Raw genomic sequence first — 56,098 nt, 5'->3', positions numbered from 1 at the left:
GGCCTAGCACCGTGGCAGCTTGCCGCCGAGGCCAGCGAGCCGGAAGTCGCCGCGCCATGCATGCAGGTCCGACCCGCAGATTGTTGGTAATCCGCACACGCACGAGGGCCGCGCCGGGCCGAGGTGCCGGCACCGGCATTTCGGCCATATCGAAGGGCTTTCGCCGGAACAAGGTGACGCGGCCGGTTGCGGTCATTTATAAAGTTCTCCTGGCGGGGATGCGAGCAACAAGCGGATGAGGCTGGCGGTCACGAGGCGAGCGTCGCGGCGCGCTCGCGAAGGGAGCGCTTGTCAACCTTCCCGACGCCGGTTTTCGGCAGCGCCGGGACGAACACAAATCGATCCGGTATCCACCACTTCACGAAGCGGCGCGCGAGCCAGGCGCTGAGGTGAGCCGGGTCGAGTTCTTCGCTGTCCCGCACGGGCACGACGAATGCCACCGGACGCTCCTGCCAGCGCGCGTCTGGCATCGCCACGACCGCCGCCTCCAAAACGCCGGGACAGGCAGCGAGTTCGTTTTCGAGATCCACCGAGGAGATCCATTCGCCGCCGGACTTTACGAGATCCTTCGCGCGGTCGATGAGGCGGACCGAGCCATCGGAACCTTGCGTCGCAATGTCGCCGCTTCGCCACCACCCATCGGCGAAGCTGTCGCGGCTGCGCGTATCGCGGTAGTATTCGGTGGCGATCCAGGGACCTCGCACATGCACCTCGCCAGGGTGGCCGTCGTCGCGGGGCACGGGTTTTCCGCAATCGTCCAGCACCTTGAGTTCGACTCCGGGTACGGGAATGCCCTGCCGGATCCGAACCTTGATCCGCTCTTCCGGTCCGGCCTCAAACACGCTGCGCCGAACATGAGTGATCGTTGCTAGCGGCGCGGCTTCTGTCGCGCCCCAGGCGGTGAGGATGGGGACGTCGTACTCGTTGTGAAAGCGCTTCATGAGCGCCTCGGGCGTGGCCGAGCCTCCGAGCATGAGGCCGCGTAGGCTGCTGATGTCGCGAGGCTTCTTCTGCAGCTGTCCATAGAGCTCGACGCCGATCGTCACTGCGGCGGCGCAGAACGTGCAGCGCTCGGCCTCGATGAGACCGAGAATGTCCGCGGCAGTCGGGTGCGGGCCTGGCAGCACTATCGTCGCGCCGACGGCGACCGCAGCGTAGGGCAGTCCCCACGAGTTGGCGTGGAACATGGGCACGACCGGTAACACGATGTCATGCTCGCGGATGGCGAGGACATCGCTAAGGCAAAGCGCGAGCGTGTGCAGGTAGAGGCCGCGTTGGGTGTAGACGACGCCCTTGGGATCCCCCGTCGTGGCGGAGGTGAAGCACATGCCGCAGGGGCTGTTCTCGTCGAGCTCGGGAAATGCGAAGTCCGTATCGCCTGTCGCGAGGAAGCTCTCATAGTCAAAATCGCCGGGAGGCGCCGGCCGATCGTCCATGACGATGATGTGGCGGAGACTGCGCACCGAAGGAGCGACTCGTTCCACGGTCGGCAGGAGATCCGGATCCACGAAGAGGACCATGTCTTCGGCGTGGTTCATGATATAGGCGATGTGCTCATCGGTGAGGCGGATGTTCACCGTGTGCAGGATGGCGCCAAGGCACGGAACGGCGAAGTAGAGCTCCATGTGCCGGTATGTGTTCCAGCCCAGTGTCGCGACCTTGTCGCCCGGCTTGACGCCGAGTCCAGCCAGGGCGCTGGCGAGCTGCCGGGTGCGCCGGCAGTAATCGGCATAATGGTAGCGAAAGAGCTTGCCGTCGGCTTGCCTCGATACGATCGCGTTCTGCGGGAAGTAAGACTCCGTGCGCTCCAGGAAGGTCTTCAGGGTGAGCTGCATGGCGGTCGTCCTAAATGTCATGCCTGCGTTCTAAGCGGAAAGGTCAGTTTGCGAGATAGCCCCCCGTCCACGAGTAGCTCTGCGCCATCGATGATGAACGACGATTCGTCAGACGCAAGGATAGAGAATTGCGCAGCTTGTGCATGGCGTACAGCCCGCCGCACCCTGCTCCCACGACGACCGCGTCGTACGATCCCGGCTCAGATTTTACGTCAACAACCAACTGATCGTTCATTGGCCCCGTTTCCTTCCCCCTAAGCTTGGCGCCATCGGCGCGGAACATGCCACGCAGGCGGCACCAAGGTATGACGTCATGTATTCTACCGCGGGCCCTCGGCAGTCTTGATCGTTTCATATGCAACTATAGCACATTCTTGCTGTGTCGTTCGGTCGACTCTTGACGGTGCTCTGAGACCCATCTTTGGATCGCCCGCGGTTAGAGTTTCCGGGCTTTGTCATGATGGCGGGCTGGGTATGCCATCACGAGCAAGCAATGTTATCGGGGCCTTCTGCCCGATCGCCCCATGCGGACGCTCCTCATTGTACAACCAGGCTTGAGAACGCCCACGGGACGGAGTTCCGTGAAGTTCCAGCGGGCCGCGCGACTGCCGGGAGATGGGGCCGGTCACCTGCTCATGCAGTGATCTATGTGGTTGTGGATGAGCACCGTCTTCGCGTTCTCAAGCGCCTTCGTGACCGCTTGCATCTGCTGCGCGATCTCCAGGCAGCGGCCTACGACAACGGGCCCCCTTCACAGCGTAAGATTGAAGGCGACGGAAATGCGCTCGGCGGTACCGTGATAGATGCGCACTTGGTGCATCAGCCAGGCGGGGAACATCACAAGCCGGCCGCACCGCGGCCGCAGCCACTGAACGTGCGTATCCGAAAGGTCACTCATGCCAACATAGCCGAGATGCGGCGCATACATCAGCGGAAGGGGGCCGCGTGGGTCCATGAACTCCAGCTCACCTCCAAGCGACGGATCGGCATCAATGCCGCCATCGTCGACGTAGTAGACACTTGACCAGAAGGCGCCGGGGGTGTGAGTGGAATGCATTGCCCTGACCGCTGCGGTTTATATTGGCCCACATGTTCGCTCGCCACGTTACGGCAAAATGCTCGGGGTGAGGTCCTCTACCCGGCCTTCCCTCGCGATCCGTTGTCATGCGATTAGTGACGCTGCGGCCAAAGGCCAGTAGCTTAATCGCTGGCGTGCCGCCCCATTTTTCCATGTCGTCGCTCGACTGCCAGCCGCCCAGGTTGGAACGCACGCGGCCGGCGGGATCGGTTTTCTCGCGCTGCTTGATTACCTGACACAACTCAACGCTGAGCGATGCCGCGTCCGGCACATCGAACAGGACGATCGTCGTGGCAAACAGCCGAAGAGTGTCAAGCTCCGTTGCGCCTTTCATCTTCCCACCATCGAAACGCAGCCGCGGATTTCGAGTGACGCGCGCAGCTGCAGCCGACACATGGTGCCCGCTTGGCCAAGACTAGGTGCTTTCGTTTGACATCACTTCGCCGAATAGCTCCCAAGTTTCCCCCTTGAAGCGCTGCAGGCGCTCCGATTGAATGGGATAGTAATCTGTTGGGCTGGTGTTGACGGTGATGCCGGGCAGCAACAGAGGGACGGCGAGCTTCCTGAGATTGGCCGCCCGTTTCATCACGTTGGCACGAGTCAGGTCGTTGCCACATTGCTCCAGCGTCTTGTGCATCGTGTAGGCGGCGGCATAACCGTAAACGTTGAAACCATCGTTCACGTTGGCGCCAGGGTTGTACTTTGCCATCCACTCACGCCAGAGGATCATATCGTCGGCATGATCCCACTGTTTGTCGGTGGGATCCTTCAGGTATGCCGCCGTGATGATCCCTTGGCCATTTTCATAACCGGCCGGCTTAAGAACGGCTGCGACGGATGACGAGACGTTGTTCAGGTAATGCGCTGGCTTCCAACCAATATCAGCCGCCTTGCGGATCGCCTGCGCAGCAAACTTTGGCGTTGTAACGTTGAGAAAGACATTGGCACCCGAATCCTTGAGCTGGATGATCTGCGAGTCGACAATCGGATCCGTGACCTCGTACGTCACGTGCTTGGCAATCTTATCAACGTTCTTTCCGAGGCCGTCGCGAAGGCCTCCATAGTAATCCTTGCCATAGTCATCGTTCTGCATGAGTACAGCAATTCGAGGATCCTTGACGGTCGCCAAAATGTGCTTGGCGTAGATCACCCCCTCCGTGTGGTAATCGGGCTGCCAACCCATGGTCCATGGAAACTCCTTTGGCTTGCCCCATTTCGATGCGCCGGTCGCTACGAAGAGCTGCGGCACCCTCTTGGCGTTCATGTATTTGTGGATCGCGGTGTTGCTCGGCGTGCCGAGTGTATTAAACAAGCAGAGCACCTTCTCTTGTTCCACCAGTTGGCGCACCACCTCAACAGCCTTGGGTGGACTGTAGCCGTCGTCCAATGTGATAAACTTGATTTTGCGGCCATTGATGCCGCCTTTGTCGTTCGCCATTTTCCAATAGCCATCAATGGCTTTGCCGATTACGCCATAGGCCGATGCCGGACCGCTGTACGGGTTGCAGTGGCCGATCTTGATCTCGGTGTTGCTGGCACCGTCGTCATATTTGTTTGCCCTTCTGCGCATACACGGTAACGCTGGACAATAGAGCTGCCGTCGCCGACGCGCCGCTTAGAAACCCGCGTCTCGTCGCACTCATAGTGGACTCCCCCTGTCGAAAAACCGGAATGGTGCTGATTTTTGAATTGTCATTCGATTTTCCGCGGCCGACAAGGTGTTTGCGTGCTATCACTCGCTGGAGACAGCGAATCAGCTCTGCAAAAAGGACATGCGCCACGGTCCCCGGCGCCCCGCGCTGCCGGAGCCACTGGTGGACCTCATCCTTCAGGCCTTCAGCGACGCCGTCATGCTCGCCGGCCTTTACACCCTGATGGCAGTCGGCCTGTCGCTGGGGTTTGGCGTCGTGCGGATCATCAATTTCGCCCAAGGCGAGATGATCATGCTGGGGGTCTATGGAGCGTTCTGGCTGTTTACATTGGTTGGTGTTGCCCCCTGATCTCACTCCCCGTCCTCGTCGTGGCAGGGTTCGCGCTCGGGTGGGCGCTGTTCGCGAAGGTGCCCAAAGCACCGCACATCAAGCAAATCTTGCTCACGTTCGGACTGGCTCTTGCTATCCAGCACATCGCAATAATCCTGTGGACCGGCAATGCCCGTTCGACGACACCAGCCTACGCCACATCGTCGTTTCTGATCGGCGATGTGCTCGTGGTGGACGGCCGCCTCATCACATCGTTCCCGGCGCCGCTTGGCATGAGTACAGCAGCGGCACCAATGCCGTGGGCACGGCCCTGGCGCTCGGTCGTCCGCTGCACATTCATTCCGAGGAACACTTCTGCGAGGTCGCCAAGCCGTGGAGCTGCACCGCCGCCGTGATCCGCGATCCGCTCGACCGACATATCGTTGGCGCGGTGGACATCACCGGGCCGCCGGACACGGTCAACGCCCAGACGTGGCCTTCCCCGCTCCGTTCGGACCGATGATCGAGAGGATACCGCCACGCGGTACGTCTAGCGATACGTCCTGAACGGCGGTGACGCCACCGAACTTCTTGGACAAAGCGACAACGTCAAGGATCGGAGCGTCATCCATCTCGTTGTCCGTCCCTGTTGTCGGACGCACGTGGAGAACTTTGCACCAAACCAATTTGAGCCACACGTTTCCATCCCGAAAACATTTTCTAATATCCATTTGTTTTTTTACGACGCTATTGCTATGACCAGACGCCGTCAAGGACAATTGTGATGCGGATGGATTCAAGCGATTGCGTCAGCCAGGAGCGCGTTGAACGGCTGTTTCAACGCTCATGTGGCTGCTTGGTTATGCCGGAGCGGTTCCTGAGGGAGGAATACCATGGTGAAGAGCACCGCGATTGAACGCTGGGAGGTCGCCGTCATCGGCGCCGGCCTGTCGGGCATGTACCAGCTGCTGAAACTGCGGCAGCTCGGCTTCAAGGTGCGCGTCTACGAGGCTGGCGGTGACGTCGGCGGCACCTGGTACTGGAACCGCTATCCCGGCTGCCGCTTCGACTCGGAGAGCTGGAGCTACGTCTTCTCCTTTTCGCCCGAGGTGCTGAGGGAGTGGAGCTGGGCCGAGCATTTCTCCGGCCAGCCCGAGAATTTGCGCTACTGCGAGTTCCTCGCCGACAAGTTCGATCTGCGCCGCGACATCACCTTCGGCGCGCGCGCCAGGTCGGCGTCGTGGGACGACGGCGCCGGCGAATGGGAGCTCATCTTCGAGGATGGCAGGCGCGCGCGCTCGCGCTTCCTGGTGACGGCCATCGGCCCTTTGTCGGCGCCGACCATGCCCAACATCGCCGGCATCGGCGACTTCAAGGGCGAGGCCTACCACACCGGCCTGTGGCCGCATCACCCCGTCAGCTTCGAGGGCAAGCGGGTCGCCGTGATCGGCACCGGCGCGTCGGGCGTGCAGCTCATCACCGAGGTCGCCAAGACGGTGGGGCACATGACGGTGTTCCAGCGCACGCCCAACTGGTGCACGCCGCTGCGCAACAGCCGGATCTCCCCGCAGGAGATGGAAAGCATCCGCAATCGCTACGACGACATCTTCCGGCGCTGCCGCGAGACCTGGGGCTGCTTCATCCACACCGCCGACCATCGCAACGCCATGGATCTCTCGCCCGAGGAGCGCGAGGCGGCGTTCGAGAAGCTCTACAACGAGCCAGGCTTCTCCTTCTGGCAGGGTAATTTCCGCGACGCGCTGATCGACAAGGCGGCCAACGACGAGATGACCAAGTTCGTCATCAAGAAGATCCGCGCCCGCGTGAAGGACCAGAGGATCGCCGACAAGCTGATCCCGACCAACCACGGCTATGGCACGCGCCGCGTGCCGCTCGAAAGCGGCTACTACGAGGTCTACAATCAGCCCAACGTGAAGCTGGTCGATCTGCGCGAGACGCCGATCGAGCGCGTCACGGAGAAGGGCCTCAAGACCTCGGACGCCGACTACGAATTCGACATGATCGTCTATGCGACGGGCTTCGACGCCATCACTGGCGCCTTCGATCGCATCGACATCAGGGGAAAGGGTGACCAGAAGCTCAAGGACAAGTGGGCCGACGGGCCGCACACCTATCTTGGCCTCAACATCGCCGGCTTCCCCAATTTGCTGACGCTGGTCGGTCCGCACAATGCGGCGACCTTCTGCAACATCCCACGCTGCATCGAGCAGAACGTCGAGTTCGTCAGCGAGATGCTGGTGCACATGCGCGAGAAGGGCCTGAAGCGACTCGAGGCGACGCACGAGGCCGAGGACGAGTGGACGGCCCACGTCTACGACACCGGCAACAAGCTTCTCGCCATGCAGGTCGATTCCTGGATCACCGGCGTCAACAAGAACGTCGGTCGCCAGAAGCGCACCTTCATGGCCTATGCTGGCGGCGCACCCAAGTATCGCCAGAAGTGCGAGGAGGTCGTGGCGCACGGGTATGAAGGGTTCACATTGCGCTAATCCAGATCCGATGGCCGCATTCCGCTTGACGAAGGCCTCGAAGCCTGGCTGCCGGACAGCAAAAGGCCCGCCAAGGCCCAATAGGAGAAGATGGCAGATGGACCTCGAATATTCCGAACGCCACAGGGCGCTTCAGCAGGAAATCCGCGAATTCGCGGCCAAGGAAGGCCACCGCTCGCCGAAGACTGGCGGCGGCCGCAAGCGCCCCGACCTGAAAACGCTGGACTGGCAGGCGCTCTTGCTGGAGCGCGGCTATTTCGCGCGCACCATACCGAAGAAATACGGCGGCTACGGCGCCGCACCGGACGTGGTGGAGGCGGCGATCATCGCCGACGAATTCAGCAAGGCGGGGCTCTATCCGGGCATCATGAACCAGGGCATCAGCATGCTGGTGCCGACGCTGCTGGAAGTGGGCCGGGAAGACCAGAAGGAACAGTGGGTGGAAACCACGATCCGCGGCAAAACCATCTGGTGCCAGGGTTATTCGGAACCGGGCTCCGGCAGCGATCTTGCCGCGGCCCGCACCCGGGCCGAGCTGGACGGCGACCATTTCGTCGTGAACGGGCAGAAGATCTGGACGTCATCTGCCCATTACGCCGACATGATGTTCCTGCTCTGCCGGACGGAGCCGGACAAAGGCAAGCATGACGGTCTCTCTTATCTGTTGCTGTCGATGAAGACGCCGGGGATCGAGGTGCGGCCCCTTACCACCATGACTGGCCGCGCCGAGTTCAACGAAACCTTCTTCACCGACGTGCGAGTCCCGGCTGCCCAGATCGTCATGGGCCGCGGCGATGGCTGGCGGGTCGCCAACATCACGCTGAAATACGAGCGGATGCTGCTCGGCGACCCGAACAAGCTGATGCACCGCCTGAACAGTATCCAGAACCTGATGGAGCGAACCGAGATCGACGGTGCCCGCATCATTGAGCTGTCGGAATACCGCGACCGGCTGCTGAAGCTGCAGGGCGAGGTGCTGGCCTGGAAGTATCACGGCATGCGCCTGCTCACGGACCTGGCGAACGACGAGGACTCCGGCGTCCGCCGGCTGATCGTGAAATACGTGGGCACCATGCTGGGCCACCGCCTATCGTCGTTGGCGGTGGACGTGCTCAGCGCCGCCGGCTTGTCGTACGACCCGCAGGGCGAGGACAAGGACGACGATGAGGCCACGACCTGGCACATTGACTACATGTACGATGTCGGCCTGATCATCGGTGGCGGCACGTCCCAGATCCAGAAAAACATCATCGCCGAGCGCGGCCTCGGTCTGCCGCGCGAACCGAAGCCGAAAGAGCAAGCGGCGGCGAGGTAAGATCATGCGATTTGGGCTTTCCGACGAACAGAAGATGCTGGACGAATCCGTCCGCGGCTATCTTACCCGCGCTCTGCCGCTGGACGAGGTTCGGCGCATCACCGTCGAGGGCGGCGGCTTCGACGTGAGCCTTGCGCGCGGCTTGAGCGAGCAGGGGCTTAGCGGCCTTTGCGTGCCGGAAGCGCACGGCGGCGCCGGCCTCGGCATGGTGGAGGCTGCGGTGGTAGCCGAAGCGCTTGGCTATGCGGCGGCGCCCTACGGCTTCGCCGGCGCCTGTGTGATGGCGCCGCTTGCCATCGCTCGGGCGGGCGACGGCGGGCTGCAGGACGAGATGCTGGGCGCGATCGCCGCAGGCGAACGGCGCGTTGCGGTGGACTTCTCGGCACTGGCCGGCACGACCGGCGCCGCCGATCTGCAGCTTGCGGGCAAGACACTCTCCGGCAGGGCCACGCACCTGCTCGACCCCGGCGGTGCCACCGACCTTCTGGTGGCGCTGGCCGACGGCCGCATGGCTTTGGTTGCAGCAGACAGCGCCGGCGTGGCGCCTGGCTTGCGTAAGACCATCGACCGTACCCGGCCGTTCGGCGAGGCCTCGTTCGAGGGAGCGCAAGCCCGGGTGCTGGATGCGGCGAACGAGCCGTTGGCGGTTGCGAGCGACATCGTCGGCATCGGCCGCCTGATGATCGCCGCCGACTCACTAGGCGCGGGCCAGCGGATGATCGACCAGGCGGTTTCGTATGCCCTGGAGCGCGAGCAATTCGGGCGCAAGATCGGCAGCTTCCAGGCGGTCAAGCATATGTGCGCCGAGATGGTCGCGATGCTGGAGCCCTGCCGTTCTCTGATCTGGTACGCCGCCTATGCACAGCAGCATGGAACAGAGGACGCGCCGCTGGTGATTCGGCACGCCAAGGCTCATCTGGGCGAAGTCACGCGCGAGGTCTCGCGCATGGCGACCGAGGTGCACGGCGGCATGGGCTTCACCGACCTGCTAGGCCTGCATTTCTGGTACAAGCGCATCACCTTCGACCGCCAGGTGCTGGGCGGTCCGGAGCGTTGTCGGAGCGAGGCCGGGGTGCTGCAAGGCTGGGCGGCCGCGTGACCTGTGTCGTCCGGCGCCTCTCGTGCGGCCAAATGGAGGAAACGTTGCCGAACATCCTATTCGAGAAATGCGCGATCAGCGGGATCGGCGAAACCGCCTATGTCCGCGGCTCGGGCAAGAGCGAGACCGCGCTGCAGATGGAGGCCTCGCTGAGAGCGATCGCGGACGCTGGGCTTAGCCCCAAGGACATCGACGGGGTCATTCCCTACGCCACCGGCTCGGCGGTTGCCGAGGATTTCATCACCAATTTCGGGATCGCCGACCTGCGCCTTTCGGCCACCACGCCCCTCGGCGGAGCCGGCTGCATTGCGGCGGTCCAGAACGCCGTCGGCGCCATCGTCGCCGGCATCGCCAACCACGTGCTGATCCCGATCGGCCGCAATGGCTATTCCGGCGCGCGCATCGGCAGCCGTGTCCAGCAGCTGCCGCAGTTCCGCACGGTGGGCGAATTCGAAATGCCGCTCGGCCAGATCGCGCCCGTGCAGCTCTATGCCCAAATGGCACGGCGGCACATGGAGACCTTCGGAACCAAGAGCGAGCATTTCGGCAAGATCGCGGTGACCATCCGCGAGCACGCAACGATGAACGAGAACACGCTAATGACCGAGCCGCTTACCTTGGAGCAGCACCAGAACTCGCGCATGATTTCCGATCCGCTACGGCTCTTCGACTGCTGCCTGGAAAGCGACGGCGGCGCGGCCATCGTGATCAGCAGCGGCGAGCGCGCACGCGACCTAAAGTCGAAGCCGGTCTACATCATGGGCATTGCCGAAGGCCATCCGGACTCGCCGAGCGCCATCACCCAGCGGCCGGACATGACCACCCTCGGCACCGCCAAGGCCGCACCCCGCGCCTTCGGCATGGCCGGCGTCGATCACAAGGACATCGACGTCGCCGAGATCTATGACTGCTTCACTTATATCGTGCTCTGCCAGCTGGAAGACCTGGGCTTCTGCAAGAAGGGCGAGGGCGGGGATTTCGTCGCCAGCACCTCCCTGGGACTGGACGGGCCTATGCCGATCAACACCCACGGCGGCCTGCTCTCTCAGGCGCACATCATCGGCATGAACCACATTGTCGAACTGGCCAAACAGCTTCGCGGCGAGGCCGGGAAGGCTCAGGTTAGGGACGCGAAAATCGGTCTCGTCACCGGTTATGGCGATATGGGTGACGGCGGCGTCGCCATCATGCGCGCCTAGGAGGATCAGGACTATGGAGATCGAACGGATTCGCCCGAGCCTCAATGAGGATACCAAACCCTACTGGGACGGTTTGAAGGACGGACGCCTGCTGTTCCAGAAATGCGGCCACTGTGGCACGATCCGCCACTATCCGCGGCAGGTGTGCAGCGAATGCTTCTCCATGAACGTGGAGTGGATCGAGGCGTCCGGAAAAGGCAAGGTGCATACTTGGGCGGTGTCGCATCATGCCTTTCATCCCTTCTTCAAGAGAGATTTGCCCATGACCTTCGTCACAGCGGATATGGACGAAGGGGTGCGGGTGTGTGCCCGGTTGCGCGGTGACGGCGTTATCCCCTCCATCGGCATGCCGGTACGGGTCGCTTTTGAGCGGCTCGACGACGACCTGACCGTGCCGGTGTTCTACCCGGCCTGATCGTTCGCTACATGAACGGCAGCGCTCTACCGCGTGCCATCGGCGCCGGCTTTTCTGGTGTCTACCAGTTGCATTGCCTGCGCGATCGCCTCGGGCGACATTGCGGCGTTCGCGTGGTTTGTCGACGAGTTGGGCTATGCCGGCTCTGGCGATCGAGAGCACCATCTGCAGATCGAGGGGTTCGAGGCCTCCAGCCCCTGGAACACGAACTCGAACGACGACATCGTAAACCAGGAGCACTTCAAGAATTTGTCGATATCGTCGTCACGGGTCTGCGCCGAGACGGATGCGAAGGCCAGGATCCAATAAACGAAGTGCGCTGGTTCTGGGACAACTGGTCGACCCACTGCTGGTGGGGTCGCACGATGCGATCGGCCAGGAAGTCGAGAAAGCCGCTGAGCGGGTTCCGATCAAGAATGCTTTTTGCGGTTGCTGCAAGGTGTCAACAGCTGCGGCCAGATCCTGAAATCGCTGGACCTGTGAACCGAGAAAGTCACGCCGCGAAGCGATCATTCTAATATTACAACCGAACAATCAAAGGAGAAAACGCCAATGGGTTTGATATCGGAAGAAGCACGCAAGATGATTGGCGCTTCCGAACCGCCTATTCAGGTCGAAATCAGCCGTCGCGACATTATGAAATACGCGGTCTCGACCGAGCAGGTGCTGGAGAAATACCTGAATGGTGATGAGGCGCCGCCGATGTTCCTGTTCGGCGCGCTCCGTCCCATCGTGCCGATCGACCAACTGGGGCCCGACGGGATCGCCAACGCCTCGCTGATGCCGGAACTCCCATTGAAGCGCGTGATGGCGGGCGGCACCAAGGTCCGCTACTTCCGGCCGGTCAAGCCCGGCGACGTTCTGGTCGCCACCCGCTCTCTGGCCGATATGTACGAAAAGTCCGGGTCGCAAGGGCCGCTGATCTTCCTGGTCTACAAGCTGGACGTGAAGACCGGGGCCGGCGAGCCGGTGGTTGAAGAAACCCAGACCCGCATCGTCCGCTAAGGAGCCGAAGAATGCCGAAATTCGCAGACATCAAGCCCGTCGACGCGCTGCCGGAACGCCGCTTCACGCCGACCAATGTCTCGTTGTTTCTCTACAATGCGGCGATCTGGAACGCCCACCGAATCCACTATGAAGAAACCTACACCAAGGAGGTGGAGAAGCACCCGGCCATCGTGGTGGACGGGCCGCTCCAGGGGGATTGGCTGACCCAGACCGTCCTGAACTGGATGGGGGATGACGGAACCCTTGTCGAATTCGAATATTCGAACCGTCGAACCAGCTACATCGGCGACACGCTGGTCTCTGGCGGCAAGGTAGAATGGGTCAACCCGGAGACCCGCGAGGCCGAGTTCTCCCTGTTCGTTCGGATCGAAGGTGGCGAGGTTACCGCCCCGGGCCGCGCCGTCGTCCGCTTTAACCCCTAGACTCCGGCTGTGCCGGCTTAGCGAACGGCAGACGAGGGTACCGGGATGAGCATTGAACGCGGAAACGGCGGAAGCCATGTCCGCCGGCGACGGCGAAGCCCACCGTTGGTTGGCGACGGCGGCCGCCATGGGCGACGCCATCTCGATGGTGTTGTCCTCGACAACCGTCAGCGTCGCGTTCCCGAACATTATGGCCGCGTTCGGCATCGGTCAGGACAAGGCGCAGTGGGCATCGACCGGCTTCCTGGCGGCGATGATGATCTTCATGCTCGTCAATCCCTGGGGCCAGTCCGTCTTCGGGCAGCGCCGGTCCTACCTGCTCGCGCTGGGACTGTTTGTCCTCGGCGCAGTCCCCGGCGGCACGGCGCAATCGACCGAGTTCCTGATTCTGGGCCGGGTGATCCAGGGTGCCTGCGCGTGGTGGTCCGACTACATTGTCGCCCTCGGCAGTGTGGCGGCGCTGGCGACTGTCGCGTTGGTGCTCTGGCAATGGCGGGTAGCAAAGCTACCGCTGCCGCGCATCGATCTCCTTGTCACGCCCCAGTTCGCTTCGGCGGTGGCAGTGGCTTTCGTCCTCGACGCGGCGATCTACGGCTTGACCTCCCTGGTGCCGATCTTCGTGCCGATCGTGCAGCACTTTCTGGCGACGTGGCCGGGCTGCTGTTCATTGCCAGGGGCGGCCTGCTGGCCTTTACCTTTCCAATGTCCGGCTGGTTGGCGGACACCGTGCCGCCGCGCGTTCTGCTGGTGAGCGGCTTCGTTTTGATAGCCGGCGCCGGCAGCAACACCACCTTCTGGGCGCTCGTAGGCTACACATTGATCCAGGGGTTCGGCATTCGGCTGATCCATCCGACCCTGAACGCGACCGGCCTCAGGGCAGTGTCGCCCGAAACTGTGAGCGCCGGGGCGGGCATGTTGAACCTTTTCCGCCAGTTGGGGGGCTCGGGCGCCGTCGTGGCGACCGTCATCGCGCCCGATGGTGGCGACGCGCGGTTCAGCCAAGCATTCGTGGAATCGCAGACGCCGGCAAATCGAGTGACCACCACCTATCCGGCCGAGCTGGAAGCCGCCTTGGAGGTGGTGGAGCCGGACTCGAACACCGTGGCCGGGCTGGCCCTGCATCATCTGGGGGAAGCGGTGCTTGCGCAGGCGATCATCAGTGGATTCAGCGACGGTTTCTGGTTCCTGGCCGAAATGGCCCGTAGTCGCCTTGATCCCGCTTGGATCATTGGACGGCGCAAACCGCCCGCCCCGGATGAGCCAGACGACGATCCCCTTCTACACACGTCCACCACAGACTGAACGAGGCAATCCCATGAAAGCGCAACAGACCCTGACCCACCGCGAAACCGCGCCGGACCTGGACTTCGACGCCATCGTCATCGGCGCCGGCATTTCCGGCCTCTACCAGCTCTACCGGCTGCGTGACGATCTCGGCATGAAGGTCCGCTGCTTCGAGATGGGCACGGGCGTCGGCGGCACCTGGTACTGGAACCGCTATCCGGGCGCGCGCTTCGATTCCGAGAGCTATTCCTACGCCTATTCCTTCAGCCAAGAGCTGCTGAACGAGTGGGACTGGAGCGAGCATTTTGCGGCCCAGCCGGAGACGGAAAAGTACCTCAACTACGTCGCGGACAAGTTCGAACTGCGCCGCAACATCCAGTTCAACAGCAAGGTCACCGCCTGCCACTACCAGGAGAAGACACGGTCCTGGAAGGTGTGGCTGGGAGACGGCTCGGAGCATGCCTGCCGCTTCCTGGTCACTTGCATCGGCCCGCTCTCCACCCCGACCTTCCCCAAGATCGAGGGGCGAGAGAGCTTCCAGGGCGAAGCCTATCACACCGGCCTTTGGCCGAAGCACGAGGTCACCTTCGCGGGCAAGGACGTCGCCGTGATCGGCACCGGCGCGACCGGCGTGCAGGCGATCACTGAGATCGCCAAGACCGCGAACACCCTGACGATCTTCCAGCGCCGGCCCAACTGGTGCAAACCGCTGCACAACAAGCATATCTCCAAGGAGGAGATGGAGGAGCTGCGCGCCTGGTACCCGGAGATGTTCCGGCTTTGCCGGGAGAGCTTTTCGTGCTTCCTGCACACCGCCGATCCGCGCAACACCTTCGACCTCTTACCGGAGACGCGGGAGGCATTCTGGGAGAAGCAGTACCAGACGCCCGGCTTCTCCATGTGGGTCGGCGGCTTCAAAGACATGATGACCAACCGGGCGGCGAACGACGAGGTCTCCAAGTTCGTCGCGCGCAAGATCCGCGAGCGGGTGAAAGACCCCAAGGTGGCCGAATTGCTGATCCCGAAAGACCACGGGTTCGGCACGCGGCGCGTGCCGCAGGAGTCGGGCTACTACGAGGTGTTCAACCAGCCGAATGTGGATCTGGTCTCGATCCTGGACAATCCGATCCAGCGGATCACGCCGACCGGCATCGAGCTTGCCGACCGCAGCTTCAAATTCGACATGATCGTCTATGCTACCGGCTTCGACGCGATCACCGGCGCCTTCGACCGGATCGACATCCGCGGCATTGGCGGCGAGCGTCTGAAGGAGAAGTGGCGCCGCGCGCTCGAGACCTTCCTGGGCATGCTGGTCGAGAACTTCCCGAACATGTTTATGATTATCGGCCCGCACAGCGCGCTGGGCAACATCCCGCGCTCGATCGAATACGCAGTCGACTGGGTCACCGAGTTGATCAAGTATCTGTGCGACCACGACTACACTTATGTGGAGCCGACGCGGGAGGCGGTCGACGACTGGACCAACTTCGTCATCGAGACCGGCAAAGGCCTGCTCTCGAACGAGGTGGACAGCTGGATGACCGGCATCAATCAAAACGTAGAAAGCAAGCAAAAGCGAATCATCGCCCGCTACAGCGGCAGCGCCCCTGTCTTCCGCGAAAAAGCAAACACCGTCGCTGCGGGGGGCTACAAAAAGCTGGTGCTGGATTGACGGCAGCACGGTCCGCATCGATCGGACGACAACGAATTGAGGTTGAGGAAATGAACAACGAACTTTGCAAGAAACTCGGCATTGAGTTCCCGCTTTTCGCCTTCAGCCATTGCCGCGACGTGGTGGCCGAAGTCACGAACGCCGGCGGTTTCGGTGTGCTGGGTGCCGTCGGCCTGACACCGGAGACGCTGGAGATCCAGCTGAATTGGATCGACGAGAAGGTGAAGGGCAAGCCCTACGGCGTCGACCTGCTGATCCCAGAAAACATGCTCGACAGAGAAGCGCAGACGACGGACGAAGAGTTGAAGGCGCATATCCCGCCGGAGCACAAGAAGTTCATCGAAGATCTACTCAGGCGAAACCAGATAGATCCCTCCGACCTCTGGGACCGCACCTACGACGACCGCGATTCCTCAATCATGCGCCCGGAAGGTGCCAAGAAGATGTTGGAGGTCGCCTTCCGCCATCCGATCAAGATGTTCGTGAACGCGCTCGGCGTGCCGCCGGCGGATATCATCGAGGAAGCCCACAACCGAGGCATTCTGGTCGGCGCGTTGACTGGCTCGAAGCGCCACGCCATCAAGCATGCGGAAGCCGGCGTCGACGTGCTGGTGGCAGCGGGCGGCGAGGCTGGCGGGCATTGCGGCGAGATTTCGACGATCGTGCTGGTGCCCGAGGTGCTCGAGGCGATCAAGGACTACGACAACATGCATGTGCTTGCCGCGGGCGGCATCGCCACCGGCCGGCAGATGGCCGCCTGCATGGCGATGGGCGCTTCGGGGGTCTGGTGCGGCTCGGTCTGGCTGACCACGGCGGAGGCCGAGACCACGCCCACCGTCAAGGAGAAGATGCTGAAGGCGACGTCCGCCAATACGGTGCGCTCCCGCAGCCGGACCGGCAAGCCGACCCGGCAGTTGCAATCGGCCTGGACCGATGCCTGGTCCTCGAAGGATGCGCCCGAGCCATTGCCCATGCCGCTGCAAGGCATCCTCTCCCGCCCCGCCATGGCGAAAGTGGACAAGCTCGCCGAAAGCGGGCACGAGGGGGCGAAGGAGATCGCCTCCTATTTCGTCGGCCAATGCGTGGGCCTGATGAATGAGCAGCAGTCCACTCGCTCGGTTGTCTACGAGTTCATGAGGGACTATGCCAAAGCTGTGGAGCGTCTTTCCAACACCCTGGCCGAATAGCGAGAGCCCGTTCGTCAGGAACGGCTTCCGGCCCGCCAAACAGGGCACGGCATGCTGGCATCCCTGAGCCTCCGGACAGGTCTCGGCAATGGAATGAAGCAGATGAATCGACGTGTTACGCCCCGGCTTGCCGCGACGCTCATGCTTGCCCGCGACGGCGAGGACGGGCTGGGGACTGTTCATGGTGCCTCGTTCTTCATCGACCGCGCCGCTCGGAACTCAACTCATTGCCGCCCCAGCAAGGTGGTCAACCGTAGCTTGGTCGAGTGAGACGATGAGCAGGCAAATAATCGCACTGGTCATCGCGCGACGGGCTGCGGTATTGCGGATAACGCCCCAGGAACTTGTCCCCTCGAGTATGAGGCGTCCTCCAGGCAAAAAGTCCGCACGTGCCTTGTTAACGAGATTCGGGAACCAGGGGCCCTCGATGAATGCGTCACCGTGCTGGCGCTGGCGTCGACCTTGTAGCTCCCAGGGCACGGTCGCTAAGCGGCAAGCGCTTGGAGCCGTCCTGCATGATTTCAGCGCACCTCCAGGGGAGACCAGGCGCTCACCAGGGGCTGGCTAACGGCACACGCTTCATCAGTCGCCTGGTCAGTCGCACGAGGCATCGCAATTGAATGGGGCGACATCTTCGGTGACCAAGTCGTCGCTACAGCCTTGCTCGATCGCCTGCCTGCTCAACCATGCCTAAGAGCCGATCCGAGAAGTTGAGATTCAGGAACAAGGGATTGGCTTGGTCAAGTGCCTGAGCATGATGCGGATCATGGCGAGACGGATGAAGGCAACGACGGTGCAGGCGTAGCGTTCGAAGTCGCGAGCGAGCCTGCGGTTGCGAGTGATCCATGCGAAGGTTCGCTCGACGATCCATCGCTTGGGCAGGACGATGAAGTTGTGTGCCTCGGTGCGCTTGACGATTTCGATCTGCCAGGCGCCGATGTCGGCGACGCGTGGCCCTTGGTAGCCGGCATCGGCGAAGAGCTTGATGATCGACGGGAAGCGGCGCTTGGCGTCGCGCAGCAGGCGGCGGATGCCATCGCGATCCTGCCGGTTGGCGCGATGGACAACAACGTTCAGCAACAGGCCGAAGGTGTCGACGACGATGTGCCGCTTGCGGCCGGTGACCTTCTTGCCCGCGTCATAGCCTTGCGGGTCGATTGAGGCCCCCCTTTTTGCGCCGCTTTGGCGCTCTGGCTGTCGAGGATCGCCACTGTCGGTTCAGCCGTGCGTCTCGCCGCCTCGCGCACCTGGACATACAGGGCCTGATGCAGCCGAAGCAGCGTTCGGTCCGAGCGCCACAGCGAGAAATAGTCGTACACCGTGCTCTTGGGCGGCAGGTCCTTGGGCAAGGCGTCCCACTGGCAGCCGGTCGACAGCAGGTAGAACACTGCATTCAGCACTTCCCGCATATTGACGTCGCGCGGCCGGCCACCGCGCCGGGCCGGCGGGATTAGCGGCGCCACCAGAGTCCATTCCGCGTCCGTCAAATCGCTCGGGTAGCGCAGCGCTTTGCGTTTATGAACCCGACGATGTTCAGTCGTCCACATCTGGCACCTGTCGTCGAAATAGAGGGTGCCAAACAATGAATCACAACAGATTCTTCCGACTCAAGTTCTTTCCGGATAGGCTCTAAGTCGTGCAGATCAAGGGCTCCAGTTATCGCCTGCGCGAGCGCGCAGCCCTTGTGCCCGAAAACCTCAAGGCCAGGTATGCCAGCCCGCTCGCCAACGAACAGCCGTGCCGTCGGCGCGGCCGTCCAAGAAAGGGAGCCCCAGCCGCAGCAGCTAACACCGATGAAAACGGCCGGCGCCTGCTCTTACTTCGACATAAATGGCGAAAGTTCAGACGACACTGACAAAGCTGACCGAGCATGACGAGTTGTCGCGAGAGACGGGCGCGTCAGCGCCTAGTACCCGGAATCACAATTGACTGATACGTCGGCCTTTGACGCTTCTCTGGTAGACTTTTCGCTTTGTCCAGACGAAGGGCTTGGGATGCTTGTTGTAGACGTCGATGAAAGCATCGATGTGGTCCCTGAGCTGCTTGACCGAGGTGAAGGACGCGCCGTGCAGGGACTTTTTCTCCAGAATCGAGAACCAGATCTCGACCTGGTTGAGCCAGGAGGCGCGGGTCGGGGTGAAGTGGAAACGAACGTTGGGATGGCGCTTGAGCCAGCGGTCGTTCTTGGGCTTGTGGGTGTTGAGGTTGTCGAGCACGACATGGAGAGCGGTGCCGGGATAGGCGGCGACGATGTCGTTCATGAAGTCGAGGAACTCGACCCGCCTGCGGCGCGTCTTGTGCGCGGTCGTCACCTTGCCGGTCGCCACCTCGAAGGCGGCAAACAGCGTCGACGTGCCGTTGCGCCTGTAGTCGTGGCTATGGCCGGTCAGCGTCCGCCCGCTGGGCAGCTTCAGGTAGCCCTGCGCCCGCTCCAGCGCCTGGATCGAGGGCTTCTCGTCGACGCAGATGACAATCGCCTTCTCCGGCGGCGCGATGTACAGCCCGACCACGTCGGCCGCTTTGGCGGCAAACTCCGGATCATCGCTCTCGCACCACGACTTGCGGCCATCCAGGTCGATCTGGCGCTCGCGCAGGGTGCGCCACACCTGCTGCTCATGCACGTCGCCCAGCTCGGCGGCGATCATGCCTCCGGTCCAGCGCGCAAAACCCGCCGGTGGCGGGCGATCCAAAACGGCCAGGACACGCTTATCCGTCTCGACGCCATACTTGGGAGGCGGCCCAGGCCGAGGCTTGTCGCTCAATCCGGCCAGGCCTTCCCGGGCATACCGACCGCGCCACAGGCTGACTGTGCGCGGCATCGTATCCACCTCACGCGCGATCGACCGTGTCGACTGGCCCGAAGCCGCCAACAATACGATCCGTGCCCGCATCACATCGCGTTGCTCGCTCGTCGGCGCGCGAACCCGAGCCTCGAGCACCGATCGATCCCCGCGCTTCAGACGAACTTCTGCTGCTTTCGGAACCATTAACTGGTTGAATCACGAATCAGCCTTTTGCAAAAGTAGGTAGTAGCGGAGAGCTGAAGCCTTGACGCCGGGACATGTGGTGGATCAAGTACAAACTGGGCATCGCCGCTGGCCGGCGTCGCAGCCGGCGGCACGCTCGCGCCGCTGGTTCCTCCGGCCGCCATCCTGGTAGTCTACGGCATCATCACCGAAACCTCGACGGCGGATTATCGATGGCAGGGTCATTCCCGGCATCATCTCTGCGTTGTTCTACGCCGCTAAGTGCGCGTTGATTGCAAAATTGTATGCTTCAATTCATCCTTGGCACAGACTTCACATGCTATGGCCATGCACCTAACTTCATGAAGCGCCAGCCGAATCCGGCCAACATCTCATCACAAGATTTTGGCACTTCAGTTCCGAAGATACGTGCCGAGGCTAGTTGTGGACATCGAATTGGGCTCACTGCGTACCGTTCTTGCTGCCGCTGAGCACGGCAGTTTCCGACGGGCGGCATCTTCGCTAAACGTGAGGCAGTCGACGTTCAGCCGCCGAATACGCCTGCTCGAGGAGCAGCTTGGCGTCCCCCTATTCGAGCGCTCCAGCGGAGGAGTGCGTGTCGCGCCTGCCGGGGTCGGGGTCGTTCGAACAGCCCAGAGCATATTCGAGCAGATGGACCGCATGGTTTCAACCGCCCGCTCCGCCGGCAGTGGCGACGCCGGCAATATTACCATCGGTTTGAGCACGTCACTGTCGGTCAGCAAACTGCGCTCGGTTCTGGCAGAGTACATCAAGGCGTTGCCGAAGGTCGACGTCCAGATGGTCGAACGGTCGCGCGCGCAGCTGATCGATGGCCTTGATGCGGGGGATATGGACATTGCAATCGTTGTGGGAGAGCCAAGGCAGCATAGCGGACCCTCGATTGCACTATGGTCCGAACGGATCGTCGTTGCCCTGCCGTCTAAGCATGCGCTGTCCACCACCGAAGTAATTCACTGGAGCGATCTCAGGGATGAATCGTTCCTGCTGAGCCGGCGCGATCCGGGACCCGATTTGAAGAACATCATCGTCCGCAAACTTGCTGCGCCAGGTGACGCGCCCAACATCGAGATGTGGGACATGAGCAATGAGAGCATCCTCGCGATGCTGGAAGCCGGAATCCACGTCAGCATTCACAGCGAATCCTGGACCAGTCTCGCCTACCCAGGCGTCCGCTATCGCGAGGTTCGCGATACGTCCGGTCCTAGTCACATCACCTTCACCGCCTGCTGGGTTCAGCACAACAAGAACCCGGCCCTGGTGCGGTTCCTCGACTATCTCCGTCGCCACCATCACCCAACCTTGGTCACTTAGAATCATTGCCAGTCGATTCGACGCGACGTGCAATGCGGCGCTCCCTAGCAAAAGCCCGATCCGTCGCCATAAATCGTCCCAGCATGGGCGCCACAAGCTTCGCCGGATCGATCGCCTGTCCGGTTTCGCGGGCGAGCAGCTCGGCGTAGGCTAGGAGATCGCGATGGATTGCCGCCGGCAGATCGACCGTCAGCTTCACCGGCTTCTCGTCCAGGATGACGCCCAGTCGCAGCTTGGACATCGCCCGCCCCCTATTCGCGATAAGGCTGAAGCACGAGATCATATGCCGACTGAAAAACTATGCCGACATATGAGAATCTTGAGAAGGTAAAGCCATGGAATTCAGTCGAATTCGATTGGTTGGTCATCGGCATAGTCCTGCTCTTTGCAACTCGGAAATAGCGCGCGAGACTCTGTGCCAATTCGGATTTTCGCCCTGCTGTCTGTGAGAGGGCACCACTTTCTGTCGATGGCAATCCAAAAACTATGCCGATCAGCGTCGGCAATTCTTTGAAAGGAACAACCCAGATGCGCGCAGAACTCGGCATAGTTTTTCAGTCGGCATAGGATCTCGTATTCCGCTAACGGAATACGAGATCGCGGGTCACGATCACTCGCACGGGATAGCCGGGACGAATGGTCAGCGTCGGCTGGATGTTGAGATTGCGCCGCACGACCTGCTGGCCGGCCTGGTTCAGCGTGTCGCCGGTGCCCCGGCGCAACGCGCGAACGATGTCGCTGTCGTTGTGGTCGGAACCCAGCTCGGTGCCGACGGCTAGGATGGTCGAGAGCAGCGCCGCCTTGAACAACGATCCCCAGTGATGATCGACGCCGTCTTCCAGACCGGCCTGGCCAGTGGCATCCGCGCCGGGTTGGCGCTCGAGCACAATCGAATAGCCATTGGGCAGGATCAGCCGCGTCCAGACCAAAAGGAGACGCGACTGCCCAAACGAAACCTGACTATCATAAACTCCTATCAACCTGGCACCTTGGGGAATCAGCAACGATCCACCGGTCGGCGAATCGTAGACGTTCTCGGTCACCTGCGCCGCGATCTGGCCGGGCAAGTCTGACCGCAGGCCGGTGATAAGCGCCGCAGGAATGACCGTGCCTGCCTGCAGGACATAGGGCGATGCGGGCCGCGCCAGGCGATCGGGGCTCGTCGTGCGACGATCGACAGGCGCGTTCATGAAGGCGAGCTTGCGATCCTGCGCGTTCTGGATGGACGCCTCATCGGCCGGCAGCACAGTCCCGGATGTCGATCCCTGAGACGGACTCGACCCCGCGCCGATGGGCTGTTGCTGGCGATTACCTGGCGCAAAGAGGCGGCTGACGCGGGCTGCTTCGGTCTCCTGCGCCCGGCGCTGCTGCTCGACATCGGGCGCCGACGGGCCGGATTGGCTTTGAGCCGCCACGATCGGTCGGCCGAGATCGCCGGGCAGCGGCGGCCCGAGCGGCGGGACATCGCGCGGGACTCCGGTGTAATCGCGGGGCAACCCGGCGAGGCCATCGGCCATGCGCGGCCGGTCGGTGGTGTAGAGCTCCTGGGGTGTGGATCTGCGCAGCCGATCGCCCTGCAAGGCCCACAGCACGGCGCCACAGATCAGGATCAAGGCCAGTGCGGTGCCGCCGACCAGGACACTGCGCGACAGGCGCATGACGCGCGGTCCCTCCGGCCGCAGCCTGAAGGGACCCGTCGTCATCGAGGTTGGGGAGTCGGACTGCGATTGATCCGTCATCGCTGCGGCCTGCCGTCCGTGCGGATGATCCGGACCTTCTGCTGGCTCTCGCCGCCCAGCCGCAGCTCGGCTGCGGCGAACAGCCGGTCGACGATCAGCACGTTTCCGTAAGTGCGGTAGTTCACGATCTCCGGCTTGCCGTCCGGCCCGACGATGAAGAGCGGCGGCATCTCGCCCTGCACGATGCCGGCCGAGAACTCGATGTAGACCTTGCGGCCGTCATCATAGGCGTTGACCGGCCGCCAGGGCGGCGTGTCGCCGTCGATCGCATACCGGTAGCGCCGTTGCGCCACCTCAGGCAGGGCCGGCGTCGGCGGTACGGCGCGCATGCTCCTGCTGCGGATCTCGGGATAGAACCAGGCGACCGAGGGCATGTAGGGCCGCTCGTGCGCGCGGAGCTCGATCAGATAGGTGCGCCGGTCGGTGTTGACCACGAGGTTGGTCTCGATCGCAGGCCGGGTCGGCTTGACCAGGAGGTGGACGCGTCGGCTATCACCGTCGCCACTCTCGGTGTCGCCGATGATCCAGCGCACGGTGTCGCCGGCCGCAACCGGCCCCGAGCCGGTCAGCTGCTCGCCCGGCTCGAGGGCGATGTCGGTGACCTGTCCCGGCGCGACATAGACCTGATAGAGAGCGCCCGGGCTGTAGGGGAACACCTGCACGGCGTTAAAATATCCCTCGCGGCGCGGCTCGATCCGCGCGGCGTCGTTGGCGGCGTCGACCCGGGCGATCGGCTCCTTCGCTTCGACCATGCCGCCGCCACGCGCCGGCATCCAAGGCGGCGGCACGTGCAACGGCCGCGGCCGATCCTCGGCGGGTACCGACGATACAGGAAGCGGAGGCACGGTCGTGTCGTAGCTGATCTGCGGTGGTTTGCCCGATGCGCATCCCGTAAGCGCCAGCAGCGAGATGAGGATCGCCGGCCGCAGGGGCCGCTTGTCTCCTGCCTGAATCATTGTGCGAGCTCCTTCGACCAGTTGATGGCGTTGACGAACACTCCCAGCGGGTTCTTGCGCAGGCGATCGGCGTCGCGCGGCGGCTCGATGACGATGGTGAGGATGGCGGTCCAGCGTTCGGTACCGGCGAGCTGGCCGTTCTCGTAGCGGCGCTCGGTCCACGCCACGCGGAAACTGTCCGGCGACGCCCTGATGACGCTCGAAACCTCGACGGAGATCTGCATCTTGCCGAGGTTGGCAAAGGGATCGTTGCGACGGGCATGATCGTTTAGAGCCGCCGCGCCGCGATCGGTGGTGAAGTCGTAGGCGCGCAGCCAGCCTTGGCGCAGCACCACGGCGTCGGCTGGCAGGCCGCGGACATCCTCGATAAAGCGGGCCAAGTGGAAGGCGATCTGCGGATCTGTCGGCCGGTAAGAGGCATCCGCCGGGGCAACCGCCTGGGCCTGGCCGAACCTGTCGACCTGAACGACCCAGGGCGTGATCGTGCCGCGGGCCGCCTGCCAGACCATACCGCCGGCCAGACCGCCCGCCAGGACCAGGCAACCGAAGGCCATCAGCCGCCAATTCCTCGCCTGCACCCGCGCCGAGCCGATCCGGTCATCCCAGACCTGCGCGGCCTTCTGGTAGGGCGTTTCGGGGGCGGGTGTGTGGCCGTAGCGCACGGAAGAACGCTTGAACATCAACGGCTCCCTTCGGAGAGATCAATGGAGGTTCCACCACCACCGTGGTCGCCGGAGCGGATGGCATGTGAGGCGGCTGAGGCGCCATGACTTGCGGCCTGACTCCGCCGCATGCGCCGCGCCCAGGCAGGCGGCGTGTCGCGCGGTTCGGGCGCGGCTCCGGCCTCGGCACCGCCGACAGCGGCGCGACCGCCCGCTTCGAAGTTGCTTGCGAGACTCGAACCCGCCCGGCGGAGCGGACTGACCGCACCGGACATTCCCGTCATGGTCACGCCGGACAGACCGCCGCCGCGGTAGGCGGCCGCGGCCCCTCCGGCGAGCGCCGCGGAGCCACGCGCCGCCCCGGCTACGGCGCTCGCGCCGCCTGCGGCAATGGCGCCTGCCGCGACGCCGAGGCCACCGGCAGCCAGGCCCGTTCCCACGGCAGCGCCGGCACCGAGCTGCGGTCCGCCCGAGACGATGCCGTTGGCAATGCCGGGCCCGAAGATGCCGAGGCCCAGCAGCGCCAACGAGGCCAGCACCAACGCCATGGCGTCTTCGATGGAGGGCTGAGCGCCGCCCGATCCCGAGGTGAACTGCGAGAACAGGGTCGAGCCGATGCCGACAATGACGGCCAGCACCAGGACTTTTACGCCAGAGGAGACGACATTGCCCAGAACGCGCTCGGCAAGGAACGCAGTCTTGCTGAAGAGCCCGAACGGGATCAGCACGAAGCCGGCCAAGGTGGTCAGCTTGAACTCGATCAGGGTGATGAAGAGCTGGACGGCGAGGATGAAGAAGGCGAGCAGCACCACCACCCAGGCAAATAGCAATACGGCGATCTGGATGAAGTTCTCGAAGAAGCTGACAAACCCCATCAGCCCGGAGATGGAGTCGAGGATCGGCCGCCCGGCATCGAGACCGACCTGGGCAACGCGCCCCGGACGCAGGAAATCCGCCGCCGACAGGCCACTGCCGGAGGCTTTTAGGCCCAGGCCCGCAAAGCTGTCGAAGACGATGCGGGCGAGGCTGTTCCAGTTGCCGATCAGGTAGGCGAAGACGCCAATGAACAGGGTCTTCTTGACGAGTCGCGCGACGACGTCCTCGTCCCTGCCCCAGGCCCAGAACAGGGCGGCCAAGGTCAGGTCGATCGCGGCCAGCGTGGCCGCCAGGAAGCCGACCTCGCTGCCTAAAAACCCGAAGCCGCTGTCGATATAGCTGGTAAAGACTTCGAGGAATCGGTCGATGACGCCTGTGCCGCCCATCGGCTTTTACTCCGTGCTCTTTGCCCACGGGAGGGCGGGCTCACTCATGGAACATGCGGACGGTCGAAGGCTGATAGCCTTGGTTGGGCGTGAGGAAGCGCCGGAGTTGCTCCCGCGCCTGATCCTGCGCGGCGACCCGCGCGGCCGCTTCGAGGCTCTGGGCCCGACCTTGCGCGGCGACGGCCGCCGTCAGGTCGGCGAGCTGCTGCGTTTGGAGCGCAAGAAGCTGATTGCCGGCCTGGGCCGCCTCCAACGCCCCGGCTGCGCCCTGGCTCGCGCCCACGAGCGCGGACATCTCGGCGCGATTGGTGTCGAGATTGCCGACCACCGTCGCCTGGATGCGCAGGGCGTCCTGCAGGCCCGCCACCGAGTTGTGCCAGCGCGCCTGCGCATTGGCGATCAGCGCGTAATCCGACTGGTTCGCTGACGCCGGCGCATAGGTCGTCGAGAACGCCTGATCGATCTGCTGGACGTCATAGGCGATGTTCTGCGCCTGGCCGAGCAGTTGCCGGGTCCGTCCGATGGACTGCTGCAGCTGCTGCAGCGAGGAGTACGGCAGGCTCGTGAGATGACGCGCCTGGTTGATCAGCATCTGGGCTTCGTTCTGCAGCGACAGGATCTGGTTGTTGACCTGCTGCAGGGTACGTGCGGCCGTGAGCAGGTTTTGCGAATAGTTGCTGGGATCGAAGACCGTCATCTGAGCGGCAGCCGGCAGCGCACTGCTCGCGATGACGACGGTGGTCGCAATCAGCACACCGAAACGACGGACAGAAATCATGACGATTCTCCTGTGTTGAGGTCGGGGATGAGGCCTGCGGCCCAGGCAGCGCCGCGGGCTGGAAGCCAGCCGGCGAGGAAGCCCTCGCGACCGTGCTCGGCGAGAATGCGTTCGATCAGGGCCTGATCGGACTTCGACGAGGCCGCCGTCAAGGCGAGCGCTACCTCGCCGAGGCCGAGCTCGAACAGGCGGTTGCCGCGGCGGGACTGGCAGTAGTAGTCACGCTTGGGCGTCGCTCGTGCGAGGATCTCGATCTGCCGGTCGTTGAGACCGAAGCGGCGATAGATGGCGGTGATCTGCGGCTCGATCGCCCGCTCGTTCGGCAGGAAGAGACGGGTCGGGCAGCTCTCGATGATGGCCGGCGCGACGGCGGAGCCATCGATGTCCGACAGCGACTGCGTGGCGAAGACGACCGACGCGTTCTTCTTGCGCAAGGTTTTCAGCCATTCGCGGAGCTGGCCGGCGAAGCCCTCGTCGTCGAGGGCAAGCCAGCCTTCGTCGACGATGAGGAGAGTCGGCCGCCCGTCGAGCCGGGCTTCGATGCGATGAAAGAGATAAGCGAGGACTGCGGAGGCCGCCCCAGTGCCGATCAGGCCTTCCGTCTCGAATACCTGGACGGCGCCGTCGCCCAGCCGTTCGGCCTCGGCGTCGAGCAGGCGCCCAAAGGAGCCGCCCAGGCAATACGGCTGCATCGCCCGCTTGAGCGCCGTCGACTGCAGCAGCACCGAGAAGCCTGTCAGCGTGCGCTCACCGAGCGGAGCCGAGGCCAGCGAACCCAGCGCCGACCAGAGATGATCCTTCACCTCAGGGGTGATGGCGATCTTCTCGCGCGCCAGGAGAGCCGAGATCCACTCCGCTGCCCAGCCGCGTTCGGCGATGTCGTCGATGAGCGCGAGCGGCTGGAGGGCGACGGGCGCGTCGGCATCTTCGGTGAGCGCGCCACCCAGATCGTGCCAATCACCGCCCATGGCGAGCGCAGCCGCGCGGATCGAGCCGCCGAAGTCGAAGGCGAAGACCTGTGCCTTGGCATAGCGTCGAAACTGCAACGCCATCAGCGCCAGCAGCACGGACTTGCCGGCGCCGGTCGGGCCGACCACGAGTGTGTGGCCGACATCCCCCACATGAAGGGAAAAGCGGAATGGCGTCGCACCCTCGGTCCGGCCGAAGAAAAGCGGCGGCCCTTCCAGATGCTCGTCCCGCGCCGGCCCCGCCCAGACCGCGGAGAGCGGGATCATGTGTGCGAGATTGAGCGTCGAGACCGGTGGCTGGCGCACATTGGCGTAGACGTGTCCCGGCAGGGAGCCGAACCAGGCGTCGACGGCATTGACCGTCTCCACCATGCAGGTGAAGTCGCGACCCTGGATCACCTTCTCGACGAGGCGCAGCCTCTCGTCGGCGGTGCGTGGGTCTTCATCCCATACCGTGACCGTCACCGTGCAATAGGCCGCGCCGACCGCGTCGGAGCCCAGCTCCTGGAGGGCGGCATCGGCGTCGATCGCTTTGTTGTGAGCGTCCGTATCGAGGAGCGTCGACGCCTCGTTGGTCATCACCTCCTTGAGGATGGCGGCGATCGACTTCCTCTTGGCGAACCACTGCCGGCGGATCCGGGTCAGGAGCCTGGTCGCGTCGGTCTTGTCGAGCATGATGGCCCGGGTGGACCAGCGATAGGCAAAGGCCAGCCGGTTCAGTTCGTCCAGAATCCCCGGTGTGGTCGCCGCCGGAAAGCCCACGATCGTGAGCACCCGCAGATGCGTGTCCCCAAGCTTCGGCTCGAGGCCGCCTGCCAGCGGCTGATCCGCCAGCAGGGCATCGAGATACATGGGGACCTCCGGCACGCGCACGCGCTGGCGGCGGGTCGAGATGCAGGAATGGAGATAGGTCAGGGTCTCGGCATCGTCGAGCCAGCGGCTCTCGGGCATAAAACCTTCGAGGGGTTTCAGGACACGATCCGTCCGATCGATGAAGCTCGCCAGGATCTCGTGCGCGTCGGCACCTTCGGTGCGCGACCGGCCTTCGTACAGGAAGCGCTCGGCGCCGGCGGACTCCCAGGCCGGCGGCAGATAGAGGAAGGTGAGGAAGTAGGCCGACTCATAGTGAGCCCCCTCCTCCTCGAACGCCGCCTTGCGCTCGGCATCGACCAGCGCGGAGGCCGCCTCCGGAAAACTGTTCGCCGGATAGGTGCTGGACGGCAGCCGCTGCGCTTCGACAAAAATCGCCCAGCCGGAGCCAAGCCGGCGCAGCGCATTGTTGAGACGCCCGGCGACACCGACGAGTTCGGAGGGAACAGCTGAGTCGAGATCGGGTCCCCGGAAATGCGCCGTCCGCTGGAAGGATCCGTCCTTGTTGAGGACGAGCCCCGAGGCAACGAGCGCCGCCCACGGCAGGAAGTCGGCGAGACGCGTGGCCGAGTTGCGGTATTCCGCGAGGTTCATCATGCGATGGCCCTCACACGCCGAGCCGACCGGGGATGCGCAGATGGCGGCGCACCACGTCAACGAAGAGCGGGTCGCGCTTAGCCGCCCAGACGGCCAAACCGTGGCCGATGAGCCAGAGCAGCAGACCCGCGATCCAAAGGCGCAGGCCAAGGCTGACGGCAGCCGCCAGCGTGCCGTTGAGGATCGCGACCGCTCGCGGCGCGCCGCCCAGCAGGATCGGCTCGGTCAAGGCGCGGTGCAGCGGCACGACGAAGCCGGGGACGGATTCGATCATCAGACGAGGACCCCGCCACCGAAGGAGAAGAACGACAGGAAGAAGCTCGAGGCGGCAAAGGCGATCGAGATGCCGAACACGATCTGGATCAGGCGCCTAAAACCGCCGGAGGTGTCGCCGAAGGCCAGGGTGAGGCCCGTGACAATGATGATGATCACGGCAACGATCTTGGCCACCGGGCCTTCAACCGATTGCAGGACCTGCTGCAGTGGCTGCTCCCACGGCATACTGGAACCCGCCGCGTAGGCCGCCGACGAGAAGGCCAGCGGTATCGGTGTCAGAATGGCGGTCGCCGTGACGGCGCGCCGTATCGCGAAGCGGATCATTGACGTTCTCCTGCGGGTGAGAGTGCGTAGTCCGAGTCGGCGCCGAGACCTTTTACGTCGGCGAGCTCGGTCAGCCGGCGCGCGACACCGCGGCCCGACAACACGGCGATCAGGTCGATCGTCTCGGCTATCAGGGCGCGCGGCACGGTGACGACGGCTTCCTGGATGAGCTGTTCTAAGCGCCGCAGCGCACCGATGGCCGTGCCGGCATGGACGGTGCCGATGCCACCCGGATGACCGGTGCCCCAGGCTTTTAGGAGATCGAGGGCTTCGGCGCCTCGTACCTCGCCGATCGGGATGCGATCGGGCCGCAGCCGGAGCGACGAGCGCACCAGATCGGACAACGACGCCACGCCGTCCTTCGTGCGCAACGCGACCAGGTTGGCGGCACGGCACTGCAGCTCGCGCGTATCCTCGATCAGCACCACCCGATCCGAGGTCTTGGCGACCTCGGCCAGGAGCGCGTTGGCAAGCGTCGTCTTGCCGGTCGAGGTTCCGCCGGCCACGAGGATGTTGCGGCGTTCGGCAACGGCCTGCCGGAGCACCTCGGCCTGGCCAACCGTCATGATGCCCGTCGCGGCGTAGTCCTCGAGGGTGAAGACGGCGACCGCCGGCTTGCGGATCGCGAAGGTGGGTGCGACGACGACGGGCGGCAGCAATCCCTCGAAGCGCTCTCCCGTCTCGGGCAGCTCCGCTGACACGCGCGGGCTGCCCGGATGGACCTCGGCACCGACATGATGGGCCACGAGCCGCACGATGCGCTCGCCCTCGGCGGCGGCGAGGCGCTCCTCCGTCTCGACCAGCCCACTCGACAGCCGGTCGATCCAGAGCCGTCCGTCCGGGTTCAGCATCACCTCGACGACAGACGGATCCTCGAGCCACGCGGCGATGGCGGGACCCAAGGCGGTGCGCAGCATGCGCGCGCCGCGGGAGATCACCTCAGCCTGGAAGGAATGGACCGTCATCGTCACCCCGATTGCAGGACCGTCCGAGCAGCGGTCGTGGAATGGGATCGATTAGAAAGAGCAGGACACGGGGTGACGCAACAAGGCCGAGGAGGTCGTAGTGCCCTGGCGTACAAAGGCAGGCGGACGGCGGTCCGGCCTCAGGACCGATGGCTTCCCTCATCCGCGGCTTCATCTACCGGCGCGAGGTCCTGGGAGATCTCGTCGGCCAGGGTCTGGCCTTTTGCCAGGCGGCGGCCGAGCGCCTCAACATACCCCTCATAGCGTTCCCGGCCCTTGGCCTGTGCGGCCGGCTGCGCGGTATCCGGCAAAGGCGGAGTCGCCGTCAGCCAGAAGCGTACAAAGAGCGCCAACGCTTCGCTGGAGATGGTGACGTGGCGCTCCAGCCGTTCGACCTGTCGGATGAGCCGGTCCAACCGGCGGCCGAGCGCTCCTTCCAGCCTTTCGGAGCCGTCCGGTGACAGGAAGGATGCGAGCGCAGTTTCCACGATGAGCGCCTGGGGCACGCGCTTGCGCAGCGCATAGTCGGCGAGCTTGATCGCCAGGTCGGGCGGCAATCGGAAAGTATGCTTTGTCCGCATCCATCGGCTCAGAGGTCGATGCCGTCGCCGGGATCCAATGCGGCCTGGCGGGCGAGACCTCGGCCAGCGGCACGCAACGCGCGAGCGCGCACGGCGTCCTCGTCGGGCTCATCCTCGCCAAACTCAAACTCCGGTGAGGGCTTCGCTGGCTCGGGTGCGATGTCTTCATGCTCGGCGAGCTCCGGCTCTCGGCGGATTCCGCCGTTAGCGGGATCATCGACGGGATGCACCGCATGGAAGCCTGCCACTCCCTCGCTCCCGCCCCGGCTCGTCGGAGCGGGCGTGCCGCTCCAGTCATCTCCCGCCGTGCTGGTTACCTTCGGCCTTTCCGGCTTCGGTACCGGAAACAGACGCTCCGTCAGCCGCCGGTCCTCGTAATACCGTGCCTTCCTGGCCCGGATCGGCGGGCAGCCGGAGACCATCACCAATTCGTCGGTGGCCGGCAGTTGCATGACTTCGCCAGGCGTCAGCAGCGGTCGCGCCGTCTCCTGCCGCGAGACCATGAGATGGCCGAGCCAGGGGCTCAGCCTATGGCCGGCATAGTTCCTCGCATCGCGAATCTCGGTCGCGGTGCCGAGCGCATCCGAGACGCGCTTGGCGGTGCGCTCGTCGTTCGTGGCGAAGGAGACGCGCACATGGCAGTTGTCGAGAATGGCATTGTTCGGCCCATAGGCCTTCTCGATCTGGTTGAGTGACTGGGCGATGAGGAAGCTCTTCAGCCCGTATCCGGCCATGAAGGCGAGCGCGGATTCGAAGAAGTCGAGGCGACCCAATGCGGGGAACTCGTCGAGCATGAGCAGCAGCCTGTGGCGCCGGCCCTTGGCATGGAGTTCCTCGGTCAGCCGGCGGCCGATCTGGTTCAGCACGAGCCGCACCAGTGGTTTGGTCCGACTGATGTCGGAGGGCGGCACGACGAGGTAAAGGGTTGTCGGCCGTTCGTCCTCGACGAGATCGCGGATGCGCCAATCGCAGCGGCGGGTCACCTGGGCCACCACTGGATCCCGGTACAGGCCGAGGAACGACATGGCGGTCGAGAGCACGCCCGAGCGTTCGTTCTCGCTCTTGTTCAGCAGTTCCCGGGCGGCCGACGCGATCACCGGATGAACACCCGCCTCGCCGAGGTGCGGCATCGTCATCATCGCCCGGAGGGTCGTCTCCATCGGCCGCTTCGGATCGGACAGGAAGGCCGCGACGCCGGCCAGCGTCTTGTTCGGCTCGGCATACAGGACATGCAGGATCGCGCCGACCAGCAGGGCATGACTGGTCTTCTCCCAATGGTTCCGTCGCTCCAATGCGCCTTCGGGATCGACCAGGACGTCGGCGATATTCTGGACGTCGCGCACTTCCCATTCTCCGCGGCGAACTTCCAGCAGCGGATTGTAAGCCGCCGATTCCGCATTGGTCGGGTCGAACAGCAGCACGCGCCCATGCCGTGACCGAAAGCCCGAGGTCAGCTCCCAGTTCTCGCCCTTGATGTCGTGTACGATCGAGCTGCCCGGCCAGGTCAGCAAGGTCGGCACGACCAGGCCGACGCCCTTTCCGCTTCGCGTCGGGGCAAAGCACAGGACGTGCTCAGGCCCGTCATGGCGCAGGTAGTCGGCCCCCAGCTTTCCGAGGACGACCCCATCGAGACCCAATAGCCCCGCATTGCGTGCCTCGCGCATCGTCGCCCAGCGCGCCGAGCCATAGGTGGCCACGTTCTTGGCTTCGCGGGCCCGCCAGACCGACATGCCGATCGCCACCGCGATCGAGATCAATCCTCCCGAGGCCGCGATGCAGGCGCCTTCGACGAAGATGGAGGGCGCATAGGCGTCATAGGCGTACCACCACCAGAAGAAGGCCGGTGGGAGGTAGACCGGAACGCCGGCGAACTCGAACCAGGGCGGCCCGAGCTGCGGCTGATAGCCTAGTCGCCAACCCGTCCATTGCGTCGCCCCCCACAGGGTGACGAGCACGATGGCGAATACGAGGGTGATCTGTCCCCAGAGGATCTTGGTCGCGGACATGGCAACGAAAGATCAGGCCGTCATTCTTCGTCAGTACAAGAGCAGGATCATGCGGAGCGCCCACGCGGCGGGCCTGGCGTGCAATTCGGAGGGGTGAGAGGTAATCCCCCGCACGCGCAATCTTTTTTACGGCCCCATCGTGCCGTTGGGGCCGCTTAGTTGCGGTGATCGGCCCGGCACACCCGCTTCGGCGTTGAGGATCGTCGCGGTCCGCAATTGCGTCGCTCGGATGCCAGAGCGCCCATAGCCCTTGCATGGTGCTCAGATCACAGCAGCGGACAATGCTCTATTGTCCTAGTCGAGGATCGTCAGCGGAAGTCTGTGTTGGCAACCCGGTTCTTTGGCCGGATGGGCTTTTTGAGCAAGGACAGGATCGCCTTGTTGTACTGAGTTGGTTTGTCAGAGGTATTCGCCACTTTTTGTGGTGAGTGTATCAGTGGCAAGCTAGCTTCAGTTGAAGAGATGGTACGCAGTAGTGGTGATTCATATGTTGCTTCGTGCTTTCATCTTATGGTTGCGCGAGCGCGCCACGTTGACCGTAGGTGTTTCGCCGTCGGCGCGAGGGCGCATGCCGTTAAGGAAGATGTTTGCCGTTTCCTCCGCGATCTCCCGGCTGCTGAGTTCACCTCTCGGCGAATACCAGTTCGGCATCCAGTTGATGGAGCCCATCAGCGCAAGGATCATGAACTTTCTGTTGCCGTCGCTAATGCTGCCATCCGCGACGCCCTTCCGGACCATCTCCTTCAGCGCCTTGTCTATGCCATCGCGCCCGGCAACCACATCCTCCCGTTGATGAGGCAGCAGCGCGTCGATTTCAATCATCGCCCCGCCCGCGAAGTTGCTGTCCAGGTACTCGCGCACGAACTCCGTGACGAAGACGCGGAGCTGCTCGGCCCCGGTTCCGCCGCCGGCAAGGGCGCGCTCGATCGCCGCCCTGGCGATCTTCTCGGACTGCTTGAAGCAGTGATGCAGCACCTCATCCTTGCCCTTCACGTAGCGGTACAGCGCGCCCTTGGTCACTCCGAGCGCTGCTGCGATATCATCCATCGAAGTGGCATGATAGCCGCGCTTGCGGAACTCCAGGGCCGCCTGCCTCAAGAGCGCCTCGCGCTTCTGCCCGCGCAACTCGAACGGCGTCAGGACGGCATTCCCCCAGTTCGCCATTTTCCTTGCGTTCTCCTTCCGCTCCCGCGTCGACTTCACCACCGTACAAGGTGCCCGTGCCGCCCGGCCACCGCCTTACGCATTGACGCCCTTCATCCCTTCCGGCGTGTAGCGCTCGCCGCTGATCGCTTCGGGACGGAAAGCACCGTCGAGAAGCCCGAGGTCGTCGGTATCCAGCAAGATCTCGGCGCTACCGACATTCTCCGCCAGATAACTCTGCCGCCGTGTACCGGGAATGGGAATGATATCCTTGCCCTGTGCAAGCAGCCACGCCAGGGCGACTTGGCCGGTCTTGCAGCCATGCCGGTCGGCGACGCCGCTCACCGCCTCCAAGAGGCGTGCGTTGCAGACGATGTTCTCGGCCTGGAAACGCGGGTTGGACCGCCGGAAATCGTTGTCGGCCAACCCTTCCGTACTGGTGATCCGGCCGGTCAGGAAGCCCCTGCCGAGAGGGCTGTAGGCGACGAAGGCGACATTCCTTACCCGGCAGGCAGGCAGGATCTCCGCCTCCGGATCGCGCGTCCACAGCGAGTACTCGCTCTGCACCGCCGGGACCGGATGAACCGCGTGGGCGCGCGCCAGCGTCTTCGCCGAGACCTCGCAGAGACCGATGCTCCGGATCTTGCCCGCCTTCACGAGGTCGGCCAGCGCGCCGACCGACTCCTCGATGGCGACATCGGCGCTCAGTCGATGAAGGTAGTAGAGATCGATCGTATCGGTGCCGAGCCTCTTCAGCGATGCCTCGCAGGCCGACCTGATGTAGGCGGGGGACGTGTCGATACGACGTTCGTACTTCCCCTTTTCCCTCACGATGCCGCATTTCGTCGCCACGACCACGCGATCCCGCTTGCCCCGGATGAATCGGCCCAGCAATTCCTCGTTGTGGCCCACGCCATATGTATCGGCCGAGTCGTACAGCGTCACGCCCGACGCCAACGCGAATTCGAGCGTAGCCAGGGAGACCGAGTCTTCGCTGGGACCGTAGAATTCCGACATCCCCATGCATCCGAGCCCGACGGCCGAAACCTCGATCCCGCTGCTTCCAAGTACGCGCTTGTGCATTACGTCCTCCTGCTCGGGCTATCGCCAGCCGCCTGGCTGCGATCTAATAGGCCTGCTGTCCGGCCAGCTTGAGGCGAAGCTCCGTCTTCAGAACCTTGCCGTAGTTGTTCTTCGGCAGCTCCTCGACGAAGAAGTAGGCCTTGGGTCTCTTGAAGCGCGCGATGTTCTGCAGACAGAGCGCGTCGAGCTCCTCGCCGCGGATCGCCTGTCCACCATGCGCGACCACGAAGGCGACGACCTCCTCGCCCCAGTCTTCGTGCCGCCGCCCGACGACCGACACTTCCAGTACGCGGCGGTCGGTCAGCAGGACCTCCTCGATCTCGCGCGGATAGATGTTGGTCCCGCCGCTGATGATCATGTCCTTCGATCGATCCTTGAGCGTGAGGAATCCATCCTCGTCGAAGCAGCCGATGTCGCCCGTATGCAGCCAGCCGCCCCGCAGCGTGCTCGCCGTCGCTTCCGGATCGTTCCAGTATCCGCGCATCGAAACGTCGCTACGGAAGAGCACCTCGCCCAGCTCGCCGACAGACACGTCGCGATCACCATCATCGACGACGCGAACGTCGACGCCGGTTCTCGGCACGCCGGTGCTGGCGAGGCGCTGCTCGAAGCGCGGGTGCGCGGAATCAGCGTGGAATGCCTTGCTGAGGCCAGTGCCGGTCATGGGCGACTCCCCCTGACCGAATATCTGGTAGAAGCGCGGCCCGAAGGTCGCCAGCGCACGCTTCATATCCTCCAGGTACATCGGAGCGCCGCCAGAGTAGATGGTCTTGATGGCATCGACCGGTGCCGTCCCCGCCCGGCGATGGCCGGTCAGACGAGTCAACATCGTCGGCGCCGCGAAGAAAGTGACGTTCTTGTAGATCTCCAGCAGATCGAAGATCTCCGCCGCATCGAAGCCGCGGCTATCCGGAATGACCTGATGCGAGGCCTTGAAAAGGTGCGGCAGGCCGTAGAGGCCGCCGCCATGCGACAGAGGCGCTGCGTGAAGATAGCAATCGGCCTCGGACACCGGATCGATGTCGGCATAGTAGCGCAATGCCATGCCTAGAAGGTTGCGATGCGACAGCGTCGCTCCCTTCGGGCGTCCCGTCGTGCCGCTCGTGTAGAAAATCCACGCCGGTTCGTCGATCAGCGTCGCCTGCAGCGGCAGGCTCTCGCCGCGGAGCAGCGATTCGTATTCGCCCTCCTCGACGCAGATGACCTGCCGCAGTCCTTCGACCTCGTCTTGCAGCGCTGAAACGGTTTCCGCCAGATCGTCCGTGACGAAGCAGACCCGGGCGCCGCTGTTCTGCAGGATGTAGGCGAATTCACGCTGATGGAGCTTTGCGTTGATGGGCACCGCGCACAGTCCGCCGTGCCAGCACGCCAGCAGGATCTCCAGGTACTGCGGGGCGTTCTTCATCGCGAGGCCCACGCGATCGCCCGCCTGCAGGCCCAACCTTTTGCGCAAGGCTCCCGCGAGGCAGGCGACCCGTTCGGCGAGCGCCGCATAGTTGCAGAACGGCTCGGTGCCCACGGACACCGCCGGACGGTGCCCGTGGATCCGGGCGAGTTGCGGCAGGAAGCCGGCAATGTTCGCGGCGAGCATGTCAGTTCCCGAGTATGGTCATGCAGACCAGCGCCTCTTCGCAGCGGTAGAATCCGCCGCCGTTCTCGGCGATGGCGAACCGTGCGCCCTCGACCTGGCGCGGGCCTGCCTCCCGGCGCAGCTGGGTGACGAGTTCGTGGACCTGGCCGATGCCCGTGGCGCCGATCGGATGTCCCTTCGACTCCAGCCCGCCCGACGTGTTGATCGGAATGCGCCCGCCCAGCCGGGTCTCGCCGCGTTCCGCGATCCATCCGCCCTGACCGTACTCGCAGAAGCCCAGATTCTCGGACTGTTGGATCTCGGCGAAGGCGCTGGCGTCGTGCACCTCGGCGACCGACATCTCCTCCGGCCCCAGGCCCGCCATTTCGTAGGCACGCAACGCAGCGAGGTGGCCGATCTGCCGCTCCAGCGCCTCCGGATCCCGGTTCGTGCCTCCCGCAAGGACCGAGGCCCGGATCCTGATGGCGCGTCTTCGATCCAGACCGAGCCGGTCGATACCCTCATCCGTTGCCAGGACCGCCGCGGCGGCACCGTCGCTGATGGGCGCACACATCGGGATGGTCAGCGGCCACGAGATCATCCGCGCCGCCAGGACCTCCTCGATGGACATGTCCTGCTGGTATTGCGCCAGCGGGTTCATTGTCGAATGCCAGTGGTTTTTTGCGGAGACGGCCGCCAGGTGGCGCTCCGTCGTACCGAAGCGCTTCATGTGGTACTTGCTGAGCGAGGCATAGACATCCATGAACAGGCTTCGGGTATTGGGCCCGTGCCCGCGGCCGAGCGGCGGTTCGACGCCCACTCCGAGCTTGGCCAGTATGGCGGCCGTTTCGTTGGCCGTGGTCACGTCCCATGCGCCGTCGAACACCGAAAAGCCCTTCTGCTTGTCGCTGGTCGACATCTTGTCGACGCCGACTGCAAGGGTGATGTCGGACATCCCGGCGCGAAGATTGGTGAATGCCAGGTGGAACGCCGTGGTGGCGCTCGCACAGGCATTCTCGACGTTGCTGACCGGAGTCTCCTCGAAGCCGATCTCGCGCAGCGCGATCTGGCCTCTGACCATGTGCTGGCCTTCGATGTAGCCCTGCGACGTGTTGGCGAAGAATGCCGCTCCGACGTCCTTCTGGGTGATCCCCGCGTCGCGCAGCGCCTCGAGCGTCGCTTCCCCCGTCAGGTCCTTCACCGACTTGTCGAGATACCTTCCGAACTTCGTCATTCCGACGCCGACGACGTAGACATCCATAGCCATTGCCAAACCTCTTCCTCAGCTGAGATAGGATTGAACGAGCATGCGATCGGCCAGCAGGTCGCGGGCGGCGCCCGACATTGCAACGCGGCCGTTCTTCATCACGTATCCGAAATCGGCGATGCCCAGCGCGAGCATGGCGGCCTGCTCGACCAGCAGGACTGTCGTCCCGCCATCGCGCAGGGCCTGCAGGGTCTCCATGATCAGAGCGACGATGCGCGGCGCGAGGCCGAGCGACGGCTCGTCCAGCATCAGGGCCTTCGGCTTCATCATCAGGGCCCGCGAGATGGCCAGCATCTGCTGCTCTCCGCCGGACAGAGAGCTGCCCGCCACGTGGCGCCGCTCGGAGAGGACCGGGAAGCGCTGGTACTCGAGCGCGAGCCTCTGTGCGATCACCGCGGCCGACAGCGATCGCACATGCCGGGCGCCGATGAGAAGATTGTCCTCGACCGTGAGGTTGGGCACGATCTGGCGCCCTTGCGGCACGTGGACAAGTCCAAGCTCGGCGACCCGCTGGGGCTGCAGGGCTGCAAGATCGTGCCCCTCGAACCGGACGCTGCCGGCCGCGACGGGCAGCAACCTCGAGATGGTTCGCAGCAGGGTCGTCTTTCCCGCGCCGTTTGCCCCGACGATGCTGACCAGTTTCCCGGCGGGCACGCCGAGAGTTATATTCGAGAGGATCTGCAGCTTGCCGATCCGTGTCGCGACGCCGCTGATCTCGATCATGCGCGCGCCTCCGCCGCAACCGGCTCGCCATCGATCGCTGCCGCGCCGAGATAGGCGCTGATCACGGCGGCGTCGTTCTGGATTTCGGCCGGCGTCCCCTCTCCGATGATCCGCCCGTAGTTGAGCACCGTGACCCGATCGCTGATGCCCATCACGAACGGCATGTTGTGCTCGACCAGCACCACCGTCATCCCACGCTGCCGGAGCTGGCGGATCGCCTTGGCGACCTCCTTGGCCTCCTCCTCGTTGAGGCCGGCGATGGGCTCGTCGAGCAGCATGAGCACGGGCTGCTGCGCAACGGCTCGCGCCATCTCGACGAGCTTCCTGTGGCCGTAGGACAGATCGCCGACCCTGGCCTTCGCGAACTTTTCGACCCCGAAGAAGGCCAGGATGCCAAGCGCAATCGCCCGCTGCTGCGCCTCCAGCCTGCCGCTCATCAGCCAGTCCAGGAAACCGGCCATCATGCCCTTGTGCCTGTGCAGACCGAGCATCACGTTCTCGAGGACAGGAATCCCGCTGATCAACTGGAGATTCTGGAACGTGCGCGCCATGCCCATGCGTGCCCGCATGTGTGCGGGGCTTCGGCTGACGTCCTGGCCGAACAGCCGGATCGTCCCGCGTTCTGCCAAATAGAGTCCGCTGATCACGTTGATCAGCGTGCTCTTGCCGGCGCCATTCGGCCCGATCAGCGCGTGGATGGTTCCCGTCCGGACCAGCAGGCTGGCATCGTCGACCGCCTTGACGCCGGCATACGACTTGACCACGCCCTCCAGCCCGAGCGCGAACTCAGCATCGATGCCCCGCCGGTTGAACGGCTCGATTGTGGCGGCGCTTCCCTGTTCCTCGCGCGGCTGACGGACAAACCGGCGCCCCGTCGCTTCCAGCAATCCGGAAATGCCGGTCGGGAAGAACAGCATGACGCCGAGGAAGATCACGCCGAAGATCAAGTACGACACCTCGTAGAGGCTGGCCGTCGCCTGATTAAGGACGACGATGAACGCGGCCCCGAGCACTGCGGCATAGGGGCGCCCGAGACCTCCGACCACCACGACGATCAGGAACTGGATGCTACGGTCCAGACCGAAGGCGTCGCTGCTGATGTAACCAGACTGGTGGACGAAGAAGATGCCGGACAGGGAGGCGAGAACGGCAGCGAACGTGAAGGTCGCGGCGCGCCACAGCGGAGCGTGAATGCCGATCGTCGCAGCGAACTTCTCGCTCTCCTTGACGGCCAGCAGCCGGCGCCCCCATTCGGACTGGATGATGTAGTCGCTGAACATCTGGCACAGCACCAGGGCCGCGCCGACGGTCCAGAAGAAGTAGGTCGGCCCGTCCGCGACGCTGCCGTAGTTCAACCGCGGGACACCGATGAGCCCCATGGAGCCGCCGGTCAGGTCGACCCAGCGCTGGACCAGGATCTCGACGATGAATCCAAAGGCCAGCGTCGCCATCGCCAGGTAGTGCGTTCGCGTGCGCAGCGCCACCAGGCTCATGATGCCGCCGACCAGCAGCCCCGCCACCAGGCCGCAGGCCGCGCTCAACGCCAGTGGAATGCCGTATTTCATGGCAAGGATCGCCGAGGTGTAGCCGCCGACCGCGTAGAAACCGGCCTGTCCGATCGAGAGCTGGCCGGACAGGCCGATCAGGATGTTGAGGCCGATAGCAGCAATGGCGAGATAGGCGATGTCGGACGCGAGCAGGAGATAGAACTGGTTCGGTGCCACCATCGGCAGGATGGCGACCAGCGCCGCCGCAAACAGATATCGGATGCGCATGGGCCCCTCGCCTATCTCAGGTCCATGCGGCCTTCGCCGAACAGGCCGGAAGGCCGCGCGACGAGGAAGCCGAGGACCATGAGGAACGGGTAGAGATCGCCCAGGCTCGAATCGAAGTAGTTGCTGAACGCCTCCACGAGCCCGAACGCGAGGCCGGCTATGAGGATCCCGACGGGATTGACGAAGCCGCCGATGCACACGACGGCAAACCCCTTCAGCACGTACAGCAGGCCCATGTGCGCCTGGGCGCTGACGATCGGCCCGACCAGGATGCCGCATATGGCTGCCAGCACGGCCATGATGACGTAGGACAGCATGATGGTCTTTTTGACGTCGATCGCCAGCAGCGAGGCGGTGTCCTTGTCGAAGGCCACGGCGGATATGGCATTGCCCCAGCGCGTCCTGAACAGGATCCAGAGCAGGACGGCGACGACCACGAGACAGGAACCGGCGACCAGTATCTCCTCGAGGAAGACGCCGGCGCCCAGGATCTCGACGATCTGCTTGTCGCCCTTCCCGAACAAGGGCGGCGAGTAGAACTTCGACTTGCCCCAGACGAGAGTGACGATGTTCTGCAGGATCATGCCGACGCCCATCGTCGTGAGAACCCAGCCCAGGCTGTCGGCACCGCCGGCGCCGCCCTGGCCGAGCGGGCGCACGGCGACGCGCTCGAGAACCGCACCAAGTCCGGCCAGCCCGACGAGCGTGAGCGCAATCCCCAGGATCGCCGGCATCCCCGCCAGAGCGAGCGCCATCGAGACGAAGGTGGCGACCATCAGGAAGTCGCCCTGGCCGAAATTCAGCGCCCGGCTGGTAAGGAAGGTGATGAACAGCCCCATGCCCATCAGGGTGTAGACGCTGCCCATGGCCAGGCCGCTCACCACGACCTGGACGAGATCAATGGACTGCATGATGGGTTACCTCCGATCGTCGGATGGGCCAGTCGGCTGGCGGCACCGGGTCATTGCGCCAGCTTGATCACGCGTCCGTCGCGCCACACGCCGAGGAAGACGTCGCGCCGGTCGAGGCATTCGTGGTCGGTCGCCGAGTAGGGCTTCGGCGGCGTTCCCGAGATGGCCTGGAAGTTGTCCGTCGCCTCGAGCGCATCGCGGATTCCGGCGGGATTGCTGCCTGCCTTGTCGATCGCGATCAAAACCAGCCGGGCGCCGTCGTATCCGAGCGCCGCCACGGCGGGCCAGCGATACTTGGCACCGTACGCCACCTTCATCTTCTTGTCGAAGTCGATCGCCCTCGGGTTGGAGAGGTCGATGGCCTGCCCCATCACCGTGCCCTCCATTCCCTCCTTGCCGATGATGTTCCTCATCATGTCGGAGGAAAGGCCCCAGTTTCCGGCGACCACCGGCTTGTAACCGATCTTCGACATGGCCTTGTAGGGCAGCTCGAACTGCTCGGTGAAGTTGAGGACGAGGTCGACGCCGGCGTTCTTGAGCTTCAGCATCTGCGGGCTGATCTCCGACACACCGGGCGCCACGCCCTCGATCGCCACCAGCTCCCGCCCGCGCTCGGCCAGGCCCTTCTTGATCTCGCCGGCGGCAAAGATTCCGTAGCCGGCGGTTGAGTGCACGAGGCCGATCTTCTTGAAGTTCTTCACCGCCCAATCGAGCAGCGCCTCGACCTGGTACTTCTCGACCATCGAACAGCGGAAGATGTAGCTCGGCTTCTCGTTGGCGAACTTCGCGGTGATGTCCGTCGCGATGGCCGGACCGACCATCAGGGGAACCTTCGCCTCCTGGAACAGCGGCGCAAACGCTGCCGCGTTGCCGCTCTGGACCGTGCCGATCGCGATCGGCACCTTGTCGTTCACGATCAGCCGCTGCGCGAGCTGAACGGCGCGCTGCGGGTTCGATTCGTCGTTGTAGACGATGAGCTGGATGTTGTGCTTGCCGCCGGCCGCCTTGTACTCCTTCACGGCCTCCTCGATGCCCTGAAGGTAGGACTCGCCGAAATCGACGACGACGGGGGCGCCGCTCAGTCCCTGGATCACGCCGATCTTGATGTCGTCGGCATGAGCTGGGAACGCCAAGCTTCCTATGAGCCCAATGAGCGCAATGGTGCTGCCAAGTGTCTTCATGTCTTCCTCCCTACGGTCGTCGATTCTTCTTGTTCATCGATGAGTCCGTTGCCTGGACTTACTGACAGAACCGTACGGTTTTTGTCGTAACCGATCGGTCACGATTTGGCAAGAAGAACCGCACAAGGCGGAGAAACGCTCTAATGGACTGTCCTGTGGGTCCGGAGAGGGCCGTCATGCAGTCAATCACGACGGCGGCGCAAGGGAGAGCCCGGACGGCTCGGCGAGCGGGAAGCTGTGACGCGTTTGCTGCGGCCACGTCCTCACTGAACCCGTGTTCGTTCGATCTGTTTTACTGTCTGAATCAGCGACGTTCCAAACGATAGACCACATGAGCAAGTTGCCGTTAAGGCGCATTCGCTCACCGTTCCATTCCCCGTCTTCGCCCGAACGACCAATCCACGTCGCCGCCGGACATGGCGATACCGGAGACTTGGCGACCGATACGCTGCTCGAGTGCCGGCCGCCAAGGTACCAGGCTGAAGCCGAGCCCGTCGTCGATCATGGCGAACCGGCCGCTTGAAAGCTGCGTGGAACCGACCAGCTGACCGGCGACGTGGTTACCAGGGATGGCGGGCCGCCATTCCCGGCCCCGCTGGGCGGCGAGCGCCCTGCCGGCGCGCTCGATGTCGCGGGCCTCAAGCCGCTGCATCAAATCTCTTGGCGCACGGACCCGGCCGTCGCCAAGGTCGGTGGCATAGCCCTCGTCAGCCAGCCATCGCCGACGCCTGGCCAACGCCGCCGTCACCTCCCGGCCGAAACCGTCATCCGCCAGGACGGTGCGCTGACGTGACGCCAGCTCGCGATCGAGCCAGGTCGCGCCGTCATAGGCGATTTGCTGCCCGAGGCCCGTGGGCGAGAGAACGCTGATGCGGCCGGCCGTCCGGTCCCGCGCGAGATCGTAGGCCTGCCCGCGCTCGGGCAAGTCGGCCGGAACGCGCCACTGGTCGGCGTCAATGCGCTCGACATGGCCCGCCCGGCGCAGCGCCTCTAGGCGCCGGACATGGGATCGGACGTAAGCCGCGGGATCGCCACCCAGGCGCTCGACGGTGCCAACGGCCTGCTCCAGATGCCTGGCCGGCCGATAGATGCCCTCCTTACCGGCAATCGCCAGGATGTTGCGGTCCGAGCTGCGCGGCCCGACTTGGCCGGAATCCGCCGCCACGATCATGCCTCGTTGGATATCCTCGGCTCGAGCCGGGTCGATCTCAAGGTGATGGACACGCCCGTCCACCCCGTCGATCACCAGCCGCACCCGCTCCGCCAGCTCGTCGCCGCCCAGCCCCTTGTCGAGCACACGCCCGACGATCGGCTCCGTCATCTTCCCGTGGTGCAGGACATAGCCCGCGATAGGCCGCGCGTCGGCCAACCCTTCCCGGTCCAATGCCCGGTGCATGGTCTTGATGATATCGCCGCGCTCGCCCAATTCCCGCAAGACGGGTTCGGCCCTGGGCGACACGGTCCAGCGTCCGGGTTCTATCTCGGTGGCCAAGCCCAGGCGCTCCAGCTTGCGCACCCGCTGGATCAGCAGGGCCCGGTTCTGGCGCAGGCTGTCAAGCATATCCCGGTCCGGCCGTAGGTCGGCGAACTCGCTGCGGCTCCGCTGCTCCGCGATCAGCATGCGGTCGAGCCGGGTGAAGCGGTCGGCATCGATCTCCCGCTCCAGGCCACGGGAAACCTCCTGCTCGGTCTGCCGGCCGAGTTCCAGGGTCACCACCTCGCCCGCCCGCTCCCGGATTCCATGGGCGATGTAGTCGCCGGCGATGTTGAGGGTCTTGCCGTCGTCGGTCATGCCCCGGACGATGATGTGGGTATGGGGATGGCCGGTGTTGTGGTGATCGACCGCGATCCAGTCGAGCCTGGTGCCGAGGTCGGCCTCCATCTGCTTCATCAGATGGCGGGTGGTGCCGCGAGGATCGGAGAGCTCGACACCATCCTCGGCCGACACGATGAACCGGAACTGATGACGATCTTCGCGGCCGCGTTCGACGAACGAACGAGCGTCCTCGACATCCCGGCTCGCCGAATAGACTTGGCCCCTCTCCCCGTCCTTCGTCACACCATCGCGCTGGAGATAGCGTAGGTGAGCGTCGACCGCCTTGGCGCTGACGAACTGCCGTCCCCGGGCGGCGCCGCGCTGCGGATTAAGCTTCACGACTCGTGCCTTGACCGCGACGCGCCGCGACCGTGTGCGGACACCACCGTGCCGGCTCCAGGCGCTCCGGCTCTTCAGCGCCGCCGCCACCGCCGCTCCCCGTCCCCGCGCATTGAACCGGCCGCTTCCCCTCCCGGTCCCATTCAGCCGGGAAGGATCACCGCCGGCCCGCCGGACGGCCTGTTGAACCTGGCCTGCGAAGCTGGTCGGGCGGGCCTGCACGCCGCCGGCACGGCGTCCGCCAATCCGCGCACTGCCCCTATCCCGGATCTTGCCGGGCCGGAGCCGGAAATCGTCGTCATCGCGTGCCATGCCATGACGATTGGAAGCCGCGCGAGGGCCCACAAGGGGCAGACTTCACGGATCGTCGCGGGGCGTAGAAAAGGTCGTTCCAGCGTAGCGGCGGGAGGCTAGGCCTTCGAGCGACGGCGCTCGAAGCGTTGAACTCAAACAATAAATCGATCCAAGCGCCGCTCGCGCATCGCAACAAGCTGACGCGAGCCCTTCAAGAAACAACGTGCAGACAGGCTTTCAGGCGCATGGCGCCGGCAGCGGGCCAACCCGCTTTATCTTGCCGTCCATGATCCTGGGGCCTCCGAGCGACAATCCGCACAGGCACGCTTGCACGAACGACTGAACGCATACGATTGTAGGGCGCTTCGCATTACGGCAGCCGCTTTGCGTCCTCACGACGGACAAACAGTCCGCCAGTTTGTGGTGCCAGCGCAGATACGCCGGTAACGGAACGGCTATCCGATGTTCGGTCTGGTGGCACTTCTGATCGTAACGGCCTGGCTGAAGGACTGCGCGGACCACGCACCGCAAACAGCGGCGACACCTGCCACGATAGGGTGCGGCGCCTGACGGCAACCATGCCACCGGGATGCCCTTCTCCGATCAGCGGTGCGAGCGTCGCGACGTAGAGCTGGGTCTCGGCCGGCAGCTCGCGGCCCGTCGCAAGGTACTCGTCATAGCGCGCAGGACCTGCATTGTAGGCGGCCAGGAAACCTGGCGAGCCATAGCGGGCATGCATCTCGCGCAAGTACGCTGCGCCGGCAAGGATGTTGTCGCGTGGATCATAGGGATTGTCACCGAGACCATGCCGGACACGCAAACCAGCCCAGGTTTCGGGCATGACCTGCATCAACCCCATCGCGCCTTGGGGCGACAGAGCCAGCACGTCACCACCGCTTTCGATCGCCATCACCGCTCCGATCCAGGATGCCGGTAGGCCAAATCGCTGGGCCGCTTCGCGCACGAAGCTTGCATAGGGACCAGTGTCCGGTGAAGTCTTTCGCAACACCGTAGTGGCAGATTGGGCGAGCGCGGTACCTCCGGATGATACCGCGAGTACGACAATAGGAATCGCGGCGATCGATATGATCAACCGGATGGTCTTGCGAAAGGTCTTGGCCGGGACGGAGAAAGGGTCACGACGTCCCACGTACGATCGGGCGGGCACTTCATCCTGGCGCAACTTCATGATCAATCTTCCTTTGTCCAAACTGGGTGAGCGCGACCGGTGACGGCGGATCGCGGCAGTGGCCCGAAATACCGCCCGTCCAGCGAGTCCGCCGATCGCGAATTCATCAGGAAGAGTGCGTCCTCAGGGACAACGCGGCAGCCCTGCCAGACCGGCAAAGCTCGTCCTTGGCGATCACGCTCGAGCGCCATTCCGACAGCAACCTTATCGACGGTGACGACGAGCCCATCTCGACAAACGGTCTGGCCAGGAAGCGCCAGCACATGTTTCAGCATTGGAACGCCGCGCGGCAGGTAGTTGCCAGCCGCAAGGAAGGTCGCAAGCGGTTCTGGCGGCACTACAGCTACCAGCTCAGTGAAATATCTCTCGTCAGTCATTTCGAGTAGGTAAAGCCCGACGGGAACACTGGCTGACGCATTCCACACAATCATGTGATGCGGCTTCAAGAAGGCCGGCGCCACCAGGCTGACGACACCATACGCAATCAGCAAAACACACACGTGGCGCATCACGGCTCGAATTTCTGCCGCAGCAGCCAGGCCTTGTGGCGTGCCATCGTGTAGGGCCTCAACGCTTCCCCGACCGCCAAGCGACTGTGGATATGACGCCAATAGTCCGGTGCCGCATCGGCGGGATCGACGCCCAGCCCTTCGACGATGTCGATCATCTGCAACACATGCCTGACCTTCGGCCAGCCGGAAGTCCGCAAGAGGATGTCCGCACCGGGCCGCACATAAGGGATGGTTGAGCAGGCTTCGCTCGTGCGCACCGCACGAAGGATGTCGATACGTGAAGCGATCGTGCCGTAATCGTTGGCAGCCCACCGGACGAAGCCGAAGACACTGCCGGGTGTAAACGAGAGGATCCGCCGTCGCCGGTCGAGGATCTGTTCGTCCGCCGGCCGGCCGAAGCGGATCCATCGTTCGATCTGCTTCTCGAGCCACAGCAGTTCGACATGCGTGAGATCGGTCATGCGCGGCCTCGTGGCCTAATCGGACCCGCGCCTTCTGGCCGGTCCTTTCCCGGCGAGGCTGCTATCCCCAGCGGTTGTCGGTGTTCGAGGTTTCGTGGATCGGCAGGCGAGCGAACGCGAGTCCGCACAAGGATTTGCGTGCATAGATATAGTTCCATGTTTGTGAACTGACCCCAAAATGTGCGATGATTGCGTACTGAGTCGTTTTCCAAATGGAGGGCGATCTGCGGCGCATTCCGCTCAGCCGGCGGTCGCATGTGACCGGGTTCCAGGCCCTCGCGACGGGGGTGGCGGAGCATGAGAGCGCCCTCGAGCGGGACTTCGTGACGCTCGCGAGCTTCCTGGATGCAGGGGCGGTCGTGACGGCGCAGCCGGTGACCATCCGCTTCGAGGACGAAGGCCGACAGCGGCGATATACGCCGGACTTTCGCGTCGACTGGAACGACGGCCGCTGCGAGATCGTCGAGATCAAGTACCGTGCTGACCTGCGGGCTGGATGGAGCCGCTTCCGACCGGCCTTTGCGGCTGCACGGTACTGGGCGCGCAGCAACGGTGCGCGATTCAGGATCGCCACCGAACGCGGCATCCGTGGTCCGCGGCTCGAGGCAGCGAAGCGGTTGCTGCCGCTCCGGCGCGCACCGGTTGACGCGGCATTGGCCGAACGGGCGGTTGCCCATGCCCGCGCCCATGCGGCCAGCTTCGGCGATGTGGTCGCTGCGTTGCCGGTCTCGCGTGAAGCGGGTCTCGCCGTGGTCTGGCGGCTGATTGCGCGTGGCACGCTTGTCGTCGATCTCACGATGCCGGTCACGACCGAGACACGGGTGACGACGCCATGAGCGCACCCGAGCTGTCGACGGTTGACGCTGCAGCCTGGGACGAAGCGCGTCGCTGTCTGCCGGTGATTCGCCAGTTGGCGGAGAATCCGGCGCGTAAGCGAAGCGACGTGCTGGCGGCAGCGGCTGATCTCGGCTGCGGGCCGACCCACGCTTATGCGCTGCTGCGGCGTTACCTCGCCGATGCGCGGCTCACGAGCCTGCTGCCGCACCGCCGCGGTCCCGAGCGCGGCACCTCCCTGCTTGACCAGGAGGTGGATGCGTTGATCCGCGAGGTGATCGACGCCGTCTATCTGACACGCCAGCGACCACGGATCGTTCACTTGGTCGAGGAGGTGCGGCGCCGCTGCATTGGCGAGGGTTTGCCCATTCCAGGCCGTAAGGCGATCGTGGCACGACTGCGGGCACGTTCCGCCCGCGAGATCGTCGCCAAACGAGAGGGCCCCAAGGCCGCCCGCGACCGCTATCTGCCGGCGGTCGGGTCGCTGGAAGCACACTGGCCGCTGTCGCTGATCCAGATCGACCATACGCTGGTCGACGTGATCGTGGTGGATAGCGAGACGCGAGCGCCGATCCAACGGCCATGGCTGACACTGGCGATCGACGTCTGTACGCGCTGTGTCGCCGGCTTCCATCTGTCGCTGGAGCCGCCGTCCGCGACGTCGGTCGCGCTCTGCTTGAGCCACGTGGCGCTCGCCAAAGAGAGCTGGCTGGCCGAGCGCGGCATCGACGCGGTCTGGCCGGTGCGCGGCATCCCGGAGCGGCTGCACCTGGACAACGCCAAGGAGTTCCGATCCGAGGCGCTGAAGCGGGGCTGCGAGCAATATGGGGTAGCCATCGACTACAGGCCGGTGCGGACACCGCATTATGGCGGCCATATCGAGCGGCTGATCGGCACGATGATGGGCAAGGTCCATCTGTTGCCGGGGACCACCTTCTCCGACGTACGCGCGAAGAGCGACCTGAACCCCGACAAGACGGCAGCGATGACGCTCGACGAGGTTGAACGCTGGCTCGGCCATGCGATCGCGGGCATCTATCACCGCGACCTCCACCGCGGCCTGGGGATCACGCCCCTGGCGGCCTGGCAGCGGGGCACCGCCGGTGATGGCGTGACGCCGGGGCGAGGCGAGCCGACGGCGGTGGCCGATCCGCGCCGCTTCCTGATCGACTTCCTGCCGATCGCCCGCCGCAAAGTCCGGCGCGATGGGGTGGCACTGCATGCGATCGGCTATTGGGCAGACGTGCTCAGCACCTGGATCGGTCATGCCGAGCCGATGATCATCCGCTACGATCCGCGCGATCTTAGCCGCGTCTACCTGCTCGGCCTCGACGGCACCTACTACGACTTGAGCTACCGCGATCTGCGGCGTCCGCCGATCAGCTTGTGGGAGCACCGCTTGGCGCTGAAGCGGCTGCGCGAGGACGGCCGAGCGCTGGTCGACGAGGCCGCAATCTTCCGAACGATCGAGGCGATGCGGGCGATCGCGAATGATGCTGTTCGTGCCAGCAAGATGGCGCGGCGGCAGCGCGAACGCCGTCTGCGCGTCGTGCCCGGAGGGCGCTCCGATCTGCTGCCGATTGAGCCAGATGAGGCCGATACGTTGCGGCAGATCAGGGAGGAGCTGCCGCCCCACGAGCGGATGTTCCCTGTCGAGGAATGGGAATGAGCGGAGACTATCCCCACCTGCATCCATCGGCGCGGCGCGTCGCCGACGAAGACGCTCAGTCGCGGATACGGCGCATCCGCACGGATCGATGGATCGCCTACGCACGGGCGGAGGCCGTCCTGGCGGCGCTGGAGGATCTGCTGAGCTTCCCGAAGCGGATGCGGATGCCGAACCTGCTGCTGGTCGGTTCGACGAATAACGGCAAGACGATGATCGTCGAGAAGTTCCGGCGGGCACATCCTGGGATCGCCGCGGCCGAGACCGATGACGGGGTAGCACTCCTCCCCGTGGTGAGGATGCAAATGCCGCCTGGTCCTGACGAAGGCCGGTTCTTCGGGGCAATCCTCGACGCACTGGGAATGCCGTTCAGCCCGCGCGACCGCATTGCGACCAAGCAGGACACAGCGGTCCGCGTCATGCGCGCCATGGGAGCGCGGCTGCTGGTGATCGACGAACTGCACAATCTGCTATCGGGCACGTCGATGCAGCAACGGCGGCTGCTCAATCTCCTCCGCTGGCTCGGCAACGAACTGCAGATTCCGCTGGTGGGTGTCGGCACCGCCGAGGCGCTGCGCGCAATCCGCAGCGACGACCAACTCGTCAACCGGTTCGAGCCGCTGGCTCTGCCGCTGTGGACCGATGATGACGAGTATCGCCGGCTGCTGAGCACGCTGGAGGCCGTGCTGCCGCTGCGCAAGCCGTCGCATCTTGGCGATTCCGCAATGGTGGCACGGATCCTCTCGGCATCCGAAGGCGTCCTGGGCGAGATCATCGCGGTCGTCGTCCGTGCGGCGGTTCGGGCGGTGGACACTGGTGCGGAGATGATCTCCCCGCGCATGATCGAGGGTTCAGGCTTCATCCGGCCCTCCGAGCGGCGCCGTGTTGCGGTCTGACGTGTTCGAGGTGGCTCCAGCGCCGGCGCCATCGGGCGGTCGCGCACACCTGCCGAGACACGTGGCGCCAATCGAAGGTGAGGCGCTCGTCTCCTGGATTGCAAAGCTGAGCGCGGACCTGGACATGGGGCCACGCTTGCTCTGCCGCGATGCATTCGGCGTTGATGCCAGGCGCAATCCCGAATGGTGGAGCCGCCCTGAAGCAGAGGTCTTGGAGCGAATGGAAAGTTGGACCGGTGTCAGCCGGCTCCGCCTTATCGACATGACGCTGAGCGACTGGGCCGCGACGATGGATGATGAAGAGGCGGATCGGTTCTCCGCGAGCCGTTGGCGCAGGCCGAAGGCCAGTCTTGCTCGTCCTCGCCGTCTCGATATCTGCCCGCTCTGTGTCGCCGAAGCGCCGCGCCCGCATCTCGAGTTGATTTGGATCTTGGGTTGGACAGGTGCATGCCCGCGTCACGGCGTGGTGCTCAGCGGGACATGCCCATCCTGCAGGCATGTGTTGCGGTTGCGCGGATTGAAAGACGCCGGGCCTGTCGATCTGCTTGCCTGCGGTCGCTGCGCTGCGCGCCTCAACGGCACCGGTGGCTTCGTCGCACATCCGGCAGTGCTTGATCTGCAAGCAGCCTTGATCGCCGGCAAGCGAAGCGGGACGGCAATCGTCCCGGGCGCGGGCGCGCTCGATTGGCCCACGACAATGGCGCTCGCCGACGTGCTCCTCGCCATGGTCTGGGCAAGGCGCACGAAGAAACAGCGCGACTACCTCGCGCCGAGACGGCGCGATCGCTTGTTTGCCAGCATTGGCCGAGACCTCGGGATGACGCAGGGCGAATGGGAACGCGTCCCGTGGACGAGGAACTACGGCGGATTGCTGCTGCTGGCCTGGCTGCTGAGAGACCTCGAGGTGCGCCTGCCGAGAGCCATGTCTACTCTCTGCACGCCACGCCTTGAGGGTTTGCTCAATCCGTTCACAGACCTTAACGACATCACAAAGGAGCGGCTGCGGACCATCCTCGCCGCAGCAACCGTCAAGCCGCCGAAGGGCCGTCGCGCGTGGAAGCCGTGGCTGCGCATCCTTCCTGAAAGCGCTGACGACTTGCGCGAACGCGCCATGCACGAGCGCTACAAGCATCGGCGCCAGCGGCTCAGAGCTCTGGCTGAACTCAAGGACGGGGCTTCGGTCGAGGCTGTGGCGACGCTCGTCGGCGTAACGCCGCACAGCGTCTATCGCTGGCTCCATCGAGGCGTCGCCGGCGGCCTGGAGGCTGCGTTGGAGCGCCCTACTGGCAAGCCCGCTCTGACCGGCACTCAAGCCGAAGCGTTGGCTCAGTGGATCGCTTGCGATCGTGTCCACCAGGACCGCCCAGCGATTGCCGCGCGGGCCAAGGAGGCGTTTGGCATCGAGCTCAATCTCGACGCCGCGTCGAAGCTCCTTGCCAAGCACGGCCGGGCCCCGCCGGGTCGTCGGCGCCGACTGTGGGGGCCCAAGCACGGACCTCGCCCAAGAGCTGGATCTACTCATCATCCTGCTCCCGGTCCGTGAATCCGGTTCGGGAATCCTGGAACCGGTTCACGATACTTGGCCCCGGTTCGCGAAACCTCGCCCCCCGACAGCGGTGGACAAGTCTGGTGCGTTAGACAGATTCCGAAGGAATCTGGGTTAGGGAAGTTAAGGAAGCGCGAAGCCGTTGAGGACGAAGGGAAATCTGGCGATTCGGGTCCCCGATAGCACGAGGTTCCGGTCCCCGATGGCACGAGGGTCGGCGTCCCCGTTAGCACGAGGCGAGTCACAGCTTGTCCCCAGACGGACCGACCGGCCGAGGGATGAACGGCTCGCGCGGGCTCGCCACGAACTCAAGCCGCTCGGCACCGCGGAAGCCGCGTTGGATGCAAAGCCGGTAGCCTGGAAGTGCCTGTCGGCGGACGATCTCGCGCACATCGTAGGCGAAGTGCTTGAGCGGCGAGAGGCTGCCGGACTTGGCGTGGAGATGCGAAAAATCGAAGCTCCAGCCGTCGGCCTGGCGGCCCCCGTGCTTGCGGACGATTCGGTAAAGCCAGCGCTCCAGACCACCCGTCAAATCGAAGTATGCACGGTCGATCGTGAGCACGAGCGCATCGTCCAGAACGCCGGCATAGAACCAGTCCGGGAGAATGAGCTCGAGGCCGAGCGGGCGACCGTGTGCGTCCGCAGTCTCCTTCCATTCGTTGATCCAGGAGAAGCGATGGCGCCGCCGTTCTGCTGGTTGACGGATGGAGGTCAGCACGGTGGTGGACTGGAGACGATCGAAAGCCGCCTTCAGACGATCGTAGTCCCGTGCACCGGTGCCGCGGCCGACGAACGTCAGGATCTCGTAAGGCGTGGCGGCCATCAGACGCGAGGTCTTCAAGCCGGCGTCCCGCGCCTCGACGATCTGCGACGCAGCCCAGATCAGCACATCGGCGTCCCAGATGGTCGCCATACCGTGGTCCGGCACAGCCTCGACCCGTATGGCGACCGTGCGGCTGCGGTAGTCGATGGGCCGGACACGCCTAGATTTGGCCAGAGAGAAGAACGGGTAAGCCATGAGGTCCTGGGCGTCACGCGGTGCGAGATCGCCGGGCAACGCCCTGAACAGGTCGAGCTGGTCCCGCTCGCTGATGCGCTTGTGGTTGAAGGTCAAGTTGGCCTCCGCTCAGCGCCGTACACGAGGCGCGTTGGCGAGCGGGTTCATGTGCGGCTTTGCAGGCAGCACAGTCCCGGTCCCGGGATCGGTCGTCGACGTCTTGGTCCCGCGGTCGGCCCAGGCCTTGAGATCGTCGACCGCGTACACGACTCGGCCGCCGATCTTCCGATAGGTTGGGCCCGTACCGTAGGTTCGGTGTTTCTCGAGGGTACGTCCGGAGAGGCTGAGAAAACGCGCGGCTTCCGGTGTTCGCAAAAAGCGCGGCGGCAGGCCGGCGGCAGGATCGGGCATGCGGATGGCTCCGTGGTTGTGACGAGAGCCGTCGAGAGGCGACGGCGTAACGACGGTCACGGTGGCGGAGATTTGCGGCCCGGGCGGATGACGAACTGGACCCTCAGATTGGTGATACCCCCTTCCGCGGCAATCGTCAGGGGAGGCTAGCGGATGGCGCGCAGCAGCTTTCGATAGCCCCCATCCATGATGGCCACGGCATCGGCGACCAATCGGATCGTCTGGCCCCGGACGGATGAGGTCTTCCAGGGAAATCGCGCAACCGCATCCGGACCGTAGAGCGCCATCGCCACTTCGCGATAACTTGCCCCCTCAAGGCGACCGTCCAACGCCCGGATCATGTTGAGAAGCCGTTTGCGGAGACGCGCCGTGATCTGCCAGGCAGACGGAAGCGGGCCTGCCGGGTGGCGATCGAGGCGGCGCTTGAGGCGCACCAGACCGGCAAGGCGAAGGAGAACGGTCTCATCGAGGGGTACGAGCGCCGCCATCGGCCGCGCCGTACGCTCACCCTTGAGCCACAGGGACATCGGGCCATCGGTATCATTCACGATGCATTGCCACTCGCCGCCGTGCTGTGGATCCATAGACGGACGCAGACGATCAAGCGCTTCAAAGCGATAGGCGCCTGCGAAGCCCTCGGGGGCGGGAACAAGCATCACGGCATGGGGAAGCAGCTCAGGGCGCCATGAAACCTGCGCGGCAGTCGCATCGAGCGAGGGATCGCAGGCGAAAGGAAAGCCCCCAGTTCCCTCCTACCATCTTCGGGCTCAATGCCGGTTCCTCCGGATCTTCGTCAAGCCGGTCGTAGTCATCACGGTATGCCGGGTTGCGTCGCAGGAACTCCCACGCAAATCCGGCACGATCGAGATCCTTCAGCGCATCAACGTACTCGGGCAACCTCCAATCGGGTCTCTTCGTCATCAAGGACTCCGTTACACGAACTCAGGGCTAACGGGCCTCAGCCTTTCATGCGACCAGCGGTTGTTGAAGAGCCCGAACGCCGAACGCGCGATGTCATGCGACGACGCCCCCAAGGGGATATCTAAAAGTCCTTTCGTAGGTGCTGGCCCGTCAGTTGCGCGATGCGCGCAAGAGATCACGGTAACCCTTCTCGGTCATCCACCGAGCTCGAGCCAAATGAGTGTCGTGGACCAAACGTGCGCGGTCGGGATCCATCTCCGGATCGAGCCCGAAGACAATGCGCACGACGTCTTGCCAGTCGGCGGCCTCGGCTGCTGCGTCCAGCAAGCGCAGGTAGGTCACGAAGTGCCGCTCGTCATAGCTGGTGACGACATGGCTTTCAGGAGGGCAGTCGTCAAATGCAGGTGTCGTCATCTCAAGGATCGCAGCGAGGGAAGAACATTCGTCGGAACTCCAGCCACCGCATAGCCACAGTTCACTGGCCTGTGGTGATGCAAGGCAAGCATCACATCCGTCAGTTTCCATGCTCACCAGGCGGACTTGTGAAGGCAACCGAAGCCTGATCTGCATAAAAGCATAGAGATGCAGCCGCGCCAGCAGATTGCGCCGAGTATTATAGTACGTAGCGCCAAAATACGCGATTGCCTCCTATCCTGCGGATGGACATTCGCAAGGTGTTCGGTGCCAACGTCCGTGTCTATCGACTGACAGCGGGCCTCAGCCAGGAGGCGGTTGCCGTTCGCATGGGTGTGGACCGGGCCTACGTCAGTGCGATCGAGCGAGGGCTGCAGAACGTCACTCTCCTGACGATCTGGCAACTGGCGGAGTCCTTGGATGTGCATCCGGCCGACCTGCTGGGGGAGCCGGTTCAGAATCGCGGTCGTGACCGCAAGGGATCGTAACCATCAGGCGAAGACGCCCTTCCCTCGCTTCGACCGAAGGGCGGCTTCGTGCGGCCGCCACTCCTCCTGACCGGCCGCATAGAGCCCGGTCCGGCGAAGTCGGATGCGGCCAATCCCTTCAGTCCTCGAAACCCGAGCGAATGTACAATCGATAGCTGGCAAGGGCCAAGCTCATCGCCGGCATTGAGAATACGGCCGCCCGAGCAAAGAAAAGCCCCGCCCGGTCCGCCGGGCGGGGCCTTGGGAGCCTCGGCTTACTCGCCGTTCTTCTTGCGGCTGCGCGACCAGATCAGGCTGAAGCCCTCGCCGTCCTCGTCGTCGAACAGGTTGGCGAAGATCGGGGCGTTGAAGCTCGGATCGTCGAGCTTGAGCG

At 64.2% G+C, this 56,098-nt stretch carries 57 protein-coding genes and 4 pseudogenes (1 of these 61 cut by a window edge); 23 read left to right on the top strand and 38 right to left on the bottom strand.

The genetic code is table 11. The annotated features are described in order from the left end of the window. The 6 genes and pseudogenes from EPO50_RS31025 to EPO50_RS31000 form a co-directional block, all read right to left on the bottom strand. Window positions 1–196: the beginning of an alcohol dehydrogenase catalytic domain-containing protein gene (locus EPO50_RS31025; RefSeq protein ID WP_296350912.1), read on the bottom strand. Its footprint begins 341 nt before the window's first position; the window shows 196 of its 537 coding nt (coding positions 1–196); it begins with the start codon at window positions 194–196; its stop codon lies beyond the left edge, outside the window. 52 nt (window positions 197–248) lie between these two features. Further along, the gene (locus EPO50_RS31020; RefSeq protein WP_296350910.1) at window positions 249–1,835 is read right to left on the bottom strand and encodes a long-chain fatty acid--CoA ligase; all 1,587 of its coding nucleotides are present in this window, start codon (window positions 1,833–1,835) and stop codon (window positions 249–251) included. Between the two features lie 43 nt (window positions 1,836–1,878). Continuing rightward, the gene (locus EPO50_RS31015) at window positions 1,879–2,070 is read right to left on the bottom strand and encodes a hypothetical protein (RefSeq protein WP_296350908.1); all 192 of its coding nucleotides are present in this window, start codon (window positions 2,068–2,070) and stop codon (window positions 1,879–1,881) included. Window positions 2,071–2,460: 390 nt separating this feature from the next. Continuing rightward, a pseudogene (locus EPO50_RS31010) lies at window positions 2,461–2,562 on the bottom strand (metal-sensing transcriptional repressor); the annotation flags it as partial. A 24-nt stretch (window positions 2,563–2,586) separates the two neighbouring features. Then, window positions 2,587–2,892 (bottom strand): putative 2OG-Fe(II) oxygenase, encoded by a 306-nt coding sequence (locus tag EPO50_RS31005; protein ID WP_296350906.1) that lies wholly within the window; start codon window positions 2,890–2,892, stop codon window positions 2,587–2,589. 436 nt (window positions 2,893–3,328) lie between these two features. Beyond that, window positions 3,329–4,556, bottom strand: a pseudogene (locus tag EPO50_RS31000) (ABC transporter substrate-binding protein). Window positions 4,557–4,727: 171 nt separating this feature from the next. On the opposite strand from EPO50_RS31000, the gene EPO50_RS30995 reads away from it, so the two are divergent. The 15 genes from EPO50_RS30995 to EPO50_RS30925 all read left to right on the top strand — a co-directional run bounded on the left by EPO50_RS30995 (window position 4,728) and on the right by EPO50_RS30925 (window position 17,255). Then, window positions 4,728–4,913: a hypothetical protein gene (locus EPO50_RS30995; RefSeq protein ID WP_296350904.1), complete on the top strand. Its 186-nt coding sequence runs from the start codon at window positions 4,728–4,730 to the stop codon at window positions 4,911–4,913. Between the two features lie 139 nt (window positions 4,914–5,052). Continuing rightward, the gene (locus EPO50_RS30990) at window positions 5,053–5,397 is read left to right on the top strand and encodes a GAF domain-containing protein (RefSeq protein WP_296350903.1); all 345 of its coding nucleotides are present in this window, start codon (window positions 5,053–5,055) and stop codon (window positions 5,395–5,397) included. 370 nt (window positions 5,398–5,767) lie between these two features. Further along, a complete protein-coding gene (locus tag EPO50_RS30985; RefSeq protein WP_296350902.1) occupies window positions 5,768–7,384 on the top strand; it encodes an NAD(P)/FAD-dependent oxidoreductase in 1,617 nt (538 codons plus the stop codon). Between the two features lie 97 nt (window positions 7,385–7,481). After that, on the top strand, window positions 7,482–8,699 hold the full coding sequence (locus EPO50_RS30980; protein WP_296350901.1) for an acyl-CoA dehydrogenase family protein: 1,218 nt from the start codon (window positions 7,482–7,484) through the stop codon (window positions 8,697–8,699). Window positions 8,700–8,703: 4 nt separating this feature from the next. Then, window positions 8,704–9,798: an acyl-CoA dehydrogenase family protein gene (locus EPO50_RS30975; protein ID WP_296350899.1), complete on the top strand. Its 1,095-nt coding sequence runs from the start codon at window positions 8,704–8,706 to the stop codon at window positions 9,796–9,798. 44 nt (window positions 9,799–9,842) lie between these two features. Next, window positions 9,843–10,997: a thiolase family protein gene (locus EPO50_RS30970; RefSeq protein WP_296350897.1), complete on the top strand. Its 1,155-nt coding sequence runs from the start codon at window positions 9,843–9,845 to the stop codon at window positions 10,995–10,997. Between the two features lie 13 nt (window positions 10,998–11,010). After that, a complete protein-coding gene (locus EPO50_RS30965; protein WP_296350895.1) occupies window positions 11,011–11,412 on the top strand; it encodes a Zn-ribbon domain-containing OB-fold protein in 402 nt (133 codons plus the stop codon). A gap of 33 nt (window positions 11,413–11,445) precedes the next feature. Beyond that, complete coding sequence (locus tag EPO50_RS30960) at window positions 11,446–11,721, top strand: hypothetical protein (RefSeq protein WP_296350893.1); 276 nt, start codon at window positions 11,446–11,448, stop codon at window positions 11,719–11,721. A 243-nt stretch (window positions 11,722–11,964) separates the two neighbouring features. After that, window positions 11,965–12,417 (top strand): MaoC family dehydratase N-terminal domain-containing protein, encoded by a 453-nt coding sequence (locus tag EPO50_RS30955; RefSeq protein WP_296350892.1) that lies wholly within the window; start codon window positions 11,965–11,967, stop codon window positions 12,415–12,417. A gap of 11 nt (window positions 12,418–12,428) precedes the next feature. Continuing rightward, entirely contained in the window at window positions 12,429–12,842 is a 414-nt protein-coding gene (locus EPO50_RS30950; RefSeq protein WP_296350890.1) for a hypothetical protein, read from the top strand. Between the two features lie 52 nt (window positions 12,843–12,894). Beyond that, complete coding sequence (locus EPO50_RS30945; protein WP_296350889.1) at window positions 12,895–13,593, top strand: MFS transporter; 699 nt, start codon at window positions 12,895–12,897, stop codon at window positions 13,591–13,593. Next, on the top strand, window positions 13,545–14,144 hold the full coding sequence (locus EPO50_RS30940) for a hypothetical protein (RefSeq protein ID WP_296350886.1): 600 nt from the start codon (window positions 13,545–13,547) through the stop codon (window positions 14,142–14,144). Before EPO50_RS30945 ends, EPO50_RS30940 begins: the two co-directional genes overlap by 49 nt. A 13-nt stretch (window positions 14,145–14,157) precedes the next feature. Beyond that, window positions 14,158–15,798, top strand: coding sequence for an NAD(P)/FAD-dependent oxidoreductase (locus EPO50_RS30935; RefSeq protein ID WP_296350884.1), 1,641 nt, complete (start codon window positions 14,158–14,160; stop codon window positions 15,796–15,798). A gap of 50 nt (window positions 15,799–15,848) precedes the next feature. After that, window positions 15,849–16,985, top strand: coding sequence for a nitronate monooxygenase (locus EPO50_RS30930; RefSeq protein ID WP_296350882.1), 1,137 nt, complete (start codon window positions 15,849–15,851; stop codon window positions 16,983–16,985). Window positions 16,986–17,087: 102 nt separating this feature from the next. Further along, a complete protein-coding gene (locus tag EPO50_RS30925; RefSeq protein WP_296350881.1) occupies window positions 17,088–17,255 on the top strand; it encodes a hypothetical protein in 168 nt (55 codons plus the stop codon). Between the two features lie 447 nt (window positions 17,256–17,702). On the opposite strand, the gene EPO50_RS30920 is transcribed toward EPO50_RS30925, so the two are convergent. Both EPO50_RS30920 and EPO50_RS30915 read right to left on the bottom strand, forming a co-directional pair. Next, window positions 17,703–18,532 (bottom strand): IS5 family transposase gene (locus EPO50_RS30920; RefSeq protein ID WP_296350879.1). Its coding sequence is split into 2 segments (ribosomal slippage): window positions 17,703–18,160 and window positions 18,160–18,532, totalling 831 coding nucleotides; the frame shifts between segments, so codons are not numbered across the junction. Window positions 18,533–18,904: 372 nt separating this feature from the next. Beyond that, entirely contained in the window at window positions 18,905–19,972 is a 1,068-nt protein-coding gene (locus EPO50_RS30915; RefSeq protein ID WP_296350877.1) for an IS630 family transposase, read from the bottom strand. Between the two features lie 408 nt (window positions 19,973–20,380). On the opposite strand from EPO50_RS30915, the pseudogene EPO50_RS31640 reads away from it, so the two are divergent. After that, window positions 20,381–20,572: pseudogene (locus EPO50_RS31640) on the top strand (LysR family transcriptional regulator); the annotation flags it as partial. 51 nt (window positions 20,573–20,623) lie between these two features. Continuing rightward, on the top strand, window positions 20,624–21,304 hold the full coding sequence (locus EPO50_RS30910; RefSeq protein ID WP_296350875.1) for a LysR family substrate-binding domain-containing protein: 681 nt from the start codon (window positions 20,624–20,626) through the stop codon (window positions 21,302–21,304). Here EPO50_RS30910 and EPO50_RS30905 read toward each other — a convergent pair. From EPO50_RS30905 to EPO50_RS30790, 24 genes are all read right to left on the bottom strand, one after another. Continuing rightward, the gene (locus EPO50_RS30905; protein WP_296350873.1) at window positions 21,297–21,545 is read right to left on the bottom strand and encodes a DUF2274 domain-containing protein; all 249 of its coding nucleotides are present in this window, start codon (window positions 21,543–21,545) and stop codon (window positions 21,297–21,299) included. The two genes, EPO50_RS30910 and EPO50_RS30905, sit on opposite strands and share 8 nt — an antisense overlap. A gap of 340 nt (window positions 21,546–21,885) precedes the next feature. Further along, window positions 21,886–23,007 carry a TrbI/VirB10 family protein gene (locus EPO50_RS30900; RefSeq protein ID WP_296350871.1) on the bottom strand — a complete coding sequence of 374 codons (1,122 nt, stop codon included), beginning with the start codon at window positions 23,005–23,007 and terminating at the stop codon, window positions 21,886–21,888. A 32-nt stretch (window positions 23,008–23,039) separates the two neighbouring features. Continuing rightward, entirely contained in the window at window positions 23,040–23,999 is a 960-nt protein-coding gene (gene trbG / locus EPO50_RS30895) for a P-type conjugative transfer protein TrbG (RefSeq protein WP_296350869.1), read from the bottom strand. Continuing rightward, window positions 23,996–24,679, bottom strand: coding sequence for a conjugal transfer protein TrbF (trbF, locus tag EPO50_RS30890; RefSeq protein WP_296350867.1), 684 nt, complete (start codon window positions 24,677–24,679; stop codon window positions 23,996–23,998). The genes trbG and trbF overlap by 4 nt, the downstream gene beginning before the upstream one ends. Continuing rightward, entirely contained in the window at window positions 24,679–25,923 is a 1,245-nt protein-coding gene (gene trbL, locus EPO50_RS30885; protein ID WP_296350865.1) for a P-type conjugative transfer protein TrbL, read from the bottom strand. The genes trbF and trbL overlap by 1 nt, the downstream gene beginning before the upstream one ends. Before the next feature lie 40 nt (window positions 25,924–25,963). Further along, on the bottom strand, window positions 25,964–26,701 hold the full coding sequence (gene trbJ, locus EPO50_RS30880; RefSeq protein WP_296350863.1) for a P-type conjugative transfer protein TrbJ: 738 nt from the start codon (window positions 26,699–26,701) through the stop codon (window positions 25,964–25,966). Then, the gene (trbE, locus tag EPO50_RS30875; protein WP_296350861.1) at window positions 26,698–29,136 is read right to left on the bottom strand and encodes a conjugal transfer protein TrbE; all 2,439 of its coding nucleotides are present in this window, start codon (window positions 29,134–29,136) and stop codon (window positions 26,698–26,700) included. Before trbE ends, trbJ begins: the two co-directional genes overlap by 4 nt. A 10-nt stretch (window positions 29,137–29,146) precedes the next feature. Continuing rightward, a complete protein-coding gene (locus tag EPO50_RS30870; RefSeq protein WP_296350857.1) occupies window positions 29,147–29,410 on the bottom strand; it encodes a VirB3 family type IV secretion system protein in 264 nt (87 codons plus the stop codon). After that, complete coding sequence (locus tag EPO50_RS30865; RefSeq protein ID WP_296350855.1) at window positions 29,410–29,736, bottom strand: TrbC/VirB2 family protein; 327 nt, start codon at window positions 29,734–29,736, stop codon at window positions 29,410–29,412. Before EPO50_RS30865 ends, EPO50_RS30870 begins: the two co-directional genes overlap by 1 nt. Then, window positions 29,733–30,701, bottom strand: coding sequence for a P-type conjugative transfer ATPase TrbB (trbB, locus tag EPO50_RS30860; protein WP_296350852.1), 969 nt, complete (start codon window positions 30,699–30,701; stop codon window positions 29,733–29,735). Before trbB ends, EPO50_RS30865 begins: the two co-directional genes overlap by 4 nt. Before the next feature lie 140 nt (window positions 30,702–30,841). Beyond that, window positions 30,842–31,282: a CopG family transcriptional regulator gene (locus tag EPO50_RS30855; protein ID WP_296350850.1), complete on the bottom strand. Its 441-nt coding sequence runs from the start codon at window positions 31,280–31,282 to the stop codon at window positions 30,842–30,844. Between the two features lie 8 nt (window positions 31,283–31,290). Next, a complete protein-coding gene (locus EPO50_RS30850) occupies window positions 31,291–33,288 on the bottom strand; it encodes a conjugal transfer protein TraG (protein WP_296350847.1) in 1,998 nt (665 codons plus the stop codon). A 483-nt stretch (window positions 33,289–33,771) separates the two neighbouring features. Further along, window positions 33,772–34,452 carry a TetR/AcrR family transcriptional regulator gene (locus EPO50_RS30845; RefSeq protein WP_296350844.1) on the bottom strand — a complete coding sequence of 227 codons (681 nt, stop codon included), beginning with the start codon at window positions 34,450–34,452 and terminating at the stop codon, window positions 33,772–33,774. A 75-nt stretch (window positions 34,453–34,527) separates the two neighbouring features. Further along, complete coding sequence (locus EPO50_RS30840; protein WP_296350841.1) at window positions 34,528–35,514, bottom strand: aldo/keto reductase; 987 nt, start codon at window positions 35,512–35,514, stop codon at window positions 34,528–34,530. Window positions 35,515–35,557: 43 nt separating this feature from the next. Then, complete coding sequence (locus EPO50_RS30835; protein ID WP_296350839.1) at window positions 35,558–37,105, bottom strand: AMP-binding protein; 1,548 nt, start codon at window positions 37,103–37,105, stop codon at window positions 35,558–35,560. 1 nt (window position 37,106) lies between these two features. Further along, entirely contained in the window at window positions 37,107–38,345 is a 1,239-nt protein-coding gene (locus tag EPO50_RS30830; protein ID WP_296350837.1) for a thiolase family protein, read from the bottom strand. A 21-nt stretch (window positions 38,346–38,366) separates the two neighbouring features. Continuing rightward, entirely contained in the window at window positions 38,367–39,074 is a 708-nt protein-coding gene (locus EPO50_RS30825) for an ABC transporter ATP-binding protein (RefSeq protein ID WP_296350835.1), read from the bottom strand. Then, entirely contained in the window at window positions 39,071–40,849 is a 1,779-nt protein-coding gene (locus tag EPO50_RS30820) for a branched-chain amino acid ABC transporter ATP-binding protein/permease (RefSeq protein WP_296350832.1), read from the bottom strand. The genes EPO50_RS30825 and EPO50_RS30820 overlap by 4 nt, the downstream gene beginning before the upstream one ends. A gap of 11 nt (window positions 40,850–40,860) precedes the next feature. Continuing rightward, complete coding sequence (locus EPO50_RS30815; RefSeq protein ID WP_296350830.1) at window positions 40,861–41,760, bottom strand: branched-chain amino acid ABC transporter permease; 900 nt, start codon at window positions 41,758–41,760, stop codon at window positions 40,861–40,863. 50 nt (window positions 41,761–41,810) lie between these two features. Then, entirely contained in the window at window positions 41,811–42,941 is a 1,131-nt protein-coding gene (locus EPO50_RS30810) for an ABC transporter substrate-binding protein (RefSeq protein WP_296350828.1), read from the bottom strand. A 361-nt stretch (window positions 42,942–43,302) separates the two neighbouring features. Further along, the gene (locus EPO50_RS30805; protein ID WP_296350826.1) at window positions 43,303–45,408 is read right to left on the bottom strand and encodes a DUF3363 domain-containing protein; all 2,106 of its coding nucleotides are present in this window, start codon (window positions 45,406–45,408) and stop codon (window positions 43,303–43,305) included. Between the two features lie 352 nt (window positions 45,409–45,760). Next, window positions 45,761–46,579: a lytic transglycosylase domain-containing protein gene (locus tag EPO50_RS30800; protein WP_296350824.1), complete on the bottom strand. Its 819-nt coding sequence runs from the start codon at window positions 46,577–46,579 to the stop codon at window positions 45,761–45,763. Window positions 46,580–46,581: 2 nt separating this feature from the next. Then, window positions 46,582–47,088, bottom strand: a complete 507-nt coding sequence (locus EPO50_RS30795; protein ID WP_296351048.1) for a S26 family signal peptidase — start codon at window positions 47,086–47,088, stop codon at window positions 46,582–46,584. After that, a complete protein-coding gene (locus EPO50_RS30790; RefSeq protein ID WP_296350822.1) occupies window positions 47,088–47,552 on the bottom strand; it encodes a DUF2840 domain-containing protein in 465 nt (154 codons plus the stop codon). Before EPO50_RS30790 ends, EPO50_RS30795 begins: the two co-directional genes overlap by 1 nt. 212 nt (window positions 47,553–47,764) lie before the next feature. Between EPO50_RS30790 and EPO50_RS30785 the strand changes: the two genes are divergently transcribed. From EPO50_RS30785 to EPO50_RS30765, 5 genes and pseudogenes are all read left to right on the top strand, one after another. Continuing rightward, window positions 47,765–48,388: a TnsA endonuclease N-terminal domain-containing protein gene (locus EPO50_RS30785; RefSeq protein WP_296350821.1), complete on the top strand. Its 624-nt coding sequence runs from the start codon at window positions 47,765–47,767 to the stop codon at window positions 48,386–48,388. Beyond that, window positions 48,385–50,055: a Mu transposase C-terminal domain-containing protein gene (locus tag EPO50_RS30780; RefSeq protein ID WP_296350819.1), complete on the top strand. Its 1,671-nt coding sequence runs from the start codon at window positions 48,385–48,387 to the stop codon at window positions 50,053–50,055. Before EPO50_RS30785 ends, EPO50_RS30780 begins: the two co-directional genes overlap by 4 nt. Next, window positions 50,046–50,948, top strand: coding sequence for a TniB family NTP-binding protein (locus tag EPO50_RS30775; protein ID WP_367268084.1), 903 nt, complete (start codon window positions 50,046–50,048; stop codon window positions 50,946–50,948). The genes EPO50_RS30780 and EPO50_RS30775 overlap by 10 nt, the downstream gene beginning before the upstream one ends. After that, window positions 50,935–51,408: pseudogene (locus tag EPO50_RS30770) on the top strand (TniQ family protein); the annotation flags it as partial. The gene EPO50_RS30775 and the pseudogene EPO50_RS30770, both read left to right, overlap by 14 nt. 57 nt (window positions 51,409–51,465) lie before the next feature. Beyond that, on the top strand, window positions 51,466–52,491 hold the full coding sequence (locus tag EPO50_RS30765; protein ID WP_296351046.1) for a helix-turn-helix domain-containing protein: 1,026 nt from the start codon (window positions 51,466–51,468) through the stop codon (window positions 52,489–52,491). A 244-nt stretch (window positions 52,492–52,735) separates the two neighbouring features. Here EPO50_RS30765 and EPO50_RS30760 read toward each other — a convergent pair whose 3' ends face one another. The 5 genes from EPO50_RS30760 to EPO50_RS30740 all read right to left on the bottom strand — a co-directional run bounded on the left by EPO50_RS30760 (window position 52,736) and on the right by EPO50_RS30740 (window position 55,237). Further along, the gene (locus tag EPO50_RS30760) at window positions 52,736–53,608 is read right to left on the bottom strand and encodes a replication initiator protein A (RefSeq protein WP_296350816.1); all 873 of its coding nucleotides are present in this window, start codon (window positions 53,606–53,608) and stop codon (window positions 52,736–52,738) included. A gap of 12 nt (window positions 53,609–53,620) precedes the next feature. Next, entirely contained in the window at window positions 53,621–53,902 is a 282-nt protein-coding gene (locus tag EPO50_RS30755; protein ID WP_296350814.1) for a helix-turn-helix domain-containing protein, read from the bottom strand. Window positions 53,903–54,048: 146 nt separating this feature from the next. Beyond that, a complete protein-coding gene (locus EPO50_RS30750) occupies window positions 54,049–54,558 on the bottom strand; it encodes a DUF2285 domain-containing protein (protein WP_296350812.1) in 510 nt (169 codons plus the stop codon). A 19-nt stretch (window positions 54,559–54,577) separates the two neighbouring features. Further along, complete coding sequence (locus EPO50_RS30745) at window positions 54,578–54,823, bottom strand: DUF6499 domain-containing protein (RefSeq protein WP_296350810.1); 246 nt, start codon at window positions 54,821–54,823, stop codon at window positions 54,578–54,580. A gap of 150 nt (window positions 54,824–54,973) precedes the next feature. Next, on the bottom strand, window positions 54,974–55,237 hold the full coding sequence (locus EPO50_RS30740; RefSeq protein ID WP_296350808.1) for a DUF2285 domain-containing protein: 264 nt from the start codon (window positions 55,235–55,237) through the stop codon (window positions 54,974–54,976). 245 nt (window positions 55,238–55,482) lie between these two features. Here EPO50_RS30740 and EPO50_RS30735 point away from each other — a divergent pair, with 245 nt between their 5' ends. Further along, window positions 55,483–55,725, top strand: coding sequence for a helix-turn-helix transcriptional regulator (locus tag EPO50_RS30735; RefSeq protein WP_296350806.1), 243 nt, complete (start codon window positions 55,483–55,485; stop codon window positions 55,723–55,725). A gap of 254 nt (window positions 55,726–55,979) precedes the next feature. Here EPO50_RS30735 and EPO50_RS30730 read toward each other — a convergent pair. Beyond that, window positions 55,980–56,098: DUF736 family protein (locus tag EPO50_RS30730; RefSeq protein WP_296351044.1), on the bottom strand; the 119-nt coding region annotated here is incomplete at its 5' end.

The sequence above is a fragment of the Reyranella sp. genome, assembly GCF_004297405.1.
Classification (GTDB): domain Bacteria; phylum Pseudomonadota; class Alphaproteobacteria; order Reyranellales; family Reyranellaceae; genus Reyranella.
The sequence above is the reverse complement of the archived record's forward strand: the minus strand, read 5'-3'. Positions and strand labels throughout refer to the sequence as shown.

Excerpts from the sequence above, each read along its gene's own strand:
- EPO50_RS31020 (WP_296350910.1), bottom strand. The coding sequence starts at position 1,835 with ATGCAGCTCACCCTGAAGACCTTCCTGGAGCGCACGGAGTCTTACTTC.
- EPO50_RS31015 (WP_296350908.1), bottom strand. The coding sequence starts at position 2,070 with ATGAACGATCAGTTGGTTGTTGACGTAAAATCTGAGCCGGGATCGTAC.
- EPO50_RS31005 (WP_296350906.1), bottom strand. The coding sequence starts at position 2,892 with ATGCATTCCACTCACACCCCCGGCGCCTTCTGGTCAAGTGTCTACTAC.
- EPO50_RS30985 (WP_296350902.1), top strand. The coding sequence starts at position 5,768 with ATGGTGAAGAGCACCGCGATTGAACGCTGGGAGGTCGCCGTCATCGGC.
- EPO50_RS30980 (WP_296350901.1), top strand. The coding sequence starts at position 7,482 with ATGGACCTCGAATATTCCGAACGCCACAGGGCGCTTCAGCAGGAAATC.
- EPO50_RS30975 (WP_296350899.1), top strand. The coding sequence starts at position 8,704 with ATGCGATTTGGGCTTTCCGACGAACAGAAGATGCTGGACGAATCCGTC.
- EPO50_RS30965 (WP_296350895.1), top strand. The coding sequence starts at position 11,011 with ATGGAGATCGAACGGATTCGCCCGAGCCTCAATGAGGATACCAAACCC.
- EPO50_RS30955 (WP_296350892.1), top strand. The coding sequence starts at position 11,965 with ATGGGTTTGATATCGGAAGAAGCACGCAAGATGATTGGCGCTTCCGAA.
- EPO50_RS30950 (WP_296350890.1), top strand. The coding sequence starts at position 12,429 with ATGCCGAAATTCGCAGACATCAAGCCCGTCGACGCGCTGCCGGAACGC.
- EPO50_RS30940 (WP_296350886.1), top strand. The coding sequence starts at position 13,545 with ATGTCCGGCTGGTTGGCGGACACCGTGCCGCCGCGCGTTCTGCTGGTG.
- EPO50_RS30935 (WP_296350884.1), top strand. The coding sequence starts at position 14,158 with ATGAAAGCGCAACAGACCCTGACCCACCGCGAAACCGCGCCGGACCTG.
- EPO50_RS30930 (WP_296350882.1), top strand. The coding sequence starts at position 15,849 with ATGAACAACGAACTTTGCAAGAAACTCGGCATTGAGTTCCCGCTTTTC.
- EPO50_RS30925 (WP_296350881.1), top strand. The coding sequence starts at position 17,088 with ATGAATCGACGTGTTACGCCCCGGCTTGCCGCGACGCTCATGCTTGCC.
- EPO50_RS30915 (WP_296350877.1), bottom strand. The coding sequence starts at position 19,972 with ATGGTTCCGAAAGCAGCAGAAGTTCGTCTGAAGCGCGGGGATCGATCG.
- EPO50_RS30910 (WP_296350875.1), top strand. The coding sequence starts at position 20,624 with ATGGACCGCATGGTTTCAACCGCCCGCTCCGCCGGCAGTGGCGACGCC.
- EPO50_RS30905 (WP_296350873.1), bottom strand. The coding sequence starts at position 21,545 with ATGTCCAAGCTGCGACTGGGCGTCATCCTGGACGAGAAGCCGGTGAAG.
- EPO50_RS30900 (WP_296350871.1), bottom strand. The coding sequence starts at position 23,007 with ATGACGACGGGTCCCTTCAGGCTGCGGCCGGAGGGACCGCGCGTCATG.
- trbG (WP_296350869.1), bottom strand. The coding sequence starts at position 23,999 with ATGATTCAGGCAGGAGACAAGCGGCCCCTGCGGCCGGCGATCCTCATC.
- trbF (WP_296350867.1), bottom strand. The coding sequence starts at position 24,679 with ATGTTCAAGCGTTCTTCCGTGCGCTACGGCCACACACCCGCCCCCGAA.
- trbL (WP_296350865.1), bottom strand. The coding sequence starts at position 25,923 with ATGGGCGGCACAGGCGTCATCGACCGATTCCTCGAAGTCTTTACCAGC.
- trbJ (WP_296350863.1), bottom strand. The coding sequence starts at position 26,701 with ATGATTTCTGTCCGTCGTTTCGGTGTGCTGATTGCGACCACCGTCGTC.
- trbE (WP_296350861.1), bottom strand. The coding sequence starts at position 29,136 with ATGATGAACCTCGCGGAATACCGCAACTCGGCCACGCGTCTCGCCGAC.
- EPO50_RS30870 (WP_296350857.1), bottom strand. The coding sequence starts at position 29,410 with ATGATCGAATCCGTCCCCGGCTTCGTCGTGCCGCTGCACCGCGCCTTG.
- EPO50_RS30865 (WP_296350855.1), bottom strand. The coding sequence starts at position 29,736 with ATGATCCGCTTCGCGATACGGCGCGCCGTCACGGCGACCGCCATTCTG.
- trbB (WP_296350852.1), bottom strand. The coding sequence starts at position 30,701 with ATGACGGTCCATTCCTTCCAGGCTGAGGTGATCTCCCGCGGCGCGCGC.
- EPO50_RS30855 (WP_296350850.1), bottom strand. The coding sequence starts at position 31,282 with ATGCGGACAAAGCATACTTTCCGATTGCCGCCCGACCTGGCGATCAAG.
- EPO50_RS30850 (WP_296350847.1), bottom strand. The coding sequence starts at position 33,288 with ATGTCCGCGACCAAGATCCTCTGGGGACAGATCACCCTCGTATTCGCC.
- EPO50_RS30845 (WP_296350844.1), bottom strand. The coding sequence starts at position 34,452 with ATGGCGAACTGGGGGAATGCCGTCCTGACGCCGTTCGAGTTGCGCGGG.
- EPO50_RS30840 (WP_296350841.1), bottom strand. The coding sequence starts at position 35,514 with ATGCACAAGCGCGTACTTGGAAGCAGCGGGATCGAGGTTTCGGCCGTC.
- EPO50_RS30835 (WP_296350839.1), bottom strand. The coding sequence starts at position 37,105 with ATGCTCGCCGCGAACATTGCCGGCTTCCTGCCGCAACTCGCCCGGATC.
- EPO50_RS30830 (WP_296350837.1), bottom strand. The coding sequence starts at position 38,345 with ATGGATGTCTACGTCGTCGGCGTCGGAATGACGAAGTTCGGAAGGTAT.
- EPO50_RS30825 (WP_296350835.1), bottom strand. The coding sequence starts at position 39,074 with ATGATCGAGATCAGCGGCGTCGCGACACGGATCGGCAAGCTGCAGATC.
- EPO50_RS30820 (WP_296350832.1), bottom strand. The coding sequence starts at position 40,849 with ATGCGCATCCGATATCTGTTTGCGGCGGCGCTGGTCGCCATCCTGCCG.
- EPO50_RS30815 (WP_296350830.1), bottom strand. The coding sequence starts at position 41,760 with ATGCAGTCCATTGATCTCGTCCAGGTCGTGGTGAGCGGCCTGGCCATG.
- EPO50_RS30810 (WP_296350828.1), bottom strand. The coding sequence starts at position 42,941 with ATGAAGACACTTGGCAGCACCATTGCGCTCATTGGGCTCATAGGAAGC.
- EPO50_RS30805 (WP_296350826.1), bottom strand. The coding sequence starts at position 45,408 with ATGGCACGCGATGACGACGATTTCCGGCTCCGGCCCGGCAAGATCCGG.
- EPO50_RS30800 (WP_296350824.1), bottom strand. The coding sequence starts at position 46,579 with ATGAAGTTGCGCCAGGATGAAGTGCCCGCCCGATCGTACGTGGGACGT.
- EPO50_RS30795 (WP_296351048.1), bottom strand. The coding sequence starts at position 47,088 with ATGCGCCACGTGTGTGTTTTGCTGATTGCGTATGGTGTCGTCAGCCTG.
- EPO50_RS30790 (WP_296350822.1), bottom strand. The coding sequence starts at position 47,552 with ATGACCGATCTCACGCATGTCGAACTGCTGTGGCTCGAGAAGCAGATC.
- EPO50_RS30785 (WP_296350821.1), top strand. The coding sequence starts at position 47,765 with ATGGAGGGCGATCTGCGGCGCATTCCGCTCAGCCGGCGGTCGCATGTG.
- EPO50_RS30780 (WP_296350819.1), top strand. The coding sequence starts at position 48,385 with ATGAGCGCACCCGAGCTGTCGACGGTTGACGCTGCAGCCTGGGACGAA.
- EPO50_RS30775 (WP_367268084.1), top strand. The coding sequence starts at position 50,046 with ATGGGAATGAGCGGAGACTATCCCCACCTGCATCCATCGGCGCGGCGC.
- EPO50_RS30755 (WP_296350814.1), bottom strand. The coding sequence starts at position 53,902 with ATGCCCGATCCTGCCGCCGGCCTGCCGCCGCGCTTTTTGCGAACACCG.
- EPO50_RS30750 (WP_296350812.1), bottom strand. The coding sequence starts at position 54,558 with ATGCTTGTTCCCGCCCCCGAGGGCTTCGCAGGCGCCTATCGCTTTGAA.
- EPO50_RS30745 (WP_296350810.1), bottom strand. The coding sequence starts at position 54,823 with ATGACGAAGAGACCCGATTGGAGGTTGCCCGAGTACGTTGATGCGCTG.
- EPO50_RS30740 (WP_296350808.1), bottom strand. The coding sequence starts at position 55,237 with ATGACGACACCTGCATTTGACGACTGCCCTCCTGAAAGCCATGTCGTC.
- EPO50_RS30735 (WP_296350806.1), top strand. The coding sequence starts at position 55,483 with ATGGACATTCGCAAGGTGTTCGGTGCCAACGTCCGTGTCTATCGACTG.